The sequence below is a fragment of the Spirochaetota bacterium genome, assembly GCA_040756435.1.
In the GTDB taxonomy this organism is placed as follows: Bacteria; Spirochaetota; UBA4802; order UBA4802; family UB4802; genus UBA4802.
In genome coordinates, this window is the sequence record JBFLZD010000001.1 from 1 (window position 1) to 57,671 (window position 57,671).

Annotated in this window: 47 protein-coding genes and 2 tRNA genes (1 of these 49 running past the window's edge); 35 read left to right on the forward strand and 14 right to left on the reverse strand. The window is 38.1% G+C overall.

Annotated elements, in window-relative coordinates:
* The 4 genes from AB1444_00005 to ispE all read right to left on the reverse strand — a co-directional run.
* A partial coding sequence (locus tag AB1444_00005) for a ribose-phosphate pyrophosphokinase (protein MEW6525030.1) occupies positions 1-751 on the reverse strand: 751 nt, incomplete at its 3' end.
* 17 nt (positions 752-768) lie between these two features.
* Entirely contained in the window at positions 769-1,512 is a 744-nt protein-coding gene (locus AB1444_00010; protein MEW6525031.1) for a sugar phosphate nucleotidyltransferase, read from the reverse strand.
* 25 nt (positions 1,513-1,537) lie between these two features.
* Positions 1,538-1,609, reverse strand: a tRNA-Gln gene (locus tag AB1444_00015).
* Between the two features lie 31 nt (positions 1,610-1,640).
* Complete coding sequence (gene ispE / locus AB1444_00020; protein ID MEW6525032.1) at positions 1,641-2,531, reverse strand: 4-(cytidine 5'-diphospho)-2-C-methyl-D-erythritol kinase; 891 nt, start codon at positions 2,529-2,531, stop codon at positions 1,641-1,643.
* A 180-nt stretch (positions 2,532-2,711) separates the two neighbouring features.
* Here ispE and AB1444_00025 point away from each other — a divergent pair, with 180 nt between their 5' ends.
* Complete coding sequence (locus AB1444_00025) at positions 2,712-3,431, forward strand: DUF2769 domain-containing protein (protein ID MEW6525033.1); 720 nt, start codon at positions 2,712-2,714, stop codon at positions 3,429-3,431.
* A 42-nt stretch (positions 3,432-3,473) separates the two neighbouring features.
* Positions 3,474-4,109, forward strand: coding sequence for an adenylate/guanylate cyclase domain-containing protein (locus AB1444_00030; GenBank protein MEW6525034.1), 636 nt, complete (start codon positions 3,474-3,476; stop codon positions 4,107-4,109).
* On the opposite strand, the gene AB1444_00035 is transcribed toward AB1444_00030, so the two are convergent.
* A complete protein-coding gene (locus AB1444_00035; protein ID MEW6525035.1) occupies positions 4,099-5,052 on the reverse strand; it encodes an NAD-dependent epimerase/dehydratase family protein in 954 nt (317 codons plus the stop codon). The genes AB1444_00030 and AB1444_00035 overlap by 11 nt on opposite strands.
* 220 nt (positions 5,053-5,272) lie before the next feature.
* On the opposite strand from AB1444_00035, the gene AB1444_00040 reads away from it, so the two are divergent.
* From AB1444_00040 to AB1444_00050, 3 genes are all read left to right on the forward strand, one after another.
* The gene (locus AB1444_00040) at positions 5,273-6,358 is read left to right on the forward strand and encodes a DUF6544 family protein (GenBank protein MEW6525036.1); all 1,086 of its coding nucleotides are present in this window, start codon (positions 5,273-5,275) and stop codon (positions 6,356-6,358) included.
* Positions 6,359-6,624: 266 nt separating this feature from the next.
* Positions 6,625-8,745 carry a SpoIIE family protein phosphatase gene (locus AB1444_00045; protein MEW6525037.1) on the forward strand — a complete coding sequence of 707 codons (2,121 nt, stop codon included), beginning with the start codon at positions 6,625-6,627 and terminating at the stop codon, positions 8,743-8,745.
* Positions 8,746-9,064: 319 nt separating this feature from the next.
* A complete protein-coding gene (locus AB1444_00050; protein MEW6525038.1) occupies positions 9,065-11,401 on the forward strand; it encodes a heavy metal translocating P-type ATPase in 2,337 nt (778 codons plus the stop codon).
* Here AB1444_00050 and AB1444_00055 read toward each other — a convergent pair.
* Both AB1444_00055 and AB1444_00060 read right to left on the reverse strand, forming a co-directional pair.
* Positions 11,393-11,950, reverse strand: a complete 558-nt coding sequence (locus AB1444_00055) for a nucleotidyl transferase AbiEii/AbiGii toxin family protein (protein MEW6525039.1) — start codon at positions 11,948-11,950, stop codon at positions 11,393-11,395. The genes AB1444_00050 and AB1444_00055 overlap by 9 nt on opposite strands.
* Positions 11,931-12,215: a hypothetical protein gene (locus tag AB1444_00060; protein MEW6525040.1), complete on the reverse strand. Its 285-nt coding sequence runs from the start codon at positions 12,213-12,215 to the stop codon at positions 11,931-11,933. Before AB1444_00060 ends, AB1444_00055 begins: the two co-directional genes overlap by 20 nt.
* Positions 12,216-12,554: 339 nt before the next feature.
* Between AB1444_00060 and AB1444_00065 the strand changes: the two genes are divergently transcribed.
* On the forward strand, positions 12,555-13,388 hold the full coding sequence (locus tag AB1444_00065; protein ID MEW6525041.1) for an SDR family NAD(P)-dependent oxidoreductase: 834 nt from the start codon (positions 12,555-12,557) through the stop codon (positions 13,386-13,388).
* A gap of 15 nt (positions 13,389-13,403) precedes the next feature.
* On the forward strand, positions 13,404-15,086 hold the full coding sequence (locus tag AB1444_00070; GenBank protein MEW6525042.1) for a thiamine pyrophosphate-binding protein: 1,683 nt from the start codon (positions 13,404-13,406) through the stop codon (positions 15,084-15,086).
* Here AB1444_00070 and AB1444_00075 read toward each other — a convergent pair whose 3' ends face one another.
* Positions 15,087-15,443: a sulfite exporter TauE/SafE family protein gene (locus AB1444_00075; GenBank protein ID MEW6525043.1), complete on the reverse strand. Its 357-nt coding sequence runs from the start codon at positions 15,441-15,443 to the stop codon at positions 15,087-15,089.
* A 90-nt stretch (positions 15,444-15,533) separates the two neighbouring features.
* On the opposite strand from AB1444_00075, the gene AB1444_00080 reads away from it, so the two are divergent.
* The 11 genes from AB1444_00080 (at position 15,534) to AB1444_00130 (ending at position 30,353) form a co-directional block, all read left to right on the forward strand.
* Positions 15,534-16,241, forward strand: a complete 708-nt coding sequence (locus AB1444_00080) for an N-formylglutamate amidohydrolase (GenBank protein MEW6525044.1) — start codon at positions 15,534-15,536, stop codon at positions 16,239-16,241.
* 189 nt (positions 16,242-16,430) lie between these two features.
* Positions 16,431-17,831 carry a TldD/PmbA family protein gene (locus AB1444_00085; protein MEW6525045.1) on the forward strand — a complete coding sequence of 467 codons (1,401 nt, stop codon included), beginning with the start codon at positions 16,431-16,433 and terminating at the stop codon, positions 17,829-17,831.
* Positions 17,800-19,119, forward strand: coding sequence for a TldD/PmbA family protein (locus tag AB1444_00090; GenBank protein ID MEW6525046.1), 1,320 nt, complete (start codon positions 17,800-17,802; stop codon positions 19,117-19,119). Before AB1444_00085 ends, AB1444_00090 begins: the two co-directional genes overlap by 32 nt.
* A 168-nt stretch (positions 19,120-19,287) precedes the next feature.
* Positions 19,288-20,325, forward strand: a complete 1,038-nt coding sequence (locus AB1444_00095; GenBank protein MEW6525047.1) for a nitronate monooxygenase — start codon at positions 19,288-19,290, stop codon at positions 20,323-20,325.
* Between the two features lie 54 nt (positions 20,326-20,379).
* Complete coding sequence (locus AB1444_00100) at positions 20,380-22,209, forward strand: long-chain fatty acid--CoA ligase (protein MEW6525048.1); 1,830 nt, start codon at positions 20,380-20,382, stop codon at positions 22,207-22,209.
* A 116-nt stretch (positions 22,210-22,325) separates the two neighbouring features.
* Positions 22,326-23,360: a nitronate monooxygenase gene (locus AB1444_00105; GenBank protein ID MEW6525049.1), complete on the forward strand. Its 1,035-nt coding sequence runs from the start codon at positions 22,326-22,328 to the stop codon at positions 23,358-23,360.
* A 630-nt stretch (positions 23,361-23,990) separates the two neighbouring features.
* Positions 23,991-24,437: a 50S ribosomal protein L13 gene (gene rplM, locus AB1444_00110; GenBank protein ID MEW6525050.1), complete on the forward strand. Its 447-nt coding sequence runs from the start codon at positions 23,991-23,993 to the stop codon at positions 24,435-24,437.
* 45 nt (positions 24,438-24,482) lie between these two features.
* A complete protein-coding gene (rpsI, locus tag AB1444_00115; protein ID MEW6525051.1) occupies positions 24,483-24,875 on the forward strand; it encodes a 30S ribosomal protein S9 in 393 nt (130 codons plus the stop codon).
* 89 nt (positions 24,876-24,964) lie between these two features.
* Positions 24,965-25,603, forward strand: a complete 639-nt coding sequence (locus AB1444_00120) for a regulatory protein RecX (GenBank protein MEW6525052.1) — start codon at positions 24,965-24,967, stop codon at positions 25,601-25,603.
* Between the two features lie 117 nt (positions 25,604-25,720).
* Positions 25,721-28,348, forward strand: coding sequence for an alanine--tRNA ligase (gene alaS / locus AB1444_00125; GenBank protein MEW6525053.1), 2,628 nt, complete (start codon positions 25,721-25,723; stop codon positions 28,346-28,348).
* 94 nt (positions 28,349-28,442) lie between these two features.
* Complete coding sequence (locus tag AB1444_00130; protein ID MEW6525054.1) at positions 28,443-30,353, forward strand: long-chain fatty acid--CoA ligase; 1,911 nt, start codon at positions 28,443-28,445, stop codon at positions 30,351-30,353.
* Positions 30,354-30,467: 114 nt separating this feature from the next.
* On the opposite strand, the gene AB1444_00135 is transcribed toward AB1444_00130, so the two are convergent.
* The gene (locus AB1444_00135) at positions 30,468-32,066 is read right to left on the reverse strand and encodes an FMN-binding glutamate synthase family protein (protein ID MEW6525055.1); all 1,599 of its coding nucleotides are present in this window, start codon (positions 32,064-32,066) and stop codon (positions 30,468-30,470) included.
* A gap of 283 nt (positions 32,067-32,349) precedes the next feature.
* Here AB1444_00135 and AB1444_00140 point away from each other — a divergent pair, with 283 nt between their 5' ends.
* The 3 genes from AB1444_00140 to gltA all read left to right on the forward strand — a co-directional run bounded on the left by AB1444_00140 (position 32,350) and on the right by gltA (position 34,812).
* Positions 32,350-32,502 (forward strand): hypothetical protein, encoded by a 153-nt coding sequence (locus AB1444_00140; GenBank protein ID MEW6525056.1) that lies wholly within the window; start codon positions 32,350-32,352, stop codon positions 32,500-32,502.
* A gap of 80 nt (positions 32,503-32,582) precedes the next feature.
* Positions 32,583-33,425, forward strand: a complete 843-nt coding sequence (locus AB1444_00145) for a sulfide/dihydroorotate dehydrogenase-like FAD/NAD-binding protein (GenBank protein MEW6525057.1) — start codon at positions 32,583-32,585, stop codon at positions 33,423-33,425.
* Positions 33,415-34,812, forward strand: coding sequence for an NADPH-dependent glutamate synthase (gene gltA / locus AB1444_00150; protein ID MEW6525058.1), 1,398 nt, complete (start codon positions 33,415-33,417; stop codon positions 34,810-34,812). Before AB1444_00145 ends, gltA begins: the two co-directional genes overlap by 11 nt.
* On the opposite strand, the gene AB1444_00155 is transcribed toward gltA, so the two are convergent.
* The gene (locus tag AB1444_00155) at positions 34,778-35,572 is read right to left on the reverse strand and encodes a polysaccharide deacetylase family protein (protein ID MEW6525059.1); all 795 of its coding nucleotides are present in this window, start codon (positions 35,570-35,572) and stop codon (positions 34,778-34,780) included. The two genes, gltA and AB1444_00155, sit on opposite strands and share 35 nt — an antisense overlap.
* Before the next feature lie 358 nt (positions 35,573-35,930).
* Between AB1444_00155 and AB1444_00160 the strand changes: the two genes are divergently transcribed.
* The 6 genes from AB1444_00160 to AB1444_00185 all read left to right on the forward strand — a co-directional run bounded on the left by AB1444_00160 (position 35,931) and on the right by AB1444_00185 (position 44,486).
* Positions 35,931-37,160 (forward strand): mandelate racemase/muconate lactonizing enzyme family protein, encoded by a 1,230-nt coding sequence (locus AB1444_00160; GenBank protein MEW6525060.1) that lies wholly within the window; start codon positions 35,931-35,933, stop codon positions 37,158-37,160.
* Positions 37,161-37,255: 95 nt separating this feature from the next.
* Complete coding sequence (gene asnS, locus AB1444_00165) at positions 37,256-38,641, forward strand: asparagine--tRNA ligase (GenBank protein MEW6525061.1); 1,386 nt, start codon at positions 37,256-37,258, stop codon at positions 38,639-38,641.
* A 14-nt stretch (positions 38,642-38,655) separates the two neighbouring features.
* Entirely contained in the window at positions 38,656-39,093 is a 438-nt protein-coding gene (rpiB, locus tag AB1444_00170; GenBank protein MEW6525062.1) for a ribose 5-phosphate isomerase B, read from the forward strand.
* On the forward strand, positions 39,090-40,751 hold the full coding sequence (locus AB1444_00175) for a LamG-like jellyroll fold domain-containing protein (protein MEW6525063.1): 1,662 nt from the start codon (positions 39,090-39,092) through the stop codon (positions 40,749-40,751). Before rpiB ends, AB1444_00175 begins: the two co-directional genes overlap by 4 nt.
* An 85-nt stretch (positions 40,752-40,836) precedes the next feature.
* Positions 40,837-43,065, forward strand: a complete 2,229-nt coding sequence (locus AB1444_00180; GenBank protein ID MEW6525064.1) for a cyclic nucleotide-binding domain-containing protein — start codon at positions 40,837-40,839, stop codon at positions 43,063-43,065.
* Complete coding sequence (locus tag AB1444_00185; protein ID MEW6525065.1) at positions 43,062-44,486, forward strand: CCA tRNA nucleotidyltransferase; 1,425 nt, start codon at positions 43,062-43,064, stop codon at positions 44,484-44,486. The genes AB1444_00180 and AB1444_00185 overlap by 4 nt, the downstream gene beginning before the upstream one ends.
* Here AB1444_00185 and mtnP read toward each other — a convergent pair.
* Positions 44,483-45,349 carry an S-methyl-5'-thioadenosine phosphorylase gene (gene mtnP, locus AB1444_00190; protein MEW6525066.1) on the reverse strand — a complete coding sequence of 289 codons (867 nt, stop codon included), beginning with the start codon at positions 45,347-45,349 and terminating at the stop codon, positions 44,483-44,485. The genes AB1444_00185 and mtnP overlap by 4 nt on opposite strands.
* A 121-nt stretch (positions 45,350-45,470) precedes the next feature.
* Positions 45,471-47,762 (reverse strand): ATP-binding protein, encoded by a 2,292-nt coding sequence (locus AB1444_00195; protein MEW6525067.1) that lies wholly within the window; start codon positions 47,760-47,762, stop codon positions 45,471-45,473.
* A 147-nt stretch (positions 47,763-47,909) separates the two neighbouring features.
* On the opposite strand from AB1444_00195, the gene AB1444_00200 reads away from it, so the two are divergent.
* A complete protein-coding gene (locus tag AB1444_00200) occupies positions 47,910-48,524 on the forward strand; it encodes a carbonic anhydrase (protein ID MEW6525068.1) in 615 nt (204 codons plus the stop codon).
* A gap of 44 nt (positions 48,525-48,568) precedes the next feature.
* Here the strand turns inward: AB1444_00200 and AB1444_00205 are convergent, their stop codons facing one another.
* Complete coding sequence (locus tag AB1444_00205) at positions 48,569-49,267, reverse strand: YIP1 family protein (protein ID MEW6525069.1); 699 nt, start codon at positions 49,265-49,267, stop codon at positions 48,569-48,571.
* A gap of 454 nt (positions 49,268-49,721) precedes the next feature.
* On the opposite strand from AB1444_00205, the gene AB1444_00210 reads away from it, so the two are divergent.
* Together AB1444_00210 and AB1444_00215 are read left to right on the forward strand one after the other, a co-directional pair.
* Positions 49,722-51,263 carry a methyl-accepting chemotaxis protein gene (locus AB1444_00210; GenBank protein ID MEW6525070.1) on the forward strand — a complete coding sequence of 514 codons (1,542 nt, stop codon included), beginning with the start codon at positions 49,722-49,724 and terminating at the stop codon, positions 51,261-51,263.
* A gap of 5 nt (positions 51,264-51,268) precedes the next feature.
* Positions 51,269-52,186 carry a hypothetical protein gene (locus tag AB1444_00215; GenBank protein MEW6525071.1) on the forward strand — a complete coding sequence of 306 codons (918 nt, stop codon included), beginning with the start codon at positions 51,269-51,271 and terminating at the stop codon, positions 52,184-52,186.
* Here the strand turns inward: AB1444_00215 and AB1444_00220 are convergent, their stop codons facing one another.
* A complete protein-coding gene (locus AB1444_00220) occupies positions 52,187-52,732 on the reverse strand; it encodes a cytochrome c family protein (protein MEW6525072.1) in 546 nt (181 codons plus the stop codon).
* A 187-nt stretch (positions 52,733-52,919) separates the two neighbouring features.
* Here AB1444_00220 and AB1444_00225 point away from each other — a divergent pair, with 187 nt between their 5' ends.
* The 5 genes from AB1444_00225 to AB1444_00245 form a co-directional block, all read left to right on the forward strand.
* A complete protein-coding gene (locus AB1444_00225) occupies positions 52,920-53,201 on the forward strand; it encodes a hypothetical protein (GenBank protein MEW6525073.1) in 282 nt (93 codons plus the stop codon).
* A gap of 92 nt (positions 53,202-53,293) precedes the next feature.
* Complete coding sequence (locus AB1444_00230) at positions 53,294-53,710, forward strand: PaaI family thioesterase (GenBank protein ID MEW6525074.1); 417 nt, start codon at positions 53,294-53,296, stop codon at positions 53,708-53,710.
* Between the two features lie 11 nt (positions 53,711-53,721).
* Positions 53,722-53,805: transfer RNA gene (locus AB1444_00235), tRNA-Leu, on the forward strand.
* Positions 53,806-55,284: 1,479 nt separating this feature from the next.
* Positions 55,285-56,244, forward strand: coding sequence for a phage portal protein (locus tag AB1444_00240; protein MEW6525075.1), 960 nt, complete (start codon positions 55,285-55,287; stop codon positions 56,242-56,244).
* Positions 56,245-56,373: 129 nt separating this feature from the next.
* A protein-coding gene (locus tag AB1444_00245) for a minor capsid protein (GenBank protein MEW6525076.1) crosses the window boundary here: on the forward strand, positions 56,374-57,671 show its 5' portion. It continues 148 nt past the right edge of the window; 1,298 of the gene's 1,446 nt are visible here — the first part of the coding sequence; its start codon is at positions 56,374-56,376; its stop codon lies beyond the right edge, outside the window.

Here is a 57,671-nt window from a genome sequence, read left to right on the forward strand (position 1 = left end):
GAGTTGCAATGCAGTATATATCCTTTGCACCATTTTCCCGTAATGCATGTGCTGCCTGTGTTATGGACCCTGCAGTGTCAATCATATCGTCAATTAATATACAGTTGTGGTTTTTGACACTTTCTTCGCCTATGATATTCATTACCTCTGATTTATTGGGCTCAGGCCTTCGCTTATCTACTATTGCTAATTCTGCTCCTATGTTCCTGGCTAAAAATCGTGCACGTTCTGTTCCACCGGCATCCGGTGATACAACAGTTGGGTTTGGAATATTGAGCTCTCGTACATATTCAATTACCAGTGGTGATGCAAAAAGATTATCCACCGGAATGTCAAAAAAACCCTGTATCTGGTCGGAGTGTAACTCCATAGTGAGTATTCGGTCAACGCCTGCAGCCTGTAACATGTTGGCAACTAATTTAGCTGAAATAGGAACCCGTGGCTCCACCTTTCGGTCCTGACGAGCATAGCCATAGTAAGGTATGACAGCAGTAATTCGCTGTGCTGAAGCCCGCATGGCCGCATCCACCATGAGCAGCAATTCCATGATGTTGTCATTTGCAGGGTTGCTGGTGGATTGTATTAAAAAAACATCCACGCTTCGTACGTTTTCAAGAATCTTGACAGATATTTCCCCATCCTTAAATTTTTTAATTTCAATTTCGGAAAGTTCAATGCCTAAATACTGTGCAATTTCATGGGCTAACGGGAAATTTGAGGTTCCGGAAAATAGTTTTATTGGATATATCATAATAACCTTTTTAACATTTACTTTTTTTTGGAAATTATATCTTCAAGTTTAGCTAATTCCTCTTTTGAATTAATACCACTGCCCTGTATTGGATCATCTAACCTGATAATTTTAACAGTATTGCCGGTTGACCGGATATATGTTAATGCATCAGGCAGATAGTATTCCTTCTGTGCATTTTCTGTAGTAACGGTTTTTAAACCCTTGAAAAGAAGCTGTGATTTAAATGCATAGGTACCGGTATTAACTTCATGGGTAGCTTTTTGCTCAGGGTCTGCATCCTTTTCTTCTACGATTTTTTGTAGATTGCCATGTTCATCACGAATGATTCGTCCATAGCCAAAAGGATTTTCAAGTTCCATGGTTAGCACAACTGCTCCCGTTTTGGGGTCGTTGGCTGTAGAAAAAAGCATTGAAAACGTTTCAGGCTTAATTAACGGAACATCCCCACAGGCAACAATGATAATACCATTATATGCCTGCAATACAGGTTCGGCCTGCATAACTGCATGCCCTGTTCCTAATTGCTCTTTTTGCCATACAAATTGTGCCCTTTTGCTTATTGCCTGTATAACATCTTCACCTCTATAGCCTACCACCACGATGATATCTTCTTCTTTAAGACCTGCATGTATTAAATTATCAATAACATGAAGAACCAGTGGTTTGCCACCCAGGGGGTGCAATACTTTGGGCAATTCGGATTGCATTCGTACGCCTTTACCCGCAGCAAGGACTATGGCTTTACATTTACTATCCATACATGGCACCAGAAAAATAGAAAATCTGAGGTGCCAGGATTCGAACCTGGGAATGCCGGGACCAAAACCCGGTGCCGTACCGCTTGGCTACACCTCATTATTTAGATATAATATAGTAATAATTTTTATTATATCATTAATAATTTGGTAAAAAAAACCTGTGAAAATTGGGTTTGAATCTGGCTGTAAACATTTTCAGCATTTACTGAATCAAAAAAAAGTGCAAAAATTGCAGATCCACTCCCTGTCATCTGAGCAAAGTCAGGTTGAAAACGTTTCAGAGTATTATATACAGTAACAAGCCCAGGATTGTTGGTAAATATAATCTCCTGAAAGTCATTTTTAAATATTTTCAACAATGAGTTACTGTCACCTTTTTTCCATACGTGAAGAATTTCGTCTTTACAGGAAGCAACAGGCTGAGTGCCTCGTTTGAGGTCAGCATAAGCCTGTTTGGTATTGCAATGGATATCATCATAGATAATAATTGCGGTTGCCGGCAGAGCTATTGGCGGCAATGGCGTGACTATTTCGCCTATACCCTCACACAGTGCAACTGTACCGTTAAGACAAAAGGGCACATCAGCCCCAATTGTTTGTGCTATTGCCATAAGTTCCTGTTCATTAAAATGTTTCAGCCTATTATTAAGAAGCAACAACGTTGCGGCAGCATCCGCACTGCCCCCGGCTAAACCCGCCTGGGATGGTATATTTTTTTGTATGGCGATAGCAACCTGCAATCCTATGCCAGCATGGTGACAGTACATTTCAACAGCTTTTGCAATGAGATTTTCCCTTGTAGGTATGTTTTCCATAACAGATGCGTTGCGTCCACCAATACACTGCAATGATGTGATGCCCACACCAGGTTTACACACTTCACATTGTTCAAGTTGTAAAAGATCAAAAATATCAACTTTTGCCATGATGCTACAGATATTGTGGTAGCCATCAGGCCGTTTATTCAATACTTCAAGATGAAGATTTATTTTTGCGTAGGCTTTTATACTAACAATCATTAATAGCACTTTTATTACAGAATGGCAAATCTATATTTTAGCTGTTTTCCTGTCAAGTAATTAATAGTAGCTGTGATATATGTTAAAAAATTGTTGCATTGTTCATACAAATATATGAAGAATAAGGGCATTATTACCATTTATTTATAAAAGCATTGCAATATTGAGGTGTTTACTACTATGCAAATCGTGATGAAAATATTGATGGGGATGATGTATCTGCTCCCTAAAAAAATGCGCGATAGCTTCCCAGCTATCATGATGCAAAAAGGGAGGGTTGCTGCTGGAAAACATCATCCCACAATTGCTATGAATATTACCAATATGCTTATATGTGCAAAAAATTGTGGAACATGCCCAAGTTATCCTGGGATACGAGGGGAAGCGCTTTTTTGTGCTTCTGGCCCCAGTACAGGTGAAGTTATTGAAAATGGTTGTAATTGTATTACTTGTCCACTATTTGACAGATGTAGCCCCTATAGTATTGGATATTTTTGTATTCATGGGCAGTGCAGCCCTAAGGATACACGGACAGCAATTGCTAAATTTACAGATATGGCTAAGGCCTATTTACAGCGTTTTACATTTCAGATAGATGATGAAGAAGAATTCATTCTTGAGGATGCGGTAAAAGCAGAGATTGTTGATGAACCCGATGTCCATGATATAACACTCAAGTTTATTGGTGAAAAAGTAGTTAATTCTAAATCAAACATCCCAATCCTGTATGCATCGCTTAATGCCGGGATACCACATACACACGTATGTGGTGGGAGAGCACGGTGCTCAACCTGCAGGGTGATAATAGAAGAGGGCCTGGAATATTGCCGACCTCGAAATGAAAGAGAAACACGGCTGGCTAAAATAAAAGGATTTCCCCCTGAAGTCAGGCTTGCATGACAGACCACTGTAGAAGGTAACATCTCATTACGGAGGCTGGTATTGGATGAGCTTGATATATCCGAGGCTATACGACAGGGTAGAGGTGGCATCAATGATGTAGGAAGAGAAGCTGATGTTACAATATTATTTTCAGATATACGATCATTTACTGCATTTTCTGAAAAGGCTTTGCCGTATGATGTCATTCATATTTTAAACAGGTATTTTGAAACTATAGGAAGTATTATTGATGTTAATGGGGGCTACATTGATAAGTATATGGGTGATGGTATTATGGCTATTTTTGGCCTGGATAAAGACATGAAAGATGACCATGCATATCTGGCTGTAAAATCATCACTGGAAATACAACAAGCAATAAATGAATTCAATGATTATCTATTACAACATTTTAATCATTCTTTTTCAGCAGGTGTTGGTATTCATTCCGGAACTGTTATTATTGGGAACTTAGGGTTCAGCAAAAAGAAAGAATACACTGCATTGGGTGATACGGTCAATACAGCTTCACGTATAGAATCATTGAATAAAAGAACTGGAACTGCAATACTTGTTTCTGAAAGTACATATAAGCGGTGTCAGCGGCATTTTACCTGGGGGCGAAAATTTAAAACAAAGGTTAAAGGCAAGGAAGAGCCTGTAGTTGTTCATGAAGTAATTGATTTTATGCGTTAGAAGATAAATAAGCTCTGATTGCCTGCTCAGATGAATAACGTGGTTTAAATCCAAGCACTTTTTTAATTTTATCAGCATTCATGGAAAGTGGGTATTGAATATATGTTAACTGGCCAGGCCCAAAAGGCAGAAGATGAAGCGTATAAAGGGCTGAAACAATAGGCTTCATTATACCTGCGGGTATTGGTACCAGGGGTTTGCCAGCAACTGTTGCCATTTCATCATAGCGCAGTCCTTTGTCGGTGGCAAGGTTGAAAGCCCCCTGAACATTTTTTGTCAGGGCCAAGAAAAATGCTTCTGCAGCATCATCTTCATGTATAAATTGCATTATTGGGTTATACCCTTTAAATCCAAGGATAAATGACTGCTTCAATGATTTTGCTACAGCACTTTTACAATGAGGCCCCATTATAATACAGGGGCGCATGATGACAACTTTTGTGTTTGGGTTTTCTTTAGCAAACTGTGCAACCTTATATTCAATTTCGACCTTATGTATAGCATAGGTAAAACCGGGTGTCGGGCGCAATGGGGCTGTTTCATCAAGATAATCAGGAGTATCAGGGAAAAATCCATATGCACAATCGGAACTGGCAATAACAAATTTGCTGGCTTTAACCGCAGCAGTAGCACGCAGAACATTTTCAGATCCTACTATATCAATTTCGTACTCCAGTTTATAATCACGTGAAGGGTTTGAAAGATATGCTAAATGCAGTACATCGGTAACTTTGTGGTTAATAAAAATGTCCTTAAGCTTTTGCCCATCTCTGATATCACAATATTCATAAACAAAGTGAGGTGGAAGAGGCATATCAGGTTTAATAATGTCAGTACATACTATTTTAGAGTAGAATTTGGATTTTTTAAGTCTTTCTATTACGCGCGAACCAACATACCCAAATGCTCCGGTAATTACCAGTATTCGCTTTTGTGTTTTCATAATATATTCCTTAAGTTATAGTGTCCCTTAATTTTAATACCTTAATTTATATGGTATCAATAACTTTTTTATATTTTTTTATATGTTGCAAATTAAGGCGGATAATAATACTATTTTATAAGTAAGCCCATAAATGTAATGGTGAACATATTGATAATCTCACTTTTAATCGATGTAGGTTTAAAAGTTTTTTGATTATGTATTTTTTAGGAGGAGATAGATGAAATATCTATTCTTGATTATTGTTATACTTCATGGTTTGATTCATGTGCTTGGGTTTTTAAAATCTTTGGGATATGCAATACCTCAATTACCTGCTATAAACAAACTTACTGGTATAGTTTGGCTGGTGGTAAGCTTTGCGATGATAGCAACAGCTATTTTGTATATTACTGATAATGCCATGTGGTTGTTGACAGGAACTATCGCCATATTTGTATCCCAGGTTTTAATTATTTCAAGCTGGCAGGAAGCAAAATATGGAACGTTGCCCAATATTATTATTCTTATTATTGTAGTTGTTGGATGTGCAATGTGGTTTTTCAACCATCAGGTTGAAAAAGAAATTCAGGTAATGTTAGCACAGGAAGCGCATTCTGAAAAGCCTGCAGAAAAAATTATCACTGAAAATATGCTTACACGATACCCTGCACCTGTACAACGATGGCTCAGATATTCTGGTGTTGTAGGGAAGGAAATTGTAAGAACGGTGTACGTTACACAGAAAGGTGAAATGAGGTTAAACCCTGGACAAAAGCAATGGTTTACATCATATTCACAACAGTACTTTACGGTTTCCATCCCTGCATTCATCTGGAAGGTAAGCATGAATATATATCTGCTGCCTGTTATTGGCAGGGATATGTTTGTCAATGGCAAGGGGGAAATGAAGATAATGTTAATGGGGCTTATACCAATCGCGATAGCTGGTAATGATTTCAAAATTCATCAATCGGCTTTACAACGGTTTCTTGGTGAAATTTCTTGGTTTCCTCAGGCAGCGCTCATGCCTTATATACGCTGGGATGCAATTGATGAATCAAGTGCAAGAGCAACAATTACATATAGGGGTATATCAGGCAGTGCTGTTTTTCATTTTAATACTAAAGGTGAACTGGTAAAGTTTGTGGCAATGCGATATAAAGACATTAATGATGAAAAGCCTACAGAGTGGGTTGCAACTGTTAAAGGTTATGGTGAATTTAATGGTATAAAAATCCCAACATCCTTTGATGCTACATGGATGCTAAAAGAGGAACCATTTACATGGTTCAGGTTTGAGATTTCTGATGTGAGATATCAGTAACAACAGTGTTATTATAAATTACAATGTGCTGTGATAGAGGAGTAATGTAATTGGATTGTAATACAATAAAATATTTATTGACAAAATAGTTATATATGTATACTACCAGCAGTAACGGGATTAACATTAACAATTATTCAAAAGAGATTATTGAATTATTATATAGTAGATAATGTTTTATACAAGAAAAGATATTTCCCACTCAAAGCTTCACAATTACAAATGCAGAGTAGTTTTACTATTAATAATCCAAATATAAAAACATTATGGAAGCAAAACCAAACTCACTATCTACATTACGATTGTTTGCTTTTATTTTATTATGTTATGTAAGTGTATGTCATGTATGTGGATGTTCGCCTTCAGAAATATTTTTTTCACCTTATGCTGCAACTGGTGGGGTTTTGGATTGTTCAAGATGGGATTTTACAAAAGAAAATCCGGTTGAATTAAAAGGCGAATGGAAATTCAAAATGTATGACGATAACCCGGGATATGCCTTACCTGATGTAGATGATTCACAATGGGATATGATAAAAATTCCTAATTACTGGAACGTAAAAAAGTATAAAGGAGAAGGATTTGGATGGTTCAGATTAAAGGTTAAGGTTAACGATAGTTTCTGGGAAAGCAGTCCTGCCATTTATCTTCAGGGGGCAAATACAGCATATGAACTCTATTGCAATGGAAAGAAAGTCTTGCATGCCGGGACTGTCGGTGAAAACAGGGGAACCTCTGTTCCCAGTTTAAAACCACAAATACAACCTTTGCATATACACCATAATCCCAAAGACATTGTTATAGCAGTTAAAGTATCTAATTTTTATCATAGGGGGGGTGGGCTTAATAAATCTATCGTTATTGGTTCTTTTGACAGCATTAGCAAAGTCCTCTGGCAAAGAGATTTTTCTGCAACGCTTATCCTGGGTATTTTAATAATAACTGCTATTTATCATATTATTCTCTTTTTTGGACGAATGCAGGATAAAACTTCTCTGTGGTTTTCAATTTTCTGTATTGCTGTTTTTAGCCATTCTTTTGTTGTAGGGAACTATCTAGAACAAATTTTCAGTGGTCAAAAGATTTATTTTATACGATTTACCATTGAATATGCAAGTTTAGGATTAGGATGGACAGGCCTGGCTTTGTATATGTATTCACTTTTTCCCCATGAGACAAACAGACTATTTGTTTTGTTCCTGGTAGCAACAGGGCTTATTTTTATAAGTGTGCCGATTCTATTTCCCCCACAAATTTTTACAAAGCTTATAAATATCTTCAATATATTTCTTCTGATTTCATTGGTTGGTAGTTTTTATGTACTAATTATAGCTTCTTTAAGAAGGCGTAAAGATGCTTTATTAATTTTATCTGGTTTTATTATTTTAATGCTAAGCATTATAAATGATATGTTGCATAATCTTTTTATTATAAGTACTGCGTTTATTTCAGAATACGGGCTTGTCTTTTTTATTCTGTTTCAATCTTCTGTGTTATCACTTCGTTTTTCTCGAGCATTTAAACTTTCCGAGTACCTTTCAAGTAATCTCAATGAGGAGGTAAACAAAAAAACAGCAGAATTATTACAAAAGACTGAAGAAGCATTGTCCGCACGTCAGGAAACTGAAGAAACATATAAAAAATTATCTGTATTATATCAGCGTATGTCTCATGAAATACATTTAGCAAAGATTGTACATGACAGAATTATCCCAAAAGAATGCAGTACATTTCCTGGCATAAAAATAACTATCTACACTAAACCCTTTATGGAGATTGGTGGTGATTTTTATGACATTGCAAAGTTACCAGGAGGGCAAACGCGACTGTTTGTTGCTGATGCAACAGGTCATGGCATCAGTGCATCATTGGCAACAATTTTAATAAAAGTTGAATATGATAAAATTAAGGAGATCTGTGCAAAACCTTCTGAGGTACTTGGTAGGCTTAACGATATATTTTCAGAGTATTATAAATCCCTGAAGATGTATATAACGGGTGTTGTGGTAGATATTAATACAAAAGACAATATCATTATATATGGTTCAGCGGGTCATCCTGATCAAATTATAGTTAAAAATGGTGATATGCATGAATTATCCCGGACCGGACCAGCAATTGGTATATCACGTACACCTGGCTATGAGGATCGAACCATTGAATATAACCATAAGGATACATTGTTTTTATTTACTGATGGTATTTTAGAGGAATTCAATCCAGTGCAGTTTGAAGATGGATACAATAACCTAAAAACTTTTATAAAGAAATTTAGTTATACAAATGCAGAAGGAACTATTAATGCAATTAAAGAGCATTTGGAGCATAAGCCTATAAGTGTCCAGCAAAAGGATGATGAACTTATTATGGGTATTGATTTTGTATAATTAAAAAGATTATTGTATAAGTAGAATTTTTCTAACCGTACCTTCAGCGTCATTATATTTTTTTATAAAAGATTATATGGACTATTATTTTTATTCTGTATTTTTCATCCCCAACCATTATAATTCCTTTGAGATGAGATTTTAATTTATTTTTTTGTGAAATTATCGTTAGGTATTCCTCATCATATATACTGTAAAAGTTTATCGGATAACTGATACTAATATTGTATGTAAATACTATCTTTTGGTAATCTATTGTTGTTTTTGTAATGGAAATGTAGTATATTATAGTAATTAAGAATTTAAGAGGAATCTTAATATGCAAAAAACACTTATTACAGGAATACAGGATACTTCATTGCAGGTGGTACAGAATGTATTGTCCACTGTGCAGGGTATAGGCAGGATAGAATATAAAAACAAAAGATATAGTATTGTGTACGATAGTTCTGTTGTAAGTCCCACACAGATACTGGAGGCCTTAGAGGCTGCCGGCTTATATGTTGAAAAAGAGGTATGGCAGGCTTCCGTTGGCGGAATGAGTTGTGTAATGTGCTCAAAAGCGGTAACGCGTAGTGTTATGGATTTAGAAGGCATTCTTGATGTTTCAGTTAACTATGCAACGGGAAAGGCAACAGTGATTGTTACTCCGCACACCGTCACCACTGAAGATATTAAAATAAAAGTTGAAGAAGCAGGATACCAGTTTTTAGGTTTGGGTACTGGAGAGCAAAAGTCTTCTAACGTGCGATTGGCTCAGATTTTTATTGGGCTTATAGCTGGGAGTGTACTTATGGCTATGATGTATGTACCGGCGGTTTTCAGTCACTGGATTGTTGCTTTAATCTCTGTGCCAGTATTTGTGTTTGTAAGCTTCCACATCTTTGTCCATGCCTACCATGCTCTCAAAAACAGGGTGTTATCTATGGATGTGATGTATGCTATGGGTACGGGTATTTCGTTTGCTGCAAGTGTTGGCGCTACGTTTGGCATTTTGCCACATGAGTTTTTTGTGTATGAAACAGCTATTTTTTTAGCAACATTTCTTAATATAGGGAAATATTTAGAGGATAGAGCCAGGTCAAGAACATCAGGAACCATTAAAAAGTTACTATCGCTTAAACCTGACACGGCTATCGTCATTCGTGATAATAAAGAAATTGAAATTAAAACTGAAGACGTCATTGTGGGTGACAGTATCATTGTAAAACCACAATCACGGGTGCCAGTTGATGGCGTGATTATAAAAGGTGCTGGGTACATTGATGAATCAATGGTAACCGGCGAATCGGTGCCGGTGTATAAAAAAGAAGGTGACAGGGTTATTGGCGGAACACTGAATAAAAATAACCTGCTTGTAATACAGGCACAGGTGCTGGGAAGCGATTCTGTACTCTCACGGATTATTTCACTGGTGGAAAAGGCTCAAGAGTCAAAACCAGCAATGCAGCGGTTTGCTGATAGGGTTGTTGGGTATTTTATTCCTGTGATACTGATGATTGCTTTTGTTGCTTCGCTGTTATGGTATGTAGTTAGTGGCAATGCGATGTTTGCATTTCAGGTTTTTGTTGCAGTTATCGTTATTGCCTGCCCGTGCGCGTTGGGGCTTGCAACTCCCACTGCTGTGACTGTTGGTCTTGGCAGAGGTGCTGAGTTAGGGATTCTGGTAAAAAATGCTGAAGCACTTGAGAAGGCAAGCAATGTTACCACCGTTGTCTTTGATAAAACTGGTACACTGACTACAGGAAAGCTTACCGTTATTGATGTTGTACCCTTAAATATACAGCATGATGAATTTATTTCTTTATGTGCAACACTTGAACGGTATGCCAATCACCCTATTGGTGATGCTGTAGTGCAGTATGCTAAGGACAAGGGTGTGATTTTTAAAGATGCAGAGGAAGTGAAGGTTTTTGAGGGAAAGGGTGTCATGGGTAAGATAGCTGGAAGAAAAATTATTGCTGGCAGTATGGCTTTTATTCAAGAAGGGGTTGATACTGGAACTATCGCACATCATATTACTATGTTTGAAAAGCAGGGTAAAACCGTACTTGTAGTAGCTGATACACAACCACTGGGTATTCTTACTCTTGCTGACAAACCAAAGCAGGAAGCCAGGGAAACAGTGCAAAAGCTTAAAGAAAATGGGAAAAAGACGATAATGATTACCGGTGACAACAGGCAGGCAGCAGATGCTATAGCTGGTGAAGTTGGTGTTGATGAAGTATATTCTGATGTTACTCCTGAATCAAAGATGAATATTGTCATTAAGCTTCAAAACAATGGTGATATTGTGGCTTTTGTGGGTGATGGCATTAATGATGCACCGGTGTTAGCTCAGGCAGATATTGGCATTGCTATGGGGGCAGGTACTGATGTTGCTATTGAAGCAGGAGATGTGGTGTTATTGCGTAACAGGTTAGCTGATGTGGTTACGTATTTTGATTTAGCGGTAAAAGTTATGAAACGGATTAAGCAGAATATCTTCTGGGCATTTGCGTATAATATGCTACTGGTGCCTGTTGCAGCAGGAATACTGTATCCATTTACAGGATTTTTAATAAAACCAGAATTTGCAGGAGCTGCAATGGCTTTAAGTTCCGTTACTGTGGTAGGATTATCATTATTGTTGAGGCGTTATAGACCGTCACATTAGCCTATAGAGTGTTTCTTTTACCCAATCAGGAATATTCTGGTAATCTTCAAAGCTTAGTAATGCACCTAAATAAATTTTAAAACTTTGCCCTTTAAATTTGGTCTCAAAACTTTGTGCTATATGAGATTTATCCCAATTATGCTTTTTATATAAAAATGCCGCATCGAAAGGATCTTTAGGATCTATTCTTCTTCCGGCAACATATACTTTGTTTAAAAAAAGATCAAAGTCGCTTGCTATTTTAATAGTATCGAATTTTTCAATTTTTTCTAAATTAGGGAAAGGGAAAAGTACAAAGGAAACCTTAATGTCTTTGATGAAAAAATCAATATTGTCATCTTTTTTCTCCCAACGGTTTATATCGGTATTATACATTGACAAAACTTTTTTAGTCAGTAGATTATAAGAAAATTCTTTTTGGCTAAAAAAATCAAGGTCAAAGCTTTCTCTATGGTTATATTTAATCATTATCGCTGTCCCACCAGCTAAATAGAAATTTTTAAAATATGATTGTATTTCTTTTGCTAAATTAATGATTTCTGTGTTCATTCCAGTACCGTATCCAGAATTTTATACCCCGTTTAATATATGGATATCGAAATGTTATATCAGTTGTTTCCTGTGGATAAGTATCATATATATATTTAATCTCATCATAATTTCCGTAATCTAAAACCCGTGTAATGAGCTTTTCAAGAGGTGCATAACGCTGCTCATCCCATAGAAGGGATTGAAGATGCTCAGGAATTGGCACACTATGGGTATATACCCATTTAATTCTTCTTTCCATAATAGATGGTTTAGAAACATTCATAGTAATTATGATAATTGTAAAGCTATATTCTTGTAATATTTTATATTCGCATTACCAATAGAGCAAGAACTTTTTAAATGTATCAATGTGCATAATTGCATCCTTATGGTGGATTATGTGATGTATATAGGTGATTAAAGATCAAAGCAAAAAGGCATTACGTTTTATGCAAAATGATGCTGAATTGTGAAGGTACAATTACAGGCTTTAATTCTTTATATTTTTCTCTTATTATTAAAGTAACTTTTATTATGTTAAAAACTTTCTGTCCTTAGTATGCTAATACTTGACATTTACAATATAGTATGATATGTCATTATCGATTTATTGGAGGTTGCCATGTATCCTGATCTGAAAAATAAAAATGCGGTTGTCACCGGTGCTGGTAAGCCAACGGGGATTGGTTTTGCTATAGCTCGTGAACTTGCAAAAAATGGGGCAAATGTCATCATAGCCGATTTAGGCAAAGGTACCATCGGTGATACAACAATGCAGGCCGGTCAGTTAAGCCAGATGCAGCAGCTTGCTTCAGAATTACAAAAAGTATACTCAGTTGGTGCATATGCAGTATCCTGTGATGTTACCAACAAACAATCAGTTGATGAATTTGCAGAAAAAGTTTCTGAATTGTTTGCATGTGTCCATATTCTTTGCAATAATGCTGGTGCGGCTTTTGGGGTTCCTAGCGCTATACATACCTATGATGATGAAGCCTGGCTTAAAACAATTGATGTGAATTTACATGGCACATTCAGGGTTTCAAAAGCCATTGTGCCACTTATGAAGCAGGGTGGTTCCATAATCAATACCGCATCGCGAGCAGGAAAATTTCCTGCACTGTTCAATGGTGCTTATTCAGTTTCTAAAGCAGGGGTTATTATGCTTACCAAGGTCATGGCAAAAGAACTGGCAGGTGCTGGTATACGGGTTAATGCAATTTGCCCGGGGCAGATTAATACTGATTTAGAACGCTGGCGATTTGAATTAGAAGCAAAAGTATTCAACACAACACCAGAAGAGCGGGAAAAGGTTATGTGCCAGAGCATACCACTGGGCAGGATTGGCACACCTGAAGAGGTGGCAAAGCTTGTAGTATTTTTAGCTTCTGAGGCATCTTCATATATTACGGGCCAGGCAATAAATGTCTGTGGCGGGCAATTAATGGAATTATAACAAATGGAGGATCATATGGCTAATGGGGCAAAACTGGTTGTTGAAGCATTACTGGATAAAAAGGTTGAGTATATATTTTCGTTAAGTGGGGGGCATATTACTCCAATTTATGAGCATCTGGAAAATTCACCAATAAAAATATTTGATACCCGCCACGAGCAAGCTGCGGTGTTTATGGCTGAAGCGTGGGGACGTTTGAGTCGCAAACCAGGTGTTGCGCTTGTTACAGCCGGTCCTGGATTTACCAATGCACTGACAGCCATAGCCAATGCACGGCTATCCAATGCACCAGTGCTTCTTATAGCAGGATGTGTAGGGCTTGAAAGCAATGATAAGCTTGACTTACAGGATATGAAACAGTTACCGGTGATTGAACCAATGGTAAAAAAGGCGTTTGTATGCCATAAACCTGAGCGCGTGTACGAATACGTTGATATGGCATATCGTACGGCATGTTCAGGAAGGCCAGGACCGGTGTATCTGGAATTGCCTGTTGACGTTCTTAACGCAAAACAAGATGAAACAAAAGTAAAAAAAACAAATACATTGGTATATTCAAAACCGTGCGATAGTGCCGCAGCTTTTGATGTGATTGAACTTTTGCAACACAAGAAAAAACCAATCATTATTGCAGGTAGTGGCGCATGGTATGCAGATGCTTCAGAGGCGCTCAAGCAATTTATTGAACAAACTGGTATTCCTGTCTTTACCAATGCAGCTGGGCGAGGTGTAATACCCGATACACACCCCCTGTGTTTTGAATCTTCACTTGCCATACGACCAGGAGCAGCGTTGTATGCCAATTTCAATGCTGATATGGTGATACTGTTAGGGAACCGGGTGAGCCTGTATTATATATTTGGTGATATATTTAACAAAGATGCAACTTTAGTTCAGGTGGATATTGAACCTGAAGAGATAGGACGTAATCGCAGTATACATAAGGGAATAATAAGCGATGTTAGCTCATTTGTTGGTGAATGTAATAAGATACTAAAAGAAAAACAATTAAATCTGACGGAACGCTTTAAAGAATGGGTACGTGAGCTTAAAAAAGGCGATGAAGAAAGTAAAAAGCAGGCTATGGAGCAATGGCAAAGCAATGCAGTACCCATTCATGCTATGCGTGTTGCTTATGAAGTGAATCAGATCATGGACAAGGAAGATGATGTTGTGGTAAGTGATGGCGGAGATGCTCAGATATGGATGGGTATGACACGAACTGTAAAGAAAGGTGGAACATACTTAGATTCGGGATTGTATGGATGTTTGGGAGTGGGTATACCATTTGCCAATGCTGCAAAGCTGTATTACAAAAACTCACGGGTTGTGCTTTTTACAGGTGATGGTTCTTTAGGATTTAACTTTATGGAAATAGAAACTGCTCTACGAAAAGGGTTAGCCATTACTATAGTCGTTAGCAATGACCTTGGATGGGGGATGATACGGCACAGCCAGGTTTTGCGTATGGGGCATCCAGTAAAAGAAGGAACGTTTATAGGCAATATTCCCTATCATAAGCTGGTGGAAGCTTTGGGTGGCAAAGGGTATTTCATTGAAAAACCTGATGATATAAAACCAGCTATCGTTGATGCAGTGCAGAGCAATACGGTAGCACTGGTAAATATCATGACTGATCCCGATACAATTAGTCCTGGCAGTGTGGCGCTGGCTAACTTAGGTGGATATAAGGCGTAATTATTTACTGAAGATTATATGTAACGACATTATAAAAAGTATTATACCAAAAACTCGGCGTAATGTTTCGTTATCTAGGGATACAGCAATTTTCCCACCAATATAGCCGCCAATAACAAACCCTAATGCAAGGGTTATGGCTACAGGAATATTGACATTGCCTGATTTATAATATTCGTATGCCGCCAGTATCCCAATGGGGGGTATCATGGCAGCAAGTGTTGTTCCCTGTGCCATATGCTGATTGAAATGGAGCAGGTATATAAGTGCAGGGATCATGATGATTCCACCGCCTATGCCCATTAATCCCCCTAAAATGCCAGCTGATAGTCCAATGATAGTAGTAATAATTAACATAAATCAAACTCCTATAAAAAATATATATTGACCAAAGAAAACGTATAGTATGGTATACTGTCAAGTTATATAAAAAATTCTGAGGAATAAATGAAAAACATTCCCATCATAATAACCTGTGAACATGCAGGAAATCGTGTTCCTGATGTATTGCGCGATATTTTCACTGATACCACAATACTTTCCACCCATTGGGCGTATGATATTGGAGCATTGCAGATGGCACGCATCCTTGCAAAGATACTTGAAGCACCACTGTTGTATACTACTGTTACACGGTTGGTGGTGGATTGCAACAGGTCAATAGGAAGCAATGAACTTTTTTCAGAAATGATAAAAGGAAGCAATATTTTTTTTAAAAATGAGATAGTTAAGCGTTATTATACTGTATATCGTAGTAAAATTGAAAAAGCTATTAACGCCATGTTGCAGAACTCAGATGCTGTGTTCCATATTGCGGTACACTCATTTACCCCGCAATTGTATGGTTTTAAACGATATACTGATATAGGATTGCTGTATGACCAGAGCCGCCCTACAGAAGCATTATTTTGTATCAATATCAAAGAAGCATTGATGAATGCATATCCATTGCGGGTTGCATTTAATTACCCATTTAGAGGATGCGGTGATGGTGTCACGGTGTGGTTACGGAAGCAGTATGGCGATAGTTACTGCGGAATTGAGCTGGAAGCCAACCAGCAGATTTTTTTCAGCAGTAAAAGGCAGTGGCGCACAGTATCACATCATCTTGCACAGGCAATACAGCATGCAGTAAATGCAATGGTACACCAGTAGTTACCTGCAGGTGCAAGACGGTTACGTAGGCTTTTAGAAAAGAAGGATTCATTATTATTCTTCCCCGGATAAAATAGGGGATGTGACATTGGGGGCAAATTTTTATTTTTTTGGAAGGACATCCTTGGTCATCCCAAAAAGTAAAGATTTATTATGGAAGAGAATTTATATTGAATGGAGATAATTTCTATGCCAGTTGATCCAATGGATGTACAAAAAAAATTAAAAAGCATTAAAGCAGAATACGCTGAAATTCGCTTAAGTGAAAGTTTTTCTACCACGATACACCTTTCAAAAAGGATGATAGAAACCTGTAAAGTCGGCACTTCAACGCAAGGGTCGGTTCGCGTTTATAATAAAGGGTGTTGGGGATTTTTTGCCTTTACTTCTCTTGATATGATTGATTATGCCGTGCAACAGGCACTGCAACTATCGCACATACAAAAAAAAGAAAACGCACCCACATTGTCTTCATTACAAACGAATGTGATTACTGAAAAAACAAAAACACTCATTCCACCTAATACAGTAAGCTTAGAAGAAAAGATGCACTTGCTTACCCAGTACAATGACATATTAAAAGATAGTGAGCTTATAGAAAATACTAATGTATTATACCGTGATTCATTGACACAGTATGTGTTATGTAATACTGATGACAGCATTGTAGAATATGAAAGGTCTTTCTGCGGATTGTCACTATCAGCTATTGCAAAAGATGGGACTGTCATTCAGCCATATGGAGAATCGGATGCCAACTATGCAGGTTTTGAGATAGTAAAGGATAGACACACAATGGCAGAAGAGGTAGTGCGTATTGCAACTGAGCTTGTTGCAGCCCCACAGATAAAAAGTGGTGTATATGACGTGATTGCTGATCCAAAATTATCGGGTGTTTTTATTCATGAAGCATTTGGCCATTTATCAGAAGCAGACTTTGTGTATGAAAATCCACGGATGAGAGAGATAATGGTAATTGGTAAGCGTTTTGGCCCGGATATACTCAATGTTGTGGATGATGGGACGCTGCCGTATGCCGGATATATCCCCTGTGATGATGAAGGTATAAAACCTACAAAGACATATTTGATAAAAAATGGAGTATTACATAGCCGTCTTCATTCGCGGGAAACGGCGGTAAAAATGGGGGAAGAGGTTACCGGCAATGCACGGGCTATTAGTACTTCGGCAAGTCCTATTGTGCGAATGACCAACACATATATAGAAAATGGAGATTCTACAGTTCAGGAATTATTTGAAAAGCTGTGGAATGGCATCTATGTGGTGGGGGCTCTGGGAGGGCAAACAAATTTAGAAATGTTTACCTTTACACCTGCTTATGCGTATGAAGTAAAAAAAGGGAAGAAAACAAAGAAGTTTCGAGAGTGCATGCTTACAGGAAATGTATTTGTAACTCTTGCTAATATTGAAGCAATAGCTAACGATTGTACATTGTTTGGTGGATTGGGTGGTTGTGGTAAACAGGGTCAGGCTCCACTGCCAGTATCTTCTGGTGGACCGCACATATTGATAAAAAATGTTCTTATAGGAGGCAAAGGTGCTGGAAGTAGAAAAACTAAATCTAAGTAGAATACAGGAAACCTGTGCAAAACAAAAAAGTCGCTGGTGGGATGTATTTGTTGAGTATGCAATACATAAAACATATTCATTTAAAAATAATGTTTTTTACGGCGTACGGGAATCAGAAATAAAGGGTTATGGTATCAGGATGAATGTTGATGGCAAAACGGGTTTATCCTTTTGCAATGATATTGCAATGCTTGACTCTGTTATTGCATATGCGCAAGAAACAGCAAATTATGGGGAAATTGAAGAATATGAACTTCCATCAATGCAACCCACTCCTTATGTTGCATGCTATGATGAGAAAATATTTAATAAGAATAGTCAATACTATCTGCATGCATTACAGAAAGTTGTTGATACAATACGTTCTGTTTACAGTGACTGTATGGTTGATGCAGGCTTAGGGTGTGTGGATGGGTATATGCATCTGGTTAATTCTCAAGGTTTTAATAATGGATACCATTATTCACGGCACAGGTCAACAATAACTGCCTTGCGAATATTGCCTGATGGAAGCCGTGTGCAGATTTATGAAAGTATTACCTGGAATAGCGATTTTAATATTGATGAGCTTACTGAACGAATTATACAAAAGCTGGCATTCAGCGAACGCACAGTCAAAATGCCCTTTGGCAATTATAATGTAATTTTTACTCCAAAGGCATTTGGTCAGATAATGGGTGTGGTTCTGCAGGGTTTGACGGGGCGATCAATTGAACGGGGTATTTCACGGTATATTGGAAAATTTGGTGAAAAGGTTTTTGGTAAGCAGTTTACGGTGTATGATAATCCGTTAATTGACTTTGCACCGGGAAGCTATCCTTTTGATGATGAAGGAGTTCCGGCTCAGAATAAAACCCTTATTGAAAATGGGTATGCAAAAACCTATATTGCTCATTTGCAAAGCGCTCATCTTTTGCATACCAATCCTACCGGGAATGCTTCGCGAGGGTATGCTACCTTGCCCCAGGAAAGTTTTAGCAATATTATTGTAGAACCGGGCACTCTATCCTTTAAAGATATGATAGCACAGATGGGAACAGGGATTATTATAGACCAGTTTATTGGCTTTGGGCAATCAAATACACTAATGGGTAACTTTTCAGCCAATTTGGATTTAGCTTGGTTGGTTGTACAGGGTGAAGTTAGGGGGCGATTATCAAATTCCATGGTAAATGATGATGTTACAACGATGTTGAATGATAAAATAGTTCTTTCTTCAGAACGAGAGTGGGGTGGCAATGCCTATCTCCCCTATGTATTGTGCCGTATAAATTATTCAACTACATAATTTTTTATATAAAAGTTTTGACAAAAAGAGTATATATTTCTTGCTTTTTTAGATAACCCTGTTATGTTTGCGATAGAATAAAAAGGAATGTGTAAAAAAGGTATAGTTCGTCCGCTTTAAGTGGAAATATTTATTATTTTAAGATTATAAATTTTCAGGAGAAATGCAATGAAGACTAAAATTACAGAACTTTTCAAGATTAAGTATCCAATTCTACTTTCAGGTATGAGCTGGATAAGTACGCCCGAACTGGTTGCAGCGGTATCAAATGCTGGCGGACTTGGTATCCTTGCAACCGGTGTATTGACAGCCGAGCAGACCCGTGAAGCAGTGCGAAGGGTACGGGAACTTACTAAAAAGCCATTTGCAGCAAATGTTACGCTGTATTTCCCAGGGGCTGAACGCAATGCTGAGGTTCTCATTGAGGAAAAAGTTCCCATCATTAACTATTCGTTAGGTAAAGGCGATAAGATTGCAAAAGCTGTGCATGCATACGGTGGAAAAGTAATAGCCACTGTTACCACACATAAACATGCACTGGCAGCCCAGCGTGATGGAGCTGATGCCCTGATAGTTACCGGGTATGAAGCGGCAGGTCATGGTGGAGCAATCACATCGTTGGTGTTAATCCCTGCAATTTCACAGGCAGTAAATATCCCGGTTATTGCAGCCGGTGGCTTTGCCGATGGCAGGGGGCTTATTGCAGCTCTTGCACTGGGAGCAGAAGGTATATCAATGGGAACCAGGTTTATGAATACCAAGGAAAGCCCTGTGGCTGAAAGTGCAAAACAGGCAAGTATTAAGAGTGAAGTATACAACACAGTGTATACACCAAAAATAGATGGATTGCCAGCACGCTTCATGAAGTCAAAAGCTGTAGAGCGTCTTATGCATAAACACCTTAATCCATTCAGTTCGCTTATACGCTCAAAGAAGATTGCTGACATGCTTGGCTATCCATGGTTAAAACTTGCAGTTGGCATTATGTTTATGGGTCCACAGCGGGCAATTCAGATGGCACGCATGGCAATTGGGTTTGATGCTTTCAAGATAGGAACCATGGATGGTGATTTTGATAAAGGTGTTTTACCATTGGGCCAGGTTACCGGCATTATTAATGATACACCAACAGTGAAACAGGTTGTGGATAGAATAATAAAAGAAGCAGTAGAAATTGAAAAACAACTGGCAAAAAAGGTTAAATAGTACATATCGTTTTATACAGTTGCCAATAAAAAATTATTATGGGGTGGGGTATCTATGCAGAAAGCAACACTAGAAGGGTATAAGGAATTTTGTGCCAGTGAAAGAAGCGTTATCAATATGGTATTATCTCGAGCAAAGCAACGGGGTAATGCAGCCGCATTATCGGGATTTATTGATGGCAAAAAGTATAGCTATACCTGGAAAGATCTGACAGGGATAGTTTATGCGATAGCTCATTTTTTAATTTCTAAAGGCCTGCAAAAAGGGGACCGTGTTGCAATCTTTTCACAGAATTGCCCCGAATGGACATTAGCTGATTTAGGGATTCAGGCTGCAGGGTGTGTCCCGGTACCAATTTATGCAACCAACTCAAAGGATGAAGCAAAGTATATACTTGACGATGCTTCAATCAAAGCAATCTTTACCGGTGATCAGGAACAGTATGATAAGATTTATCAGATACTACATTCAACCAGCTTACAGATGATAGTATCTCTTCAAGAAGCTGTGATAGTAAATGGTGAAAATAGCTTTTATTTTCATGAGATAGTAAAAACTGAAGTTGGTGATGGTAAAAAGACTGTTGATGCCCGTATTAATGAATTATCAAGCAATGACATGCTCACCATAATCTATACTTCGGGAACAACCGGGAATCCTAAAGGTGCGGTACATACGCATGCAAGCTTTTTAGCTGGTATCTATGCATCGGTATTCCGTTTCCCTGAAGCAGGACCGGGTATGGTATCCCTTGCATTTTTGCCCTTAAGCCATGTGTTTGAACGCATGTGGACATATGGCGTATTGCTGAAAGGTGGTGAAAACAATTATTGCCGTAATCCAAAAGACATTATGGAAATTTTGCCATTGTCAAAACCACAGTATATGTGCAGCGTTCCTCGTTTATGGGAAAAGATGTATGCTACAATATTTGACAGGTTAGAAACAGCGCCACCTGCAAAGAAGAAATTGTTTAACTGGGCAACTACTACAGGTATTGAATATGATACCAGAAAAAGAGCTAAACGATTTATTGGGCCATGGCTTGGTATAAAAAGATTTTTTGCTAATGCCCTTGTATTGAAGAAGGTACGTCAGATAGTTGGTGGCAATGTATGGGTTTTCCATGTTGGTGGTGCAGCTATGTCAGCTGAGATAAATGCTTTTTTCAATGGATTGGGGATCCCGCTGGCTCAGGGGTATGGATTAACAGAATTTTTCCCTGTTGCCGTTGGTACTGCTACCACTGCTTATCCAGGTGTCTGTGGGCCCATTCTTGATATTGTTGATGTCAGAGTTTCTGATGAGGGTGAAATTCAGTTGAAAGGCCCCATGTGTATGCAGGGGTATTTGAATAAACCTGAAGCAACTAAAGAAATGTTTACGCAGGATGGCTGGTTTAAAACAGGAGATGTGGGAACCATTGAGGAACATGATGGGAAACTATATATACGCATCACTGACAGGATTAAGGACCTTATAATCACTGCAGGAGGTAAAAATATTGCTCCGCAGGTAATTGAAACAATGTTAGGTGAAGACCTCTACATTGAGCAGGTTGTGGTGGTTGGTGATGGGCGAAAATATATCAGTGCCCTTATTGTACCCAATTTTGAAATGCTTGGAGAATTTGCAAAATCAAAAGGAATACAATATTCTTCCCGTCAGGAGCTAATTTCCAAACCAGAAATTGTTGAATTCTACAACACCAAGATTGAAAAACTTACTGAAAGCCTGGGACAGGTTGAGAAGATCAAAAAGTTTACTTTAATGCCACATGAATTCACACAGGAAAACGGTGAGATTACACCAACATTGAAAATTAGACGTAAAGTGATTCAGCAACGATACAGTGACATCATTGATAAGATGTATGTGGAATAATGTGTTTAAAATTAGTATTTTTTGTATATAAAATTTTTATTGCTACAATAGTAGTGTAACGGTGTTATGTTTCATGGTTATGAGAATAATAATTTTAGTAAATAGGGAGTTATCGTATGAAAACAAGAATTACTGAACTGTTTGGTATTAAATATCCTATCATCCTACCCGGGATGAGCTGGATTAGCACTCCTGAGCTGGTAGCTGCGGTATGTAATGCAGGTGGTACAGGATATCTGGCAACCGGGCCTCTGACACCGGAACAAACACGGCAGGCTATCAGAAGAATCCGTGAACTTACTGATAAGCCTTTTGGTGCAGGTTGTACCCTCATTATGCCGGGAGCACGCGAAAATGCGGAAGTCATGCTTGAGGAAAAAGTGCCTATCATTAATGTATCATTGGGTAAGTGCGACTGGATTGCAGAGCGTGCACATAAATATGGCGGCAAGGTTATTGCAACTGTAGTTACTGAAAAACATGCTCTGGCAGCTGAAAAACAGGGTGCTGATGCTCTTCAGGTAACCGGGCACGAAGCTGCTGCTCATGGTGGACAGGTTACCACCTTTGTTCTTGTTCCGGCGATAGTTGATAAAGTAAAAATTCCTGTTGTTGCTGTTGGCGGAATAGCAGATGGCCGTGGGATGGCTGCTGCACTGGCGCTTGGTGCTGAGGGTATTGGCATGGGTACCCGTTTATCAATGACGAAGGAAAGCCCATTACATAAGAAAACCATTGAAGCACAGCTTAAAGCAGGTATTGAAGATACAATTTATTCCAATAGATTTGATGGAATTTACTGCCGTGTATTAAAAACTAAATCAGCTGAAAAAGCTATACGAAAGGGTATGAGTTTGCCTCATGCAGCCTTAGAATCATATAAAATAGCCAAGATGATGAATATGCCTTATTTCAAATTAGCGTTAGGTGTTATGCTACAGGGGCCAAAGATGATGATTCAACTGGCACATTTTGCTACAGCCTTTGACAAAATAAAAGTAGCAACGGAAAAGGGCGATCTTGATTATGGTGTACAGCTTATTGGGCAATGCCAGGGCCTTATTAATGATGTACCAACGGTAAAGGAAGTCATTGAAAGAACGGTAAAAGAAGCAAAAGCTATATATCAGAAAAATCTGAAAAAATTTTAAGTGATAAAAGAATATTTATTAAAGAAGGGGGCGTCTCAAATGAAATAGTGGGGCACGCAATGACCACAGTGTACGTCACTGCGAGCGCATCGCCTGCCCTGAGTGCTTCGACAAGTTCAGTAACCGCCTGTAGAAGGGCGGCAGTCTCGATACCACGGAAGATGGGATTGCTTCGTCACTTCGTTCCTCGCAATGACAGGAAGGCAAAAGTCATTGCAATGAGGTGTCTTTTGGGCCCCCCTTCTTTATATACAGATTTTATGTATATTTTTTCACAGGATATGATTACTATTATTGTAATATAAACGCATTGAGATGATTGAAAAACTAGTTAAATATATATTGAACATATTTTCTATATAATAAATAATAAATGGTATTAAAAATGTTACTATATTCTGTGTGATAATCATATTGGATAATATGTAACCTCTTATACAACTATCGAAAAAAAATTGCTTAATTTCCTTGACAAAATTATTATGTAAAAATAAGTTTGAACACCAATTTCAAAACAATATATTTTTATTGATTTTTGTTTCTTGATTAATATAAATACCGTGCTACACTTGTAATCTATATAATTTTTAAGTATAACAGCGAAATAATCAGTATTATAGAGAGGATATAATGGGTATTTTGCAGCAAACATTTTCTTTAAAAAAATCTCAGATTGAGAAAAAATGGTATATCATTGATGCAGAAGGCAAAGTTTTAGGCAGGCTTGCAGCAGAGATAGCACATGTATTGCGGGGGAAACATAAACCTGCATACTCGCCTCACCTTGATATGGGTGATAATGTCATAGTAATAAACGCAGATAAAGTGCTTTTGACAGGCAAGAAACCACAGGAAAAAGAGTATTTCTTTCATTCTAAATATCCTGGCGGAAGCAGGTTTGTGAATATCAGAAAGATGCTTGAGAAAAAGCCCGAATATATATTGTACCATGCAGTAAAAGGTATGATGCCAAAAAACAAATTGGCACGACAGCTAATGGGTAATTTAAAAATATATGCCGGCAGTGACCATCCCCACAAGGCACAGAAACCTGAACCTTTAGAATTAAAGTTTTAATGGCTTAAAGAAAATTATTGTTACTAAATAGATGAGGTTATAAAAATGGCAAGTGCAGCAAATTATGCAACAGGAAGAAGAAAATCAGCGGTTGCGCGTGTGTGGTTAAAACCGGGAAATGGTACTATAATAATCAATAATAAACCTATAAACGAATATTTCAGGCGACAAACCCTGGAGTTAGTGGTACGACAGCCACTGGAAGAGGCGGGTGTGCTGAATTCATTTGATGTTGTTGCCACTGTTGATGGTGGAGGATGGACAGGGCAGGCGGGCGCTGTTAAGTTAGGTATTGCCCGATGCTTATCAGCACTGGATGAAAAGTATAAAAAATCCATGCGGCAGGCAGGATTCCTTACCAGGGATTCACGTGAAGTTGAACGCAAAAAATATGGCCAAAAAAAGGCACGGAAAAGATTCCAGTTTTCCAAACGATAAAAAATGGAATGCAGTATATACTTTACAAAAAGGATGCCCGGTGGCATCCTTTTTGTTATATTTGATGAATATCTTTGGTGTGTTATGTTATGATTATACAGGATATTGAATATACTGATCGCTATATTCGGATAACATTGGATACTGGCGAATATTTACGGGTGGACACTGCTTCTGTTCCCTCAGGGTTGCTACGTAGAGGTGGGGCAATTGATATTGATGCATATAATCACTTAAAAGAGGAATCCAGGCTGTTTGAGTGTAAGGAAAAGGCATTATATTATATCAGCATCCGTAGCCGTACTGAGCACGATATAAAAAAATATCTTATAAAAAAGGGGTTTGATAAAACTACCATAGGCCGGGTGATACAGTATTTAACTGAACGGGGACTCATTAATGATTATGAATATGCAGTGCACTATATTCAATCAGTCAGGGAACATAAAGTTATTGGCAATAAAATGTTAGAAAAAAAACTTTTTGAAAAGGGTGTTGATAAAGGGATCATCAAAAAGGCTATCAGGAAAACAGAGAATAAAGAGCCCGATATTGAGCAGGTGTATCAGCTAGCACTAAAAAAGTATAATCAGGTTAAAGAAAAATCCAACGCTACCGTAAAAATGGTAGCATTTTTACAACAAAGAGGCTTTAGCTGGGAAATTATAAAAAAAGTTATGAAACGATTTGGTGATGATTATGAAGAAATACATGATATACAGGAATAATTACAGAAGTTATTTTATACATTAGTATAATTAATATTATTGAAATTGTAACATCGTTTTTTTACATTGTTTTGTACATATGAAGGATTTTATTTTTATCTACAAGGGATGCACAGTATGATGAAGGTACATGATTTGCGGACGTCATTTATTACATTTTTCAAAGAGCGGGATCACAGAATTGTCCCTTCAAGTTCATTAATACCAAAGGATGACCCAACACTGCTGTTTACCACTGCAGGTATGGTGCAATTTAAACCTATGTTTGCCGGTACTGTTGAATTAGAGTATACCCGTGCAGCATCAATACAAAAATGTTTGCGAACGAGTGACCTGGAAAATGTTGGCAAGACCAAACGGCATTGTACCTTTTTTGAGATGTTAGGCAATTTTTCATTTGGTGACTATTTTAAAAAAGAGGCTATTGAGTGGGCGTGGGAATATTCAACTGCTGTGATTGGTTTTCCAAAAGAGAATATATGGGTTTCTATATATATAGATGATGATGAAGCTTTTGATATATGGCACAAAGATATTGGCCTGCCAAAACAAAAGATAGTACGGTTGGGCAAGGAAGACAATTTCTGGGGACCAGCCGGTGATTCAGGTGCATGTGGTCCCTGTTCAGAGCTGTATTTAGACCGTGGGCCTTCATTTGGATGCGGTAAGCCTGATTGTAAACCAGGTTGTGATTGTGAACGATTTTTAGAATTCTGGAATTTGGTGTTCAATCAGTATTTTCAGGATACTGAAGGTGTTCTACATCCACTTCCACGTACCGGCATTGACACCGGTATGGGACTTGAGCGCCTTGCAACTCTGGTACAGAATGTTGACAGTATCTATCAAACCGATGAATTAAAAGGGCTTGTTGATTATATTGTGAAAACACGGAATATTTCCTACCAGGGTGATGCACAGATAGCAGTCAATGTACTTGTAGAACATGCACGTGCACTTACCTTTGCAATATCGGATGGTGCTTATCCATCAAATGAAGGCAGAGGCTATGTATTGCGCCGTATCTTACGGCGAGCACTGCGCTATGGCCGCCAGATTGGTATTCATGAACCGTTTGTGTATACCATTGTTGACCCACTGGTTGCGGCCATGGGGAAACAATATCCGGAACTATCGGACACAAAAGAAAATGTTAAGGCTGTTATAAAAGGTGAAGAAGAGCGCTTTTTAGAAACAATTGAAAATGGCATGGACAGGCTGGAAGAGATTATCAAAACATTAACAAAAAAAGGCGAAACAACGATAAGCGGGAGTGATGTATTTGTACTCTATGACACTTTTGGTTTTCCGGTAGAGATGACTGAGGAGATAGCACGTGAAAATGGGCTTGGTATTGACCGGGAAGGTTTTGAACATAAAATGGAAGAACAGCGAAACCGTGGAAGGCAAAGCTGGAAAGGTACCGAAGGCAGGATTGATGGGGTTGTGGGTGAAATATTAAAGAAAGTTCAGAGCACACAGTTTGAAGGGTATGAAAAATATGATTCAGAATCAGAAATTATTGTGCTGTCAGATTTTGAAGGCCTGAAGACCCATTTGCGTGAGGGGCAGGAAGGAATACTGGTTGTCAAAAACACGCCATTTTATGGTGAGTCAGGCGGGCAGGTTGGGGATACTGGTTATATAATGAGTGATAGCGGAACATTCAGAGTTGTGGACACAAAAAAATCTGGTGACCTTATTGTACACATTGGGCAGGTGGAAAGAGGATTGTTTCAGGAGGGAGCTAAGGTACGGTTATCAATTGATGGTATTAGAAGAAATCTTACCCGTGCCAACCATACTGCAACACATCTTTTGCAGGCAGCATTGCGTCAGGTTTTGGGACAGCATGTAAAGCAGGCAGGTTCACTGGTAGATCCCCAGCATTTTAGATTTGATTTTTCCCATTTTAAAGCAATGACACCTGAAGAGATCCAACAGGTGGAGGCGATAGTTAATGAAAAAGTTTGGGCTGCATTGCCGGTGAATACTGCAAATATACCATTGCAGGAAGCCTTAAATCAGGGTGCGATGGCAGTATTTGATGAGAAATATTCTGATATTGTCAGGATGGTTTCTATCAGCGATTTTAGTAAGGAATTGTGTGGTGGGACGCATGTAGACAATACAGGTAAAATTGGTGTTTTCAGAATAATGCGTGAGTCCTCACCCGGTGCAGGCGTACGAAGAATTGAAGGCGCAACACTAAAGGGGGTATATGAGCGGCTGATTCATGAGCATTCGATAGTAAGAAGGATTATGGGGTTGCTGGAAGTAAATGAGTCAAATATTGAGAAAAAAATTGCTGAAATGCTTGAAAAAGTTTCCTATCTGGAAAAGGAACTGGAAAAGACTAAAGCTGCTGGTTTGAAGGATGTAGCCAGGGAGCTATATAGTAAAGCAGAGCTCATCAACAGCCTGAAATTTGTGAGTGCATCATTGCAAAATATGGATGCTGAAAGCTTGCGTACACTGGCTGATTATATACGGGAGCTTTCGGATTCCGTAGTAGTGTGTTTAGCTTCTTCAAAGGAAAATAAGGCATTTATTATTGCTGCAGCAACTAAAGGTGCTATTGATAAAGGTATTGATTGCGGTGCTATTATCAAAACTGTTTCCAAAGAGATTGGTGGCGGTGGTGGCGGTAGAAAAGATCTGGCACAGGCTGGTGGTAAATCACCTGAACATATTGCAAAAGCACTTGCAAAATGCAGGGAAATTGTATTGCATAGCAGTAAATAACATAAATGCAAAAATGTAATTAATTTCTTGAAATACCTACCAGCCGTGATATATAAATAGTTATATTTAAATTAATATATTCAGAGGGGTTATTATGGGTGAGCTTAAAACAATGGTTCAGTATTTTTATGATACCTGCGGCAGATTTCCTGAACGGCCTGCACAAAAATTCAATAGTAAGCTGTATGATGACAATAATGGAATGTTTACGTATGCAGAGTTAAAAGATCGTGTAGAGGATATAGCCTGTGCATTGATGAAAATAGGGTTCCCCTACAAAGGCAGAGCTGCAATTATGGCGCCAACAAGCTATATGTGGACACAGGTTGATATTGCCATTGCCTGTGCTGGTGGTGTCAGTGTAACAATTTATCCTACATTATCTGATTCTGAAGTCACATACATTATGAAGGATTCTAAGTCCACAGTGATATTTGTGGGCAATCAAGAGGAACTTGATCAGATAAAACGGATCGGGAAACAGTTGAAAGACCTTAAAACTGTTATTGTAATGGATATATCATTTACCGGTGATAACAAGAAGATCTATGGTATTAAGGATTTTATTGCCATGGGTAGAGAGTGGCGGAAAAATGCAGCAAATTATAAGAAGTACATCAAACGGAAAGATAGTATAAAATTGGATGATTGGTTCACTATACTGTATACTTCTGGAACAACCGGACAGGGAAAAGGTGCTATCATAACACACTGGACTGGTTCATCACGGTTAGAAGGCACGGTAGCATATTTCCAGAAATATAACTTTGATGTAAATGAGAATGATGTGACACTATGCTATCTACCACTATCGCATGTATTTGATCGCGGTTCCTGTCAATGGCTTGCCTTAACAAAAGGTGCTTTAATATGTTATGCTGATAAACCTGCAACCTTAATTGAAGACATGCAAAAATATAATCCTACATGGATTAACTGTGTTCCACGATTGTATGAAAAAATTTATATTACTATGCAGCAGGCAATGGCAGAAAGCACATTGAAGAAAAAGCTGTTTGACTGGGCAATTGGTGTAGGTTTGCAGGCGCTTGAATATCGCAAAGATGCTAATGGCTGCTACAACATGCATCCAGAGTTTGATTTGAAATCTAAATTGCCATTGGGTTTGAAAATAAAGTATTCAATAGCTGATAAACTTTTTGCCAAGGTGCGTGGTTTATTTGGAAACAGATTCCACCATTCATTTTCAGCAAGTGCAGCAATATCGCCTGATTTGCTGCGGTTCTATTATGCATTGGGTCTGGCTGTTGTTGAAGGGTATGGTTCAACGGAAAGCTTCAATGCAGCAGTGCTTAATCCAATTACTGCTTGCAAGCCAGGTTGTATGGGCAAAGAAGCCAATGGTAGTAAATGCCGGGTAGCTGCTGATGGTGAATTAGAACTTTCAGGTGCTGGTATATTTAAAGGTTATCTCAACAAACCAAAAGAAACTAAAGAGGCATTTACAAAAGATGGCTGGTTTAAAACGGGTGATGTAGTAGAGTTAACGCCTGATGGATATATTAAATTTGTTGAAAGGAAAAAAGGAATAATATGTACTTCAATTGGCAAAAACGTTGCACCTGCAAAAATTGAGAATCTCTTTTCAACCAGCAGCTGGGTGGAACAGATTTTCCTTGTAGGTGATGAAAAGCCATTTATTACAGCACTCATTGTGCCTAACTTTGCAAACTTTATGGCGTTATTCAAACGTGAATGTATTGCATATGATGAATCAAAATTGGTATATGAGAATATTGGCGGGATGCAGATATGTACAAAAGTTGGCGATGATTTCATTAATAATAAACGTTTGCAGGAACTGATAGACAATGATGTAAAAGAAGCAAACAAAAGACTGGAAAAATTTGAAGAAGTCAAACGCTACACCATACTGAACCAGCGGTTTACCGAATCAAATGGTATGATTACTCCAACGCAGAAAGCAAAGAAACGAGTGATTATCCAGGTCTATAAAGATGTTATAGAGAAGATGTACGAATAAAGTAAAAAAATAATTAATGCTCTTGCCGTTTTTGTATGGTAAGAACATAGTTCATTCATCAAATAAAAAAAGGCAGGTTTTGCAACCTGCCTTTTTTAGTGCTTAATACAAATATTAGATGTAATCACACCCTTCTAAAAGAATCTTTTCAGCTTCTTCCTTATAGGCATCCATTACATACGGTATACCAGAGATTTTTGCTGCTTCTTCAGTGAGGGCCATAAGGTCGCTTCGTGAAATAGTATCAATTCTGAAATTACGGCTACCAGCCATAAGCTGCTGTAATCCAACTTTTATTTTCTGGCTGAATGTGTAAAGACCTATTGCTCCAAGTGGGAAATTATCTACTTCTTTTCCGTATTTAGCCTTGAGTTCTTCGTAGCATACAAAGATTTCTTCTTTCGTTGCACCATGCTGAGCAACATTCTTTGGCAGGTTATTTTCTTTTAACCATTTTTCAATATTTTTCCCAACCATACCAGGAATCATCAGTGCGCGTCCCATACAAACTGCTTTGAAATATGGGGATCCCATTGCTAAGACTTTGAAGATGTGGTCTTCAGTTGAAAAACCACCAGCCATTGCTAAATCAGGAACCCACATGCCTTTTGCAGCCATTTTCTGAGCCATATCATACGCCATACACTGGAGATAGAATGTAGGAACGCCCCACTCTTCCATCATGCGCCATGGGCTCATACCAGTACCGCCACCAGCACCATCGATTGTTAAAAGGTCAATCTTTGCTTCAGATGCCCAGCGTAATGCAGCTGCTAATTCCTTTTGTGAGTAAGCACCTGTTTTTAATGTCACGCGCTTTGCACCCAATGCTCTCAGCCGTTCAACTTCCTGCAGGAAAGCATCTTTGCTTATGAATCCTAAACGTGAGTGGCGCTCAAATTCTTTAATTGCCCCATCCTTGAATGCTGCTTGAATAGCAGGGATAGTTGGGTCGGGAGTTACTATATAACCACGGTTTTTCAGTTCAATAGCTCTTTCAAGGCTACGTACTTTTATTTCACCGCCTATACATTTTGCTCCCTGTCCCCATTTTAATTCAACGGTTTCTACTCCAAGCTGTGAAAGGATGTATTCAGCAACACCTAAATTGGTATCTTCAACATTCATCTGTACCAGAATATCACCAGCTTCTGCTTTATACTTTTTGAATGTCTCTACACGGCGTATCATTTCAGGGGATTTTGTAACCTTACCATTTTTGTCTCTTTCAAGACCGGGATCAATCCCGCAAACATTTTCGCCACACACTATGGCTATGCCTGAGATTGCAGCCCCAACCGCAAAATGCTCCCAGTTAATGCGAGCAATGTCGGTTGAACCCAATGCACCGGTAAACATTGGCACTTCTAACTTAACCCTGTTTTTTGTGCCAAAATATGTTTCAGTGGATACCATGGGGAAACGTGCTGTTTCAGGGCCAGGATTAAGAAGACCCTTTGCTCCTGCAGCATACCCTTGAATATTGAGGTGAGAATAATCAACAGGATAATCTTTGTCAGCTCCTGCTGTTATTTCCCCAAATGGACCCGGGTACAGAAGCTCGCGTCCTCGCATGGTTGCCTGGAATACTTCGCAATTTCCAGTACAACCGTCCAGACAGCGAGAACAAATACCTGATTGTGGTGCAACATTCCGTGAGCGGTTAGCAGTGCGGGTTGCATCGTTTGAGTTTGGTCGTGATAAATTTCCCATATTCTTGCTCCTTAGAATAGTTTGTAGAATATATTAAAAAATATTATTTGAAAGGCACTGTTTTGGTATGAAAAAAACGTGATATAATGATTACATATTACTTTTGTGCTATTGATTGAAATTCTATGTAAAAGTCAAAATATTTAATATCCATGAAATATAATTTCCTAAAAATTTAACATATTTGTAACATGAAGCAAAGTATTTGGAAAGAATATTTTTAAATAATAATAAAATAAAATTTAATACTGATTTTTCCTTGCAATAATGGGGTATAAATAATATGGGAACTTCTAAATACTATTATTTTGGATGTTCCCTTGTGGGCACAATATATATATATGATAAAACCACTTTCTATTATATGAATAATTACGGAAGAAAGCAGTTTTTAGAGGTGCCAATAAAAATTAAAAAAGCGATAGTACCTTTTTAAAAAAATGAATAAATTGTATTGAAAATTCCAGGATTTTAAGTATTTTAATGAATAGTTAAATATCAATGTATGGAGCAATTATGTATACTATAATTCAGAACACCAAAATATCCACAAATGTGGGAAAGATAGTAATTGAAGCACCTTACATTGCACAGCATCGCAAGGCAGGTCAGTTTGTCATAATAATAGTCGATGAAGTGGGAGAGCGAATACCTCTTACTATTGCGGACGCAGATAAAGAAAAAGGCACCATTACCCTGTATTATCAGATTGTGGGGACTTCTACCCATAAACTATCGCTTAAAAAAGAAGGTGAGGAGCTTTACAATGTTGCCGGACCATTAGGGCATCCCACAGACATCCATAATTACGGGACAGCGGTGTGTGTGGGTGGAGGCATTGGCATTGCTGCGGTGAATCCAATTGCTGTGGCAATGAAAGAGGCGGGTAATTATTGCATAAACATTATTGGTGCACGGAATAAGGAATTATTAATACTGGAACAGGAGCTGAAAGTAAAAAGTGACCAAATAATTGTTACTACCGATGATGGGTCATATGGTATCAAAGGGTTTGTTACTGATGAATTAAAAAAGATTCTTGATTCAAGGAAAGTTGATATTGTGGTGGCAGTGGGTCCTGTACCCATGATGAAAGCGGTAAGTGAGCTTACACGCACCTATAATGTAAAAACGCTGGTTAGCCTGAATTCAATTATGGTGGATGGCACCGGCATGTGTGGTGGGTGCAGGGTAACAGTTGATGGCAAAAAGCAATTTACCTGTGTTGATGGACCCGAGTTTGATGCCCATTTAGTGGATTTTGATGAACTTATGAAGCGGCTTAACACCTATAAGGATCAGGAAAAAGAAAGCTTTGAAAAACACACATGTCAGCTGGAGAAATACCATGGCCGATAAAATTCCAAGACAAAAGATGCCTCAGCAGGATCCAGCCAAACGGATCCATAACTTTAATGAAGTTCCTTTGGGGTATGACGAAAATACAGCAGTGCTTGAAGCAAGCCGTTGCCTGCAGTGTAGGCGTCCTACCTGTGTGGAAGGGTGTCCTGTGAATATTAATATTCCGGGATTCATCAAAGCATTGAAAGAGGGGAATCCACTGGAGGCATTTGCTGTTATAAAGCAGACAAATTCGCTGCCGGCAGTATGTGGTAGGGTTTGTCCGCAGGAAGACCAGTGCGAAAAATTGTGTGTATTAGCCAAAAAAGGAGAGCCCGTTGCTATCGGTAATTTAGAACGATATGTTGCAGACTTTGAGCGTGAAAAAGAGCATTATGCATTTCAAAAGGTAAAAGCAGAAAAAGGGAAAAAAGTTGCAATCATTGGTTCAGGGCCGGCGGGGTTAACGGCTGCAGGAGATTTAGCCCGTATGGGGTACAGTGTTACGGTATTTGAGGCATTGCATAAGGCTGGTGGGGTGTTGGTATATGGGATTCCTGAGTTCAGGCTGCCAAAAGATATAGTACAATATGAGGTTGATGCTCTTAAAGCTATGGGTGTTACCATAGAACTGAGCAGAGTAATAGGCACTGCGGAAACCGTCAATGACTTGTTGTCATCAGGTTTTGATGCGGTATTTGTTGCAACAGGTGCTGGATTGCCGTTATTTCTGGATATACCAGGCGAAAATCTTCAGGGTGTGTACAGTGCCAATGAATATTTAACACGATCTAATTTGATGAAAGCGTATCGTTTCCCGGAGTATGATACGCCAATTGTTAAGGGTGATAGGGTTGCTGTTGTTGGTGGTGGGAATGTTGCTATGGACTCAGCACGCACGGCCCTGCGCCTGGGCAGCAAAGAAGTATATATTATATACCGTCGTTCCAAAAAAGAGATGCCTGCACGAATTGAAGAAGTTGAGCGCGCCGAAGAAGAAGGGATTATCTTTAAGCTTTTGACAAATCCGGTGCGGTTTATAGGTGATGAAAAAGGCAGGATTAAAGCGGTAGAATGTATTCAGATGGAATTAGGTGAACCTGATGCTTCCGGAAGGCGAAGCCCCATACCTGTTAAAGGGTCAGAGTTTATTATAGATATTGATGTGGCAATCATTGCAATTGGCAATGGTCCAAATCCCTTAATACCAAAAACTACACCGGGGTTGGATACAACGAAACGCGGCAATATCGTTGCTGATCCCCAAACTATGAAAACCAGCAAACGCGGAGTGTTTGCTGGTGGTGATATTGTAACTGGGGCTGCAACCGTTATTCAGGCAATGGGAGCAGGAAAAAAAGCGGCAAAAGCTATTGATGAATATCTTTCAACTGGTGTGTGGTAGAAACCAGAATCTTTTCTTGTTCCTTTGTTGGTATACGTTTTTTATTTTTATACATGATTGCATTGGCAATGGAATTCCAGTTATTCTGGAACATGTAACGAGGAAGTTCCAGTGTATTGCATGTAAGGGGCAATGAAACAGAGCCCCACGTAATGGTGAATGCATACGTATAACCAGCCCGTGTCAGGGCCTGTTTTCCAATATCTGTTACAACACCAAAGGGGTACACAAAGGTATCAACGGTAATGCCTAATTTTTCTTCCAGCATCTTTTTTGATTCAAATACTTCTAAGGTAAAGTAGCGATAGTTTTTAGTATAGAGTTCATCATTGATAAACAAATGAAAGTAACCATGAGAAGCTATTGCACATCCTTCCCTGGTTAATTGCTGTAATTCTTCCCAGGTTAAAACGTAAGGCTTTTTCCCAATTATAAATGTATTAATGCCAAGTAGTGGCTTGATGCCTAAAGGCTTTAATACTGAATAGTATGCATCAAGAACCGTCCGGTGGCCATCATCGATGGTAATAAGGATATTTTTATCACCACTGACTTTTCCGGATTTTATATCAGCAAATGATATAAAAGAAAATCCATGAGAACGCAAATCAAGAAGTTGTTTTTGAAATTCTTGTAGTGATATGTCGTATTTAATTTTTTTCCCCATAAAGGTATGATAAACAAGTACGTATACCTTATTGCTGGCATAAAGTGGTGAAAGTGATAAGAAAAATAATACGGTAATGAAAATAAATCTCATAAGTCTTCCTTTAAAAATTGTGTGATATCCGTTATTTTTGTCATTTCTCATCATACATTATTGGGATGAGAAATGCCGTATAATCAATTGAAAAATTTTTTTACACCTTCTCAATGTCCACGGCGTGATTATTTATAATAATTTCATTGTGCTAAGAACAAAGAGATTTTGATTTATTAACAGTATCTATCGGTACAAATAAATATAACTATAAAAGAAATATCAAACCAGAACTGTCAACATAAAAGTTTATAATTATGCAATTATTGTAAAGCATAGTGAAGCAATTGAATTGTGATTGACGGTAAATAATTATCTGTTAACATATTATAAAATACTATATAAATGGGGGTTAGCCATGAAAATTAGTTGTATTGAATTATACCATGTTTCCATACCTCTGCGCTATACATTTTGGCCAACGTGGATACCCGGGTATCCACAGACACATAACCGATTTACATTGATAAAGCTTATAACTGATGATGGCATAGAAGGGTATTCAGCCGGCTCGGCAATGGGTAAAGAGCGCGAAGGGTTGGGGGATCTTTTAGCCGGGTATATCATGGGAACTGATCCAAATGATATTGACCGTGTTCAGAGCCTTTTAAAACAGGCAGGGTATTTGGGGTGGAGGAATTTCTGGATAGAGCCGGCATTCTGGGACATTATAGGCAAAAGTAAAGGCAAGCCTGTCTATGAACTGTTGGGTGGCAATGCACGCCCTATTGAGGTATACTGTTCAACCGGTGAAATGCATGATCCGCAAAGACGTGTTGATGAAATCTTAACATTAACTGAGCGTGGATTTAAAACATTTAAACTGAGGGTAAAAAATAAAGAACTTAAAGACGACATACGCCATATTGAAATAATATCAAAAGGTGTTGGCAATAAAGTAAAACTGGGAGTGGATGCCAACCAGGGGTGGCCAGTTTCAATAATTGACAGGGTTCCAGAATGGGATTTGAAACGTGCAAAAGAGTTTGTAAGAGCATGTGAGGCCAATAACATTGTGTGGCTTGAGGAACCACTTGATTCCCGTGATTATGATGGGAATGCAGCGTTAAAGCGTTTTGCTAAAAAAGTAAAAATTTCAGGTGCAGAACTCAACTACGGATGGGATGAAATTAAGATAATGTTTGAAAAGGACTGTTTCCATATATATCAGCCCGATGCAACGTTTGCCGGTGGCATTGCACAGGTAAAAAAAGTTATTGATACATGCCATGAGAAAAAGCGTGAATTTTCACCACATACATGGACCAACGGCATTGGATTTTATATTGGCTGGAATATGGTTCTTGCTGATACTAAAAACAAACTGCCATTGGAATATCCGCTTGAAGAGCCTTCATGGGTACCTGAATACAGGGATGGCATCATTGAGCCAATTATTCCGGATAAAAATGCGATGTTGCAGCCATTTACACGCCCGGGACTTGGTTTTGAGATTGACAAAAAATTGCTGTCAAAATATGGAAAGCGGTATTTCCGGATGACTGAGTTTGGTTTAAAGATTAAGGTGATACGTGAAAAAGGTTTGAAAGAAGCTCTGGCACTCAAAAAACGCAAGGAAGGACAATAAATGCAAAAACAATTGTCTATTGGTAGTGAAGGATTAAACTACAATGTTTGGGTAAAACAAATAATTGATGGTATTGAAGGGCGTTGCATAAATATATGAAGCGAATACGTATTGTCGATTGTTTACGAAGTAATGTCCCTGTTAATGACTGCACCGTAGCCGGATGGGTGCGAACAAAACGGGAATCCAAAGAAAATATCTTTATTGAAATTAATGATGGCTCCTGCTTATCAAACCTGCAGGTGGTGGTGGGTGTGGGCGATAGTTATTTTGATACAGCCCAAAGGTTGCATACGGGTGCAAGTGTGTATATACAGGGCAATCTGGTGCCATCCCCTGCTAAAGGACAGAAGTGGGAACTAAAGCCCACTGTTATTACTGTGTTTGGCGATGCTGATCCTGAAAGCTATCCCTTGCAGAAAAAACGGCATTCATTTGAATTTTTACGCGAGATTGCACACCTGCGTCCACGAACTAATACCATGGGTGCCATTATGCGGATCCGCAATCAGGTATCGTATGCCATTCATACCTTCTTTCAGCAAAAAGGATTTTTGTATGTCCATACGCCCATTATAACTACCAGTGATTGTGAGGGTGCTGGTGAGATGTTTCAGGTAACCACGCTTGATTTGCATAATCTGCCGGTGGTTAACGGGTCAATTGATTATGCTCAGGATTTTTTTGGTGCAAAGGCAGCATTAACAGTCAGTGGCCAGCTTGAAGGGGAACTGTTGGCCATGGCCTTAGGGGATATTTATACATTTGGCCCCACATTCAGGGCCGAAAATTCCAATACCACACGCCACCTTTCCGAGTTCTGGATGGTTGAGCCCGAGATGGCGTTTGCAACGCTTGAAGATGATTGTTCCTTGGCAGAAGAATTTTTGCGATTTGTTTTTAAGTGGGTGCTTGAAAAGTGCCAGGAAGATATGCAGTTTTTTAATGAGCGAATAAAGCCGGGGATCATCCAGAATTTAGAATTAATTGTTAACAGTTCTTTTGAGATAGTTCCCTATACCGAAGCCATTGAAAAATTGCAGCAATCCAGAGAATCATTTGAATTTCCCGTACACTGGGGGATGGACCTGCAAACCGAGCATGAACGCTGGTTAACTGAAAAATATTTCAAAAAACCAATAATAGTTATACATTATCCAAAAGCAATAAAAGCTTTTTATATGAAGCTTAATGACGATAATAACACTGTAAGGGCAATGGATGTATTGGTACCGGGTGTTGGCGAGATTATTGGCGGAAGTGAGCGTGAGGACCGATACGATGTGTTGATTGCACGTATGAAAGAAATGGGATTAAACCCTGATGACTACTGGTGGTATTTAGATATACGGAAATTTGGCTCAGCACCACATGCTGGGTTTGGTCTGGGATTTGAGCGCGCAATTCAGTTTATTACCGGTATGCAGAATATACGTGATGTTATACCATTCCCCCGAACACCGGGAAATGCACGATTTTAGCAGGTGGATAGTATATGAAAATAGCAATTGGCAATGATCATGCAGGTGTTGAACTGAAGCAATATATCATACAGCATTTTAATGAGCATGATTTTATTAATGTTGGTACTGATGTCACACAATCATGCGATTATCCTGATTATGTAAAATTAGTTGCTGAATTGGTACAAAAAGGTGAGGCAGATTGTGGCATAGCAATATGCGGTACAGGCATAGGTGCATCAATTGTTGCTAATAAACATAAGGGTATTCGTGCTGCACTGTGTACCAATGAGTTTATGGCTACCATGGCACGAAGGCACAATGATGCAAATGTTCTGGTGCTGGGTGCACGGGTTGTTGGAATGGATTTAGCTATTCACATAACAGCAGCATTTTTGGAAGGGATGTTTGAAGGTGGCCGCCATCAGCGCAGGTTAGATAAAATTACACAGATAGAAAAAATACAATGAAAAAGTTCAATATAAAAAACTATTATGCTGTCATCGGTATTGTTTTTCTATCAGTGTTGTGCATTGCATTGACGTATGATAGCACCTACCATGTTATGTTTACATCTGAAGGCCTGGACCTGTTTAATGCAAAAAAAATTAAACTACAAGGAAATCAATCTGGATTTTCTATAGCAAAAATAAATTATAAAGATTCCGTAAATCCACTTGTTACCGATTTATTGATTACCTTTGATAAGGATTTTCCCACAATGGTCAAGGATGATACTGGCCATTATGCAATACGCTATGCGCAGTACACATATTCAAAAGAAGATATAGAAAACGAAGGGTGTGCATATTTTTTCCATAAAGATCACCGTGTTGAAATACAAACTGCAAAGAATAATTGGCTAACTAACTGCACTGATTTAGGATCGTTCACCTTGGAGGCAAAACTGAAGCTTACGAAATACAGTCCTCAGGCGGTAGTGCTTTCGCGTATTGGTTATTCAGGTGGCAAACAGGGTTTTGAGATTCTGTGTGTAAATGATAAGCTTGCAGTGCGGTTTTATAAGATGTTTTATAAAAAGGATAATGTGCCGGTTGATGTTTTCTGTCACCGCTCACCGTCTCTTGCATTAAACACCTGGTACCATATTGCGGTTAGTTTTGATAGAATATCGGGAAAATTAGAAACCATGATCAATGGGGATGTTGTAGAAACTATTTTCTGTACAGAAAGTGGAGAGCCGTTTGTTGATGTTATGGTGCCACGGTTTATATGTCAGGACATACCGATTGCTGTGGTGGGCAAGCATTTTTATGGATTCTTAGATAAAGTAAGGATTGCCCAACGATATATTCAGGATTTAGAAAAAGAAACTGAAATAGCAAAGACACAATTCAAGGCAATAACCTATAATCAGAGAGACACTATAAACCGTGAGGGTATCATCACAAGCCCCGTATATACATTCCCGGACTATGGGACCATGGTGACGCTTTTTCAATGGGATGAAAAGTTACCTCCATCAACGTTTATATGGATGGAATTCAGAATCAGTGATGCATTTTTCAAAGCAGATGATGAAACGCCTCAATGGTTTAGAATAACAAATAAGCAAAAAAATATATATCTGCACAGAGTTGGCAATGAATATCTCAGAGGGAAATTTTACCAATGGCGGGCACATTTAATAGCTTCGCCTGATGGATACAGTGCTCCGGTTATCTACAATATTGGATTACAGTATGCATTGGATACAGCTCCACAACCACCGATTTTTGTTACCGTCGATTTGGTTGGGAACAATATGATCACACTGAAGTGGAAGAAGAACGTTGAGTATGACATACTGGGATATAATATTTACTATGGAGTAAAAAGCAAACAATACGATGGCATCATACGAACTGTTAACGGCAAACGTATTTCCAATGAACTATCGGATACAAATGGATATATTACAGTAACACTAACAAATGATGTCATTGAAGAAAACCGTGCCAATGATACAAAAAACTTTTTAACCTTTCCAATATTAAAGAATAATGTTCTGTATTTTTTTGCAGTGACTGCCTATGATTCATATAAACCTGATACCATGTTTAATCACGAATCAAAACATTCAAAAGAAGTAAGCGCCCGCCCTGATCCCGGATCAGATATTAAGTAGAACGAAACTTCAATTATACTTGCAATTGTTATTTGTATATCCTATTATGAAATAAAATTATCATTAACCATAAAAAGGTAATTATATGAAAGTATTTACTATCAGTGAACTTATTGGGACTATGAAGCAATTCCCTCTTCTGCAAAAGGTATCGCCTGTTGAGGTGGTAAAGTCTTTGACATTTTTTAAAGATGTCCCTGAAGAGGTTTTACAGGAGATAGTTGATGGTATATTCATACATCAGTATGCAAAAGATGAAATTATAAGCAGACACGGGCGATACAATGAGTGGTTATATGTTGTGCTTAGGGGTGAAATTTCAGTATTTATTATTACACCTGATTATACCAAATTGGAGCTATATGCATTAGGGCCTGAAGACTTTTTTGGTGAGGACATTGTAATCCGCAATGAGCCACGAGAAAGCACGGCAATAGCATTTACTGAATGTATCTTACTTGCAATTGGGAAGCAGGAATTGACAAAAATTATTGCATCTTCACCTGCAACCTATGAAAAACTCAATAATGCGTTTCTGCAGCGAAAAATGCGTAACAATCTTCGTTCCATACCAATATTCACACATCTGCGCGAAGAGGTTTTCAATGAAATACTGGATGTTGTCAGATTGGTTCATGTAAAAAAAGGTGATGTGATTTTTAAACAGGGTGATGTTGGTGATGCATTATTTTTAATCCGAAAAGGTGATGTGAGTGTCTACAGGGCAATGAATAAAAATGAAGAACTCATATCCTTGCTTGCCGAGGGAAACTTTTTTGGTGAAATGGCCCTGGTACTGGGTGAGCCACGGAATGCTACTGTTATAGCTAATGATGATTGTGAATTGCTTAAGATTGATAAAAATGATTTTGATTCCATAATAGCACGTTATGTTGATGTCTATAATACCATTCAGGCTGTTGCACTTGAGCGGGTGACAGGGCATGAACTTTTTGACAGCAATGAAGCATTTATATCAAAAAAGCTTATAGAATTAAATAGGGCTGTAAATAAACATATTGATGTTATTGCACAGTGTACCTTTGAAACGCCAAAAGGAAGTGCCCTGCTTGCAACGTTGCCTGGGTCTCGTTACCCTTATGTCTATCCGCGCGATAGTGCCTGTGCAACTCGAATGTTATATCGCATTGCAATGAGCCGTTTGCGTTCAAAAGACATTGCTTTTAGACTTCTTGCCGGCATTGCTAAATTTATTTACAATTGCCAGCGTGACGATGGGTACTGGGGACAGCGGTATGGGCTTGATGCAGCTGATAAAAGTATTTATAAGCAGGAAGACAATGTGGCGCATGGTGTGTCCATTTTGTGTAGATATCTGCTTGCAGCCAAAAGCAGGGGGCATATTCCTCATGACAGTGAAGCATATATAGAGTCAATATATAAAGGTGCAATGTTTGCGGTTAAACGCTACTATCGTAATGAAATACATTTGTTTTATTCCACAACATCCATCCATGAATCAGCAATAGAAGAAGGATATTCAATATGGGTTAATTATGCATATTACTGTATGCTGCTTTTAATTGAGCAGGTGGCAAAGGAATTTAACTGTGAAACTAAATTTGGAAAAGCTTTTTTACTGAAAGAGGGATTTGGGACCATTGTTAAAAATGTATTTACCATTGGGGACAGACTTATACGGCGGCTGAAACCTGATGGTGAGGCGGATTTGCGCCCTGATATAACATTGATGAGTCCGTTTTTCTTTGGTACCGGGATAGTGCCGGATATTTTTATACCAGATGAGATTTTTATTAACACGATGAAATTTGTAGAGGATACTCTTTGGGACCCTGATCTGGGGATGCTACAGCGATACTTGCCATTTATTGAAGATCCCAATACGCATGTACATGCTGGTAATGGACCATGGGTACAGTATACTGCAATGCTGGCACAGTATTATTATTTTACAGGTAACATTGAAAAAGGTGATACAATTATGGATATTATAGATAGCTATAGCACGGATGGCTATTTGTGTGAACATTTAACCACACCAGACAGGTTTCATGAATTTATGACATTAGAATGGTTACCGGGAAGTGATGTGAATAAAGAATTTGCACCTGATATTATGGTTGACGGAATCACCTATGATTTAATTGTTGAGGAACTTAATCATATGAAAAATTCTTATGATCAGATAAAAAGAAAAATTGAAACGGGATCTTTGCGCTATCTTACTTTTGCAATCCCGCTCATGTGGTCACATGCTGAATATGCAATGGCCCTATTGTTAAAAACATGGCGGCAATTACAGGATACGGGAGTTAAGCAACACATTTTATGAAGACGTATACCGTAACATTAGAAATTCCTCCACGAGTAGCAAAAGAAATTAAGGCTATATATACAACATTAACCAACAATGGGTATGAATGTTATTTAATTGGTGGATCCGTGCGTGACCTTATTTTAGGAATACCTGTGTATGATTATGATTTTGCAACTAATGCATATCCAGAAGAAGTAATGAAGCTTTTTAAAAAAGTTGTGCCAACAGGGATAAAGCATGGAACGGTGACAGTTCTTATGCATTATTCTCAGTATGAGATAACTACATACAGGGCTGATGGCAAATACACTGATGGAAGACATCCTGATACAGTTGTTTTTTCACAAACTCTTAAGGAGGATGTTGAACGCCGTGATTTTACCATAAATGGCCTTGCCTATGATGTTAACACCAGCCAGGTCATTGATTATGTAGGAGGCATGCGTGATATTGAAAAAAAGATTATCCGCACCATAGGCGATCCCCTTCAGCGATTCAGTGAGGATGGGTTGCGCCCATTCAGGGCATGCAGGTTAGCTGCAAAGCTTCATTTCAGCATTTATAAGGAAACACTGGAAGCTATTCCACAAGTACTGGATATAGCAAAAAAGATATCTGTAGAGCGGGTACGCGATGAAATAAAGAAAATGCTTGAAGCCGATAAACCATCTGAAGGTTTTGAATATTTACGAGTTACAGGGTTGCTTGATCTCTGCATGCCTGAGCTGTCGCAAGGTTTTGGTATGGAACAGAATAAATACCACATGTACGATATTTATTATCACAGCATCTATTCATGTGATGCTGCTCCTAAGGAAAAACCATTAGTCCGACTTGCAGCATTGTTGCATGATATTGGAAAAATACCTACACGGCGTGAAGGGAGTGATGGTGATTATACTTTTTACAATCACGAGGTGATAAGTTCCAAAATTGCACGCAAGATCATGCGCAGGCTTAAATTTTCCAATGATGAAATAGAGTATGTAACCAATCTTATTGTAAACCATATGTTTCATTATACCAACGACTGGACAGATGGAGCAGTGCGCCGATTTATACGAAAAGTTGGATTAGATAATCTTGATGATCTATTTATATTGCGCCTTGCTGATAGATGTGGCAATGGAATGAGAGATGGATTGCCAGAACCTATAAAAAAGCTTAAAAGGCACATCCAAAAGGTTATTGAAAAAGATAATGCATTTACTGTTAAGGATCTGGATATAGATGGATATATATTGATGGAACATCTTAATTTGAAACCCGGGCCTGTGATTGGCAAAATCCTTAATGAGTTACTGGAACGGGTCCTTGACAACCCTGAATTGAATAAACAGGAAACACTTTTGCAAATGGCACACGAATTGTATGCTGCCATGGCTCGTGATAACACAGCCACTCACCATGACAGCACACATCATCATACTGTTTAAGAAAAGTAGTTAGGCAATATTGATTTTAGTTTTTTCTTTTGTTTACTGCTTTGCTTTTTGGGATCAGTTATAACTGCATATTTTATTGCTTCCTTGCACCCACAATCCCTTTCTTTAGTAAGCAATGGTATTAATTCTTTTATAAGGGCTTTGGCATTTGAGGCATTTTTATTAAGATTATTGACAACCATATCAACGGTTACATGCTCCTCATCCTCCTTCCAGCAATCATAGTCGGTACTCATGCAGATGACTGCGTAACACATCTCTGCTTCACGGGCAAGCTTGGCTTCGGGTAACGTACTCATGTTGATTACACCCGCCTGCCATGAACGGTAGAGGTGACTTTCAGCACGGGTGGAAAATGCAGGCCCTTCCATGCATATCAGCGTTTCATTGGTATGCATGGGTATATTAAGTTTTTGAGCTGCAACAAGTATTAATTCATGAAGTCTGCTGCAGAATGGGTCAGCAAAGGCAATATGGGCAGCTATCCCATCACCAAAAAAGGTTGAAATGCGTGATTTTGTGCGATCAATAATCTGGTTGGGTATTACAAAATCTAGTGGCTTAATGCGCTCTTTCAAGCTACCCACAGCGGAAAATGCCACTATCTGACCTGCACCCAGCATTTTGAGTGATGCAATGTTTGCACGATAGTTAATTTCATGAGGCAGGATAAAATGACCACGACCATGGCGAGGTAAAAATCCGGCTTTAACTCCACCAACTTCTGCAATGGTAATAACATCTGAAGGCATGCCCCAGGGTGTTTTTACTTTTACTTCATCCAATATAGTAACACCTTCAATCTGATACAGACCCGAGCCTCCAATGATGCCAACATCAATTTTTGGTTTCATAAATTTTCTCCCTTAAAAAAAAGTATTTATCATCAGTGCTATTTCTCATCAAGCGGTTGCGTAGTATATCACTGTATAGATGCCCACCAACGCTACAGTGTATCCCTCATCCTTTCCGGTATTACCGGTGTGATGCTATTGTATACAACAATGATTTGATTTCTTTTATGTCAAATGGCTTTTTAATGTAACCAAAAGCTTGTTCTTTGTCAACTATCTCTTTAATCTGATCTTCATAAAAAATACCGGTTATAAATACAACTTTCTGGTTGGGATTTTCGTCTTCTATCATTTTGTATGCATCAATGCCGGAAAGTACAGGCATGGATACATCCATAAATACAATATCATACTGATTTTCTTTGCACAGGGAATATCCCTCATAACCATTGGTTGCAAAGGTAATAGCGGATATGCCTAATGATTGGAGAAGCGTTTTAAAAAGATCACGGATTGCATCGTCATCATCAACTATTAACACGGTAAGCTTGCTTAAATCTTTTGGTTGTGATGAAGCCTGCAACTCCTTTGGTAGATATGCGGTTTTATATATGGGAAGTTCTATAATAAATTCAGTTTCTTTGTCGGGGATGCTATGAAACCAAATCTTCCCGTTATGCTGTTCAATAATATTTTTGGATATGGATAATCCCATTCCTGTGCCAACTATGTTATGAGCTCCGGTTTTGGTGGTAAAAAAAGGATTAAAAATTTCATCCTGAATTTTGGGGTCAATTCCTGTACCGGTATCATGAATAGTGATAATTGCATTCCCATTTGATTCATCGATAGTAATGGTGATAGTTCCCTGGCCCTTAGGCCGTATAGCATGTACTGCATTAAGCAGTATGTTCAAAAATACCTGCTGTATAAGGCCAGCATCTACATAGCACACTGGATTTTTTACAAATTTTTTTATTAGAGTGATGTTGTCCTTTATTAATATTTTTTCCTGTATACGTACAATATCATTAATGAGATCCGCTATTTTATGGCGTTCTTTATTAGTAATGTCCTTGCGGGTAAGCATTGATAGGTTTTTCAGGATGGCATGTCCTTGTTCGGTCATTTTTTCAATAACCTTAAAGGCTTTTGTATTGGCTTCAATATCGTCAGGGTTATTCAGAGTGTACTGGACATAGCCTTGAATGCTTGTGAGAATATTGTTGAATTCGTGGGTGATGCCTGATGCCATTTCTCCAATAGCAGACAATCGCTCTGACTGCAGTATCTTATCCCACAGCTGGCGTGTTTGGGTTATATCATGCCAGTAAATCTGATGATATAAGGAACTATCGCCCACAAAACTTAAAATGCGAAGCTCAAGTATCAGGGGTTTGCCGGTAACAGTAAAGGCTTTAACATTAATAGTTGTGGCATTGTCAATGGGTTTTTGCAGCAGTTCAGAAAGCACAGCCCAGTCATCGTGATGTATGAGTGATTGAAGGTTAACATCTGTGATGAGAGTTTCCTGGGGGAAATTGAATAATTTAAAAAATTGCGGGTTTGCATATAAAAGCATATCCGCTTTAGAAAGTGACAGTCCATCAGGAAGATTTTCCACCAGAGTACGATACCGTAGCTCAGATGAAATGAGCATGTCCTCAGCCTTACGTTGAGTGGTGATATTAATACCAATAAGCAGGTAAAATTCCAGATCACCATACAGCTTAATTTTTTCACCTGTTACAAGCAGGGTGGTGTCAGTATTATTCATTCTGAATGTTATTTCTGATTCACGCTGTTCAATATTGCGGTTTATTAATGAAAACAGATGTTCTATTTTCTCCGGTTGTATGGTTAATTCTTGAATTTTTTTTCCGTATAATAGTTTTTTAATGTTATTGTTTCGGGTAAAGTATTGTCTGTGTGCCCTGAAGTATATGATTGTCCCCTGTAATGTGGTTATACACACTACCGATGGATGGAGTTTTACCAGAGCATTATATAAAATATTTTGCGACAATAACTTGTAAATGTTACGTGAAATAAGATTTTCAGTAGTATAGATTAAAGCATTCAGCGATGCCGTTGGATTTGACTGCAATGAATGAGTTTCTAATTTTATAAAGTGAGGACGTTCAGTAAGCTCCAGTATGCCAATAATTCCTGCAATACTGAACCGCTTTTTGAATCGGGTAGTTATGGGAAAATCGGTAGCAAACAGTAAAAGCGGGGTATATGTTGATTGAAGCATTTTTTGTAACATATCAGTTACTGGTGTAATGGTATGCATGCTCAAGGGTAGTATTAAAAGGGAATGTGTATCGGGCAAAGGGTCATCAGTAGCTATAATAGAAAATCCAATATGATTGCGTGAAAGATAGCGCACAATCCGCTGATGCAATGGTGATTCGGTACCAAGTAGCAAGATGTTACTGATGCCATACTTATGTAAAAATTGTTTAAACATACTGTATCCTGTATACAGGGTATAATTAAATGATTATATGCATATTCATCAACGCTTTTTTCGTAAATTAAAATAAACTGTGTAAATTATGTTGACAGATTGTAATGGTAAATAAGGGATAATAAAAAATTCAATTTTGGAGGATCTATGATTCATAATAATGTTACAACTGATTTTGTAAGCAAGGAATACACTCCTGTTATTGATGTTTCAACCTATGTGCATCCACTTGCAGCCGTTATTGGGAATGTGATACTTGGGAAAAATGTTATGGTAGCGCCATTTGCTTCTGTGCGGGGGGATGAAGGACAGCCCATTTATGTTGGTGATGATTCAAATGTTCAGGATGGCGTTATCATCCATGCACTTGAAACAGAACACCACGGTCATCCGGTAGAAAAAAATCTGGTGGAAGTGAGTGGTAAAAAATATGCTGTGTATGTTGGTAATCGTGTGTCGCTGGCTCATCAGGTGCAAATTCACGGCCCGGCATATATAGGCGATAGTTCCTTTATAGGGATGCAAAGTTTGGTATTCAGGGCAAAGGTTGGCAAAAGTTGTGTGGTGGAACCAAAATCGCTGGTTATGGGAGTGACCATACCTGACGGAAGATATGTACCTGCAGGGTCAGTTATTAAGACACAAAATGATGCTGATAATCTTCCTGTTATAGATGACAGCTATCCTTTCAAGAATTTGAATGATGGTGTGATCCATGTGAACGTAGCACTTGCTGCAGGGTATAAGACAAAGAAGATATAGATAGTAAAAAACCCCCTCTTTTTTTAGAGGGGGTTTTTTTAAGATTATTCTTTCTGTTCCTGTTCCAGCTTTTCTAATGATTTTTGTAATTGCTGTAACTGTTCTAAAGCCTTCTGCTGTTCTGATGAAAGCTTTTCGGTTTCTTCCAGCATCTGCTGCCCCATATGTCCTGCAAATCTGTATGCTTTAAATGAACCATAGAGTGATAGAACATACAATATAGCAAGGATTCCGATGACTATCTTTGCAACATTTTCTTTAGCACTTAAAGCATTAACAAGGGCAATAAAGGTAAGATACAGGCCATACAGTGCAATTATTGCTGATACAACAAGCCCTAAATAAAAGCTTACGCTCGTTAAAAATGAAAACAATGCCTGAACTGGACCAAGAACCATTAATGCAGCCACCACGCGGGCATTTGCTTCAAAGGCAGTGTTGCCGCCACATATAGCTGAAATAATGAGCAAAATAACGCCACCAATAAAAAGGCCAATAATTGCAAAAAGAATAGATCCAATTAATGCCATAGCCGGACCAGTACCAAACATGGTAAATGCAGAAAGGTTGAGCAATGAAAAAATAAAGTAGATAACGCCTGAAATTACCCCGTACAAAACTGCTTTGATAATTGGTTCAACAAGTCCACCTTCTTTAGCCATTGATGAAAAATAATCCTTTGGGCTTAAAAGTGTTGCTTTGGACTCATCAAAAAATTTTGTAAAATCAAAACTACCTGCCATACTTTCCTCCTTTTTTGAACAAAATTAAAAAAATTTTAGTGGGGGGTTACATATTAATTATATGTAAACAACTAAAAAATACAACATATAAAAATATAAGTCAAACATAAAATTATTTTATAATTGGTAAAAATATTCCTAAACTACTTTTTTGTGATTAAGTGATTATACTCTTATCAATGAAAGCTGGTGTGTCTAGAATATATTTTACTTGATAAAATCTATTGTATAGAATAAGGGAACTTCTAAGAACTGTTTTTTCGGATGTTCCCTTGTGGGCACAATATAGAGGATAAAACCGCTTTCTATTATATGAATAATTTCGGAAGAGAGCAGTTTTTTAGATGTGCCTATAAATGATATTGGATTGCCTTTAACAAGATATATTGTTGCTATGCACAAACGTACACATGGCATAAAAAATTAAAAAAAACAACTTCAGGAGATAGTATCTATGAATGTGATGAGGAATGTACTTGCAAATTATAGCAATGCTTCGTTTATTATGCAGCAGCGTGCTAAAACTCTTTCCTATTTTCTAACAGTGTGCATTGTACTGGTATTATTTTTTCTTGGTGCACAAAATATAATGGCGACACGTCCACTGTTTTCCTTTATTAATGCAGTTTTGTGTGCCATCCTTATTTTTTTAACCATCGCTACTATGCTATTGCGGGCAGGTAATTATTCATGGGCAGCAAATATTTCGGTGATTGGTTCAGTAATAGTATTGGGACTTCTGGTAAATTTTGGTACCATGGCACATAATGAGGGAATTATTCTTACCAACTATCAATTTTTAATTTTTATTATCTTCAGTGCATTGTTTTGTTCGCGCCGTATGGTTATAACAGTAGCTATCGTGTCGCTTGTGTTTGCTATTATTTCATTGATACGTACTGACCTGATTTCAGGTAAGGTAAAAACAGTTGCTATTGTTGATTTTACCTTTGAATTGATAATAATTACCGCTATAAGCTATCTGCTGTTAAGGCTCATGGATACAACAATCCAAAAACTACACGAAGAGTTTGAAAATAGGGATCAATTGATGCGTATCAAAGACCTGCTGGAAGCAGTAAAGGATATTTCGCAAAAGCTGGCAGTGGCTTCCCATGAACTGTCGGACACTTCCAAAAATTTTTCAATAAATGCACAAAACCAGGCAGCTCTTGCTGAAGAGATAACGGCAACCATTGAAGAAATTTCGGCTGGTGTTGAAAATGTGTCAAACAGTGCAAATTATCAGTATGATAGCATCAATTCATTCACACGGCGCACAGAGGAACTTTCGGCACTTGTTTCACGGATGGAACAAAAAATTAATAATGCAATCCAGCTTACCGCTTCAATAGAATCCCATGCCCGTTTGGGTGCTGAATTACTGAACGTAATGGATACAAGTATTACTAACATTCATAACAGTTCAGGAGAGATGACAAATATAGTAAAAATAATAAAGGATATCTCAGATCAGATAAATCTATTATCTTTAAATGCTGCTATTGAAGCAGCACGTGCTGGCGATGCAGGCAGGGGTTTTGCTGTAGTGGCAGATGAAATATCAAAGTTAGCAGACAGAACACAGGTGAGTGTAAAGGAGATTGAGTCATTAATTAGTGCCAATGACAAAGAAATACAGAAAGGTATGACAAGTGTGCAGCAAACAGTAGATACTATAAGTGGTATTATCAAAGGGGTTAATGAAATAAATACTATGGTGCAGGTGCTGGCTGATTATATGAAGCAACAATTGGAGGTAAATTCAATAGTAGCCAAAGAGTCAGGCCTGGTAAAGGTGAGGTCTGAGGAAATACGCAATGGTGCCGAAGAACAAAAAAATGCTTCGGGCGAAATTGTGAAATCAGTTGCCGGCATTAATGAACTGACTCAGGCAAATGCATCCGGAGCACTGAAAATTACCGAAAGTGCTGATACGGTACTTTCCATGAGTGATGTTCTAAAACAACGTGTTGAAGCGCTGGAGATAGTATAGGTATAATGCACTCATTTATACTGATAAGCAATAATACCGCACAACAGAGTGAGCTTGCAAAACATTCTGTCACTGCAGAATGCACATCAGAAGACTTCAGTGTCAAAGTATTACAAGAAAATCGTGGTACTGTCTGTATTCTTGATTTTAACAGCAGTGATATAGCTATGCAGTATGAATCGCTTATAAGAGATATTGTCACTGCCAATCTCCCCTGTATTGGCATCTGTTCTGAAACTCAATCTTTAAAAAAAACACTTATACGCTATGGAATATCTGCGGTGTTTAGGCCATCACAGTATCACTATATTCCATTGTTTTTTAAAAACTACACCCCTTCTGTTACAGGAACTATCGCCATAATTGATAGTAATGTATACAATACATATGGCTTATCAACAGCTATACAGGCATTTGGTTATCAGGCTATTGTAGTGAACTCACTTGATGCATGGTGTGATATTCATGATATGATGGACATAGTGTGCATTAATTGTTCGCAGGTTAGCACTCATGAGATTGCTACAAAGTATGTAGCCGGGAAGCTTCCAAAAAAAAATGCACTGGTATTGTACAAAAGTGAAGAAAGTGATATTTTCATTCATGACATCATTAAATTACACCGTATAGCCAAAGTAATCTATACTCTGGAAGAGGTGTATACGCTCCTGGTACAGCTTATGTTTAGACAGCAATTTCACTCGCTGCTATATTCATTATATGAAACATCGGATATGCAACGCAGTGTAACAGCATATAGGGGGAGCCTGCGCCAGCTGTATCTTGAAACAGGTGTGGACATATTTACACTGCCTGCTATAACAAACCGTGATGCAATAGAATCCTTCAGGGATAAAACAGAATGTATACATGCTTTACTGGCAAAAGCAGCGGGTTTTAACTGGCTTAGTGAAAGTGAATAATTACCGTCTTAGTCTATGTGGAAATGCAAAATCAGCAATGAGCTGCAAGGGAAGGTATTGATGCTGTTGCTCTGCAGGGTCTTTTGGGTAACATGGCCGCTTTTCGTTGTGGCAGCTTCGGCATACTTTTTCTCTGGCTTTTATGCCATCTGTTCCTAAGATGGGATACATCCCTAATGAAAGAGCCTTTTTGTATGCAACTTCCCTGTTTCCCAAAGCCACATGGTTTTCATAACTATTGTATATGCTGCCTGGCCCATGGCATGACTCACATCCAACGCCATCTTCCCACAGAGCTGGATTTTTTCCTAAACCTGTGGTGTGACATTTGAGGCATTGTTCATCACTGGATGGGTTATTGAGAGATAATTCTTTTGCAAGTGACAGGGCTTTATCCTGTTTTAGTAGTAAATATGCTTTTGCATGAGGGGATTGCTGCCAGGATTTATACTGATTCCCAATAGCATCTGATTCATGGCACTTTTTGCAGACAGCAACACCAACAAATGAGGCGTTTTTCCGTGCTGCCGTAAAGGCAAATAGCATCAGTAAACACACTATGTAGATTCTTATTAATTTCATAGCAAAAGTAACAATAGCAAAGGTATAGCATTATGAATTGATTGTAAATACTTTTTTAATATGAGCGATAGTTCTTAACAAATAATTTTTAGCTTGACTTATTAAATTTTTAATATTACTATTAAGGAAAATAATAAGAAGTGAACAATACATGAAAAATATGCATGATAAAAAAGTTGGGGCTTTCCTGGTGGAAAATGGCATTATTTCAGAAGATCAACTAAAGGAGGCTCTGGAACTTCAACATGATAATCCTGAGAGGCTTATAGGGGAAATCCTTGTAACCATGGGTGTTTTAACTAAAGAAGAACTGGTTATGGCTTTAGAGATGTATATGATGACTACAGATGCAATGCCAGAACATGTAGATGAGTGGCTGGATCAGGATGAAATTGATTTGTTGATGGAAAAAATAAAGAATGAAAGTAAATGAATAAAAAATGATAAACCAGTTATTTTTGAGTAAATGCTCAATAACATGAAAAGTTCTTGACAATTATGCAGTGATTTTAAAAATATGCCACTATGATTGAATTTGAAGACAAAACATGCTTTGGTTGCGGAAAATCAAATGAAAGAGGTTTAAAGCTTCACCTTAAGTTTGATCCAGACACAAAAACAGCATATGGTGAGTTTAAAGCAGATCAAACATTAGAGGGGCCTCCAAATATAATCCATGCCGGCATCATAGCCAGTATTTTAGATGAAACTATGATGACCGTAAATAAGTACATGGAATATATAGCTTTAACAGGGGAAATAACCATTCGTTATTTGCAACCAGCTTTTATTGAAGAGAATTTGTATATCAGGGGCTGGTTTGTAAAAAAGAATAAACGTGTCATTGAGAATAGGGCTGAGATTGAAAACGAAATGGGGAAAATAGTTGCCCGGGCTAAAGCCAAATATATTGAAGTTGAAGAAATACCCCAACCAGAATAAACTATTTTTTTGCCGAAGTGGTGGAATTGGTAGACGCAGCGGACTCAAAATCCGCCGGGGGCAACTCCATGAGGGTTCGAGTCCCTCCTTCGGCAAATATTATTAATTGGATATGTGATACATATCCAATATGAGTGTTTACGGGTCCCTCCGTTGGTAAAAAATATATATTGGATAAGATATACATATCCAATGTAGGTGTTAGCGAGTTTCTCCTTTGGCAAATAATATTTAATTAGATATGTGATACATATCCAGTATGAGTGTTTACGAGTCTCTCCTTTGGCAAAAAATATATATTGGATAAGAGATACATATCCAATGTAGGTGTTAGCGAGTTTCTCCTCTGGCAAATAATATTTAATTAGATATGTGATACATATCCAATATGAGTGTTTACGAGTCCCTCCATTGGCAAATAATATATACTGGATATGTGATACATATCCAATGAGAGGTTGTGCGAGTCCCTCCATTGGCAAATAATATATACTGGATATATGATACATATCCAGTATGAGTGTTTACGAGTCCCTCCATTGGCAAATAATATATACTGGATATGTGATACATATCCAATGAGAGGTTGTGCGAGTCCCTCCGTTGGCAAATTATATATATACTGAATATGTGATACATATCCAGATATCCAGTATGAGTGTTTACGAGTCTCTCCTTTGGCAAAAAATATATATTGGATAAGAGATACATATCCAATGTAGGTGTTAGCAAGTTTCTCCTCTGGCAAATAATATATACTGAATATGTGATACATATCCAGTATGAGTGTTTACGAGTCCTTCCGTTGGCAAATTATATATACTGGTTGTGTCTCAAAGCAAACTGTGGAGCTTGCAATGACGCTAGTGAAATGTCATTGTGAGCGTAGCGCTTACACTGAGTGCTTCGACGAGCTCAGCAACCACTTGTCGGAGTGTGGCAATTTCAATTGTATTAGACAAGATTGCTTCGTGCCTGTGGCACTTGCAATGACGGGATTGGCCCATGTGTCATTGCAAACGAAGTGCCTGTGCTGAGCTTGTCGAAGCGAAGCAATCTCAATGCCGCAGAAGATGAGATTGCCACGCGCCTGCGGCGCTCGCAACTATGGGATTGCTTCGTCACTTCGTTCCCCGCAATGACGCGGGTGCAAAGTTATTGCAATGAGGGGTTTTTTGATACATTCCCAATGAGTGGTTAGGTAAGTCCATCCTTTCAAAATGGAATGCTTATTTTGAATCCAAGGATATATTTCTTTCTCAGTATTCTTTGACCTTCTTTAAAAATTTCCCAAAGACTTTTTTAGAATTACTTTATCCTTTTCGTTATGAGAATAGGGGAGCACAAAAAATGGAAATATTTAAGAGAAAAATATTATTGACATTTTGAATTTTTTTTTAAAATACATTAGAACCAAAAAAGGGATGTATAAAGTGACAAAGAAAGTTTTACCTTTCAGCGAAAGGGAGTATATCTGCATTGCGTCTATGCCTCCCAAGATGGTATGAAATACGAAATGCGGATAGGAAGGATTTAGATGAAATTTTCGCATGATTTTTTTGGAGGTTTCAATAATGGCACTTTTTTTCAATAACAAGAAATTCAATGAATATAAATTTATGGTCGAAGAAGAATTTGAGAAATTAGTCTCTGATAATAGCAAAATATTTTTTGGTGATAAAACGATATATATTGATGCAAAAAAGAAAATCGAAACAAAAGCGTTAGGTGGTTCCATCCCCGATGGATTTCTTTTTGATTTTTCAGATAGTGATAATCCTGAGTTTTATTTAATAGAAGTTGAACTTGCATCCCATGATTTTTATAAGCATATATTTCCTCAAATTACTAAATTTTTTGCTTTTTTCAAAAACAATAAAAGTCAAAAAGATTTAATCGAGAAAATATATTCAATTGCGAGCACAGATGATTCAATAAAAAAAGAATTTAGAAAATTCTTAGGAGAAAAGGAAATATTTAAATTTATCAATGATACCATTGAGGGAAGCCAAAATATATTATTGATTATTGATGGGGATAAATCCGAGTTACCTGAAATTGTTGATACATATACAGACACTTGGGGAAAAATAGTTAAAACGATAAAAATTAATATATTTAAAAACAATAATGATCTTATTTTTTCAATGACTCCTGATTTTCTTAGAGCGTACTATGAAAGCGTAGCTCGTTTTTGCGAAAACGAAATACGCCCTATATTGAACTGGATTATTGGTTTAATAATTAAGGAGCGCCGCGGAGATATTTACAAGGCGCTGCAGGGTAACATAGATAATCTTGATTGGGAAATTGAATTTAATCCGCTATGGATAGAAGATACAAAGGAAAAAGCAGACAGGGAGCTTCGCGAAGCACAGCGCGATCAGATTTACGTTACCACGCAGGTTTTAAGCCCTTCTGAAGTGAGGATGATGCGCTTTAAAGATCTTGAAGAGTTTGACTCCTGGCAGGCTTCACCGGTTGATTTTAGTACAGCAGAAGTTCAGGAAGCAGAAAAAGAAGAAAGCGAATAAACGCAAAAAAAATGCCATTTTTTAAGGGGATTTTATAGGGGGTATAGAAATGTATTGCTTTTTAGTTTGGACACGTTTGGACACGGTTTTATTGCAAATGGGAGCCTTTTAAAACAAGGTCTGTGATGTATGTATCCAATAGCATTGGAAAAACAATATGTGCGCTTTGTAACAAAGGAATTTTTAGCTATAGCAGATGAAATTGTAAAACGCATTAAACGTGAATTGAAAAAGGAAATTGCATTTGATAGCGATGACAGAATGCGTGCTGACTCTATTACAAACATAATGATTTTTTTGCAGCAATTAAAAGAACAATATGGCAATAGAATAGATCAGCGGGTATTAGAAGGAAAAGTAAAAAAACATTTTAGCCTTATCGATGCCTGGAGCAGGGATAAAACATATGAAGACTGCAAGAAATTATATGCCCGCCTGTCTACGCCAGGGTCTGATGGAAAACTATATATTCCAACAATTTCTATGCGCAAAGCACTCAATGAAGAGTTAATTGATAATACAGTGAAACGCAATGTCGACCTTATTAATAATATATATAAAAATTATTTTAATGATATTGCAAATGTAGTAAAGACTGGTGTTTTAAATGGAGAAGGATTTGCTGTTATTACTAATAAGTTACAGGCAAAAACTAAGGTAAGCCTTTCAAAAGCGCAATTTTGGGCGCGAGACCAGATTGGTAAATTTTTTGGGCAAACAACTAAAATACGGCAGCAGGAAGCCGGGATTGCAGGATATATCTGGCGTTGTGTAGGGGATAAGCGCACGCGAGATTTGCACCTTGCTTTGGAGGGGACATTCCATTATTGGAATGATCCGCCTGTAATTAATGGCCGCAAGTGCCATCCCGGCGATGATTTTAATTGCCGATGCTGGGCTGAGCCTGCGTTTGGGCCAGAGGATGCTGAAAAAGAATTTGGCCAGGAGTTGCCCAGTGATTATTTTACGAGCGGTCGCATAGCAACTGCGCCAGTTAATTGGAGTAATGAAAATGATTTCAGACAGCGTGTAATAATAGATATAAATGATGCTATGCTTAAGAATAAAGTAGAATTATCTCTTGCTGATCTGGCGAAAGTTATACACCTTGATCCCAATACGCTTGCCAAACCCTTAGTGATTACGCAAAGAAAATTGCAGGATAATGCTATCAAGGGAGAATTTTCACGTTCAGCCATCATAATACATGATTATGAAACTACTGATTTGACTGTATATCACGAATTTTTTCATTATCTTGATTCGACACAAAGTATAGATAAAAAATTAAAGAAAACAGTAATTGATGTATTGCATTCAAGCGTAACATATAAAAATATTTTGCGTGAATTGAAAAGTAAGACTATCACAAAAGAAAGGCGGCAATATTTGCGCTATTTAATTCAGGACGATGAAATGATTGCGCG

Bases quoted from the DNA above. Each gene is read 5' to 3' on its own strand.
- AB1444_00205 (MEW6525069.1), bottom strand. From the start codon at position 49,267: ATGGCAGGTAGTTTTGATTTTACAAAATTTTTTGATGAGTCCAAAGCA.
- AB1444_00100 (MEW6525048.1), top strand. From the start codon at position 20,380: ATGCAGAAAGCAACACTAGAAGGGTATAAGGAATTTTGTGCCAGTGAA.
- AB1444_00155 (MEW6525059.1), bottom strand. From the start codon at position 35,572: ATGAGATTTATTTTCATTACCGTATTATTTTTCTTATCACTTTCACCA.
- AB1444_00080 (MEW6525044.1), top strand. From the start codon at position 15,534: ATGAAAAACATTCCCATCATAATAACCTGTGAACATGCAGGAAATCGT.
- AB1444_00185 (MEW6525065.1), top strand. From the start codon at position 43,062: ATGAAGACGTATACCGTAACATTAGAAATTCCTCCACGAGTAGCAAAA.
- AB1444_00050 (MEW6525038.1), top strand. From the start codon at position 9,065: ATGCAAAAAACACTTATTACAGGAATACAGGATACTTCATTGCAGGTG.
- AB1444_00035 (MEW6525035.1), bottom strand. From the start codon at position 5,052: ATGAAAACACAAAAGCGAATACTGGTAATTACCGGAGCATTTGGGTAT.
- AB1444_00010 (MEW6525031.1), bottom strand. From the start codon at position 1,512: ATGGATAGTAAATGTAAAGCCATAGTCCTTGCTGCGGGTAAAGGCGTA.
- AB1444_00240 (MEW6525075.1), top strand. From the start codon at position 55,285: ATGGCACTTTTTTTCAATAACAAGAAATTCAATGAATATAAATTTATG.
- AB1444_00145 (MEW6525057.1), top strand. From the start codon at position 32,583: ATGTATACTATAATTCAGAACACCAAAATATCCACAAATGTGGGAAAG.
- AB1444_00040 (MEW6525036.1), top strand. From the start codon at position 5,273: ATGAAATATCTATTCTTGATTATTGTTATACTTCATGGTTTGATTCAT.
- AB1444_00215 (MEW6525071.1), top strand. From the start codon at position 51,269: ATGCACTCATTTATACTGATAAGCAATAATACCGCACAACAGAGTGAG.
- AB1444_00180 (MEW6525064.1), top strand. From the start codon at position 40,837: ATGAAAGTATTTACTATCAGTGAACTTATTGGGACTATGAAGCAATTC.
- gltA (MEW6525058.1), top strand. From the start codon at position 33,415: ATGGCCGATAAAATTCCAAGACAAAAGATGCCTCAGCAGGATCCAGCC.
- AB1444_00055 (MEW6525039.1), bottom strand. From the start codon at position 11,950: ATGAACACAGAAATCATTAATTTAGCAAAAGAAATACAATCATATTTT.
- AB1444_00225 (MEW6525073.1), top strand. From the start codon at position 52,920: ATGAAAAATATGCATGATAAAAAAGTTGGGGCTTTCCTGGTGGAAAAT.
- AB1444_00135 (MEW6525055.1), bottom strand. From the start codon at position 32,066: ATGGGAAATTTATCACGACCAAACTCAAACGATGCAACCCGCACTGCT.
- AB1444_00085 (MEW6525045.1), top strand. From the start codon at position 16,431: ATGCCAGTTGATCCAATGGATGTACAAAAAAAATTAAAAAGCATTAAA.
- AB1444_00120 (MEW6525052.1), top strand. From the start codon at position 24,965: ATGATTATACAGGATATTGAATATACTGATCGCTATATTCGGATAACA.
- AB1444_00095 (MEW6525047.1), top strand. From the start codon at position 19,288: ATGAAGACTAAAATTACAGAACTTTTCAAGATTAAGTATCCAATTCTA.
- ispE (MEW6525032.1), bottom strand. From the start codon at position 2,531: ATGATTGTTAGTATAAAAGCCTACGCAAAAATAAATCTTCATCTTGAA.
- AB1444_00025 (MEW6525033.1), top strand. From the start codon at position 2,712: ATGCAAATCGTGATGAAAATATTGATGGGGATGATGTATCTGCTCCCT.
- AB1444_00200 (MEW6525068.1), top strand. From the start codon at position 47,910: ATGATTCATAATAATGTTACAACTGATTTTGTAAGCAAGGAATACACT.
- AB1444_00105 (MEW6525049.1), top strand. From the start codon at position 22,326: ATGAAAACAAGAATTACTGAACTGTTTGGTATTAAATATCCTATCATC.
- AB1444_00140 (MEW6525056.1), top strand. From the start codon at position 32,350: ATGGGAACTTCTAAATACTATTATTTTGGATGTTCCCTTGTGGGCACA.
- rpiB (MEW6525062.1), top strand. From the start codon at position 38,656: ATGAAAATAGCAATTGGCAATGATCATGCAGGTGTTGAACTGAAGCAA.
- AB1444_00075 (MEW6525043.1), bottom strand. From the start codon at position 15,443: ATGTTAATTATTACTACTATCATTGGACTATCAGCTGGCATTTTAGGG.
- AB1444_00130 (MEW6525054.1), top strand. From the start codon at position 28,443: ATGGGTGAGCTTAAAACAATGGTTCAGTATTTTTATGATACCTGCGGC.
- AB1444_00060 (MEW6525040.1), bottom strand. From the start codon at position 12,215: ATGAATGTTTCTAAACCATCTATTATGGAAAGAAGAATTAAATGGGTA.
- AB1444_00070 (MEW6525042.1), top strand. From the start codon at position 13,404: ATGGCTAATGGGGCAAAACTGGTTGTTGAAGCATTACTGGATAAAAAG.
- rplM (MEW6525050.1), top strand. From the start codon at position 23,991: ATGGGTATTTTGCAGCAAACATTTTCTTTAAAAAAATCTCAGATTGAG.
- mtnP (MEW6525066.1), bottom strand. From the start codon at position 45,349: ATGAAACCAAAAATTGATGTTGGCATCATTGGAGGCTCGGGTCTGTAT.
- AB1444_00210 (MEW6525070.1), top strand. From the start codon at position 49,722: ATGAATGTGATGAGGAATGTACTTGCAAATTATAGCAATGCTTCGTTT.
- AB1444_00065 (MEW6525041.1), top strand. From the start codon at position 12,555: ATGTATCCTGATCTGAAAAATAAAAATGCGGTTGTCACCGGTGCTGGT.
- AB1444_00220 (MEW6525072.1), bottom strand. From the start codon at position 52,732: ATGCTATTTGCCTTTACGGCAGCACGGAAAAACGCCTCATTTGTTGGT.
- asnS (MEW6525061.1), top strand. From the start codon at position 37,256: ATGAAGCGAATACGTATTGTCGATTGTTTACGAAGTAATGTCCCTGTT.
- alaS (MEW6525053.1), top strand. From the start codon at position 25,721: ATGATGAAGGTACATGATTTGCGGACGTCATTTATTACATTTTTCAAA.
- AB1444_00230 (MEW6525074.1), top strand. From the start codon at position 53,294: ATGATTGAATTTGAAGACAAAACATGCTTTGGTTGCGGAAAATCAAAT.
- AB1444_00195 (MEW6525067.1), bottom strand. From the start codon at position 47,762: ATGTTTAAACAATTTTTACATAAGTATGGCATCAGTAACATCTTGCTA.
- AB1444_00160 (MEW6525060.1), top strand. From the start codon at position 35,931: ATGAAAATTAGTTGTATTGAATTATACCATGTTTCCATACCTCTGCGC.
- AB1444_00045 (MEW6525037.1), top strand. From the start codon at position 6,625: ATGGAAGCAAAACCAAACTCACTATCTACATTACGATTGTTTGCTTTT.
- AB1444_00175 (MEW6525063.1), top strand. From the start codon at position 39,090: ATGAAAAAGTTCAATATAAAAAACTATTATGCTGTCATCGGTATTGTT.
- rpsI (MEW6525051.1), top strand. From the start codon at position 24,483: ATGGCAAGTGCAGCAAATTATGCAACAGGAAGAAGAAAATCAGCGGTT.